This window comes from Streptomyces sp. BBFR102 (assembly GCF_051397025.1).
Classification (GTDB): Bacteria; Actinomycetota; Actinomycetes; order Streptomycetales; family Streptomycetaceae; genus Streptomyces.
In genome coordinates this window covers 4,521,805-4,577,091 of the sequence record NZ_CP195757.1, presented here as the reverse complement: position 1 = coordinate 4,577,091, position 55,287 = coordinate 4,521,805, and the positions used below count along the sequence as shown (strand labels likewise).

General features: G+C 72.4%; 52 protein-coding genes, 5 tRNA genes and 1 pseudogene (2 of these 58 cut by a window edge). 20 read left to right on the top strand and 38 right to left on the bottom strand.

All coding sequences use genetic code 11. The features are described from left to right. The 6 genes from ACSLIC_RS20430 to ACSLIC_RS20405 form a co-directional block, all read right to left on the bottom strand. Positions 1 to 448: the 5' portion of a YceD family protein gene (locus tag ACSLIC_RS20430; RefSeq protein WP_436739153.1), read on the bottom strand. The gene continues 122 nt to the left of window position 1, outside the view; 448 of the gene's 570 nt are visible here — the first part of the coding sequence; the start codon lies at positions 446 to 448; its stop codon lies off the left edge, out of view. 300 nt (positions 449 to 748) lie between these two features. Further along, positions 749 to 1,891 carry an ATP synthase F0 subunit B gene (locus ACSLIC_RS20425; RefSeq protein ID WP_436739152.1) on the bottom strand — a complete coding sequence of 381 codons (1,143 nt, stop codon included), beginning with the start codon at positions 1,889 to 1,891 and terminating at the stop codon, positions 749 to 751. A 123-nt stretch (positions 1,892 to 2,014) separates the two neighbouring features. Then, complete coding sequence (gene coaD, locus ACSLIC_RS20420; RefSeq protein WP_436740429.1) at positions 2,015 to 2,494, bottom strand: pantetheine-phosphate adenylyltransferase; 480 nt, start codon at positions 2,492 to 2,494, stop codon at positions 2,015 to 2,017. Between the two features lie 26 nt (positions 2,495 to 2,520). Continuing rightward, positions 2,521 to 3,108: a 16S rRNA (guanine(966)-N(2))-methyltransferase RsmD gene (gene rsmD, locus ACSLIC_RS20415; protein ID WP_436739151.1), complete on the bottom strand. Its 588-nt coding sequence runs from the start codon at positions 3,106 to 3,108 to the stop codon at positions 2,521 to 2,523. A gap of 103 nt (positions 3,109 to 3,211) precedes the next feature. Then, positions 3,212 to 5,407 carry an ATP-dependent DNA helicase RecG gene (gene recG / locus ACSLIC_RS20410; RefSeq protein ID WP_436739150.1) on the bottom strand — a complete coding sequence of 732 codons (2,196 nt, stop codon included), beginning with the start codon at positions 5,405 to 5,407 and terminating at the stop codon, positions 3,212 to 3,214. A 72-nt stretch (positions 5,408 to 5,479) separates the two neighbouring features. Then, positions 5,480 to 7,264, bottom strand: a complete 1,785-nt coding sequence (locus tag ACSLIC_RS20405) for a DAK2 domain-containing protein (protein WP_436739149.1) — start codon at positions 7,262 to 7,264, stop codon at positions 5,480 to 5,482. A gap of 231 nt (positions 7,265 to 7,495) precedes the next feature. Between ACSLIC_RS20405 and rpmB the strand changes: the two genes are divergently transcribed. Further along, a complete protein-coding gene (rpmB, locus tag ACSLIC_RS20400) occupies positions 7,496 to 7,681 on the top strand; it encodes a 50S ribosomal protein L28 (RefSeq protein ID WP_003951095.1) in 186 nt (61 codons plus the stop codon). Positions 7,682 to 8,064: 383 nt separating this feature from the next. Here rpmB and thiD read toward each other — a convergent pair whose 3' ends face one another. Beyond that, entirely contained in the window at positions 8,065 to 8,889 is an 825-nt protein-coding gene (gene thiD / locus ACSLIC_RS20395; protein ID WP_436739148.1) for a bifunctional hydroxymethylpyrimidine kinase/phosphomethylpyrimidine kinase, read from the bottom strand. Between the two features lie 364 nt (positions 8,890 to 9,253). Continuing rightward, entirely contained in the window at positions 9,254 to 10,234 is a 981-nt protein-coding gene (locus tag ACSLIC_RS20390) for a thiamine-phosphate kinase (RefSeq protein WP_436739147.1), read from the bottom strand. A 352-nt stretch (positions 10,235 to 10,586) separates the two neighbouring features. Here ACSLIC_RS20390 and ACSLIC_RS20385 point away from each other — a divergent pair, with 352 nt between their 5' ends. Both ACSLIC_RS20385 and ACSLIC_RS20380 read left to right on the top strand, forming a co-directional pair. Next, positions 10,587 to 10,820 (top strand): Lrp/AsnC family transcriptional regulator, encoded by a 234-nt coding sequence (locus ACSLIC_RS20385; protein WP_023416799.1) that lies wholly within the window; start codon positions 10,587 to 10,589, stop codon positions 10,818 to 10,820. 20 nt (positions 10,821 to 10,840) lie between these two features. Beyond that, positions 10,841 to 11,326, top strand: a complete 486-nt coding sequence (locus tag ACSLIC_RS20380) for a DUF3515 domain-containing protein (RefSeq protein WP_436739146.1) — start codon at positions 10,841 to 10,843, stop codon at positions 11,324 to 11,326. A 63-nt stretch (positions 11,327 to 11,389) separates the two neighbouring features. On the opposite strand, the gene ACSLIC_RS20375 is transcribed toward ACSLIC_RS20380, so the two are convergent. The 3 genes from ACSLIC_RS20375 to ACSLIC_RS20365 form a co-directional block, all read right to left on the bottom strand. After that, entirely contained in the window at positions 11,390 to 12,562 is a 1,173-nt protein-coding gene (locus ACSLIC_RS20375) for a D-alanine--D-alanine ligase family protein (protein ID WP_436739145.1), read from the bottom strand. Between the two features lie 157 nt (positions 12,563 to 12,719). Beyond that, positions 12,720 to 13,730: an NAD(P)H-dependent glycerol-3-phosphate dehydrogenase gene (locus ACSLIC_RS20370; protein WP_436739144.1), complete on the bottom strand. Its 1,011-nt coding sequence runs from the start codon at positions 13,728 to 13,730 to the stop codon at positions 12,720 to 12,722. Beyond that, positions 13,727 to 14,530 (bottom strand): lysophospholipid acyltransferase family protein, encoded by an 804-nt coding sequence (locus tag ACSLIC_RS20365; RefSeq protein ID WP_436739143.1) that lies wholly within the window; start codon positions 14,528 to 14,530, stop codon positions 13,727 to 13,729. Before ACSLIC_RS20365 ends, ACSLIC_RS20370 begins: the two co-directional genes overlap by 4 nt. A gap of 159 nt (positions 14,531 to 14,689) precedes the next feature. On the opposite strand from ACSLIC_RS20365, the gene cofC reads away from it, so the two are divergent. Together cofC and ACSLIC_RS20355 are read left to right on the top strand one after the other, a co-directional pair. Beyond that, positions 14,690 to 15,400, top strand: a complete 711-nt coding sequence (gene cofC, locus ACSLIC_RS20360; protein WP_436739142.1) for a 2-phospho-L-lactate guanylyltransferase — start codon at positions 14,690 to 14,692, stop codon at positions 15,398 to 15,400. A gap of 78 nt (positions 15,401 to 15,478) precedes the next feature. Then, positions 15,479 to 15,685, top strand: coding sequence for a hypothetical protein (locus ACSLIC_RS20355; RefSeq protein WP_436739141.1), 207 nt, complete (start codon positions 15,479 to 15,481; stop codon positions 15,683 to 15,685). A gap of 111 nt (positions 15,686 to 15,796) precedes the next feature. Here the strand turns inward: ACSLIC_RS20355 and ACSLIC_RS20350 are convergent, their stop codons facing one another. From ACSLIC_RS20350 to leuC, 4 genes are all read right to left on the bottom strand, one after another. Then, a complete protein-coding gene (locus ACSLIC_RS20350) occupies positions 15,797 to 16,447 on the bottom strand; it encodes an HU family DNA-binding protein (protein WP_436739140.1) in 651 nt (216 codons plus the stop codon). Between the two features lie 173 nt (positions 16,448 to 16,620). Further along, the gene (locus ACSLIC_RS20345; protein WP_436739139.1) at positions 16,621 to 16,848 is read right to left on the bottom strand and encodes a hypothetical protein; all 228 of its coding nucleotides are present in this window, start codon (positions 16,846 to 16,848) and stop codon (positions 16,621 to 16,623) included. A gap of 526 nt (positions 16,849 to 17,374) precedes the next feature. Beyond that, positions 17,375 to 17,968: a 3-isopropylmalate dehydratase small subunit gene (gene leuD / locus ACSLIC_RS20340; protein WP_436739138.1), complete on the bottom strand. Its 594-nt coding sequence runs from the start codon at positions 17,966 to 17,968 to the stop codon at positions 17,375 to 17,377. A 6-nt stretch (positions 17,969 to 17,974) separates the two neighbouring features. Then, the gene (leuC, locus tag ACSLIC_RS20335; protein WP_436739137.1) at positions 17,975 to 19,393 is read right to left on the bottom strand and encodes a 3-isopropylmalate dehydratase large subunit; all 1,419 of its coding nucleotides are present in this window, start codon (positions 19,391 to 19,393) and stop codon (positions 17,975 to 17,977) included. Positions 19,394 to 19,567: 174 nt separating this feature from the next. On the opposite strand from leuC, the gene ndgR reads away from it, so the two are divergent. Next, positions 19,568 to 20,284 (top strand): IclR family transcriptional regulator NdgR, encoded by a 717-nt coding sequence (gene ndgR, locus ACSLIC_RS20330; RefSeq protein ID WP_003951083.1) that lies wholly within the window; start codon positions 19,568 to 19,570, stop codon positions 20,282 to 20,284. A gap of 102 nt (positions 20,285 to 20,386) precedes the next feature. Here the strand turns inward: ndgR and ACSLIC_RS20325 are convergent, their stop codons facing one another. Then, positions 20,387 to 20,866, bottom strand: a complete 480-nt coding sequence (locus tag ACSLIC_RS20325) for a DUF4188 domain-containing protein (RefSeq protein WP_436739136.1) — start codon at positions 20,864 to 20,866, stop codon at positions 20,387 to 20,389. A gap of 117 nt (positions 20,867 to 20,983) precedes the next feature. Here ACSLIC_RS20325 and ACSLIC_RS20320 point away from each other — a divergent pair, with 117 nt between their 5' ends. Then, complete coding sequence (locus ACSLIC_RS20320) at positions 20,984 to 21,673, top strand: MerR family transcriptional regulator (protein ID WP_436739135.1); 690 nt, start codon at positions 20,984 to 20,986, stop codon at positions 21,671 to 21,673. Positions 21,674 to 21,736: 63 nt separating this feature from the next. On the opposite strand, the gene ACSLIC_RS20315 is transcribed toward ACSLIC_RS20320, so the two are convergent. The 9 genes from ACSLIC_RS20315 to ACSLIC_RS20275 all read right to left on the bottom strand — a co-directional run bounded on the left by ACSLIC_RS20315 (position 21,737) and on the right by ACSLIC_RS20275 (position 25,862). Further along, positions 21,737 to 21,809 (bottom strand) — tRNA-Glu (locus ACSLIC_RS20315). A gap of 21 nt (positions 21,810 to 21,830) precedes the next feature. Then, positions 21,831 to 21,902: transfer RNA gene (locus ACSLIC_RS20310), tRNA-Gln, on the bottom strand. A gap of 16 nt (positions 21,903 to 21,918) precedes the next feature. After that, positions 21,919 to 21,991: transfer RNA gene (locus tag ACSLIC_RS20305), tRNA-Glu, on the bottom strand. Between the two features lie 87 nt (positions 21,992 to 22,078). Next, a tRNA-Glu gene (locus tag ACSLIC_RS20300) sits at positions 22,079 to 22,151 on the bottom strand. Between the two features lie 21 nt (positions 22,152 to 22,172). Then, positions 22,173 to 22,244: transfer RNA gene (locus tag ACSLIC_RS20295), tRNA-Gln, on the bottom strand. Positions 22,245 to 22,327: 83 nt separating this feature from the next. Next, positions 22,328 to 23,062, bottom strand: a complete 735-nt coding sequence (locus ACSLIC_RS20290) for an HAD family hydrolase (RefSeq protein WP_436739134.1) — start codon at positions 23,060 to 23,062, stop codon at positions 22,328 to 22,330. A gap of 106 nt (positions 23,063 to 23,168) precedes the next feature. Then, entirely contained in the window at positions 23,169 to 24,662 is a 1,494-nt protein-coding gene (gene gltX / locus ACSLIC_RS20285; RefSeq protein ID WP_436739133.1) for a glutamate--tRNA ligase, read from the bottom strand. After that, positions 24,655 to 25,431 carry a fumarylacetoacetate hydrolase family protein gene (locus ACSLIC_RS20280; RefSeq protein WP_436739132.1) on the bottom strand — a complete coding sequence of 259 codons (777 nt, stop codon included), beginning with the start codon at positions 25,429 to 25,431 and terminating at the stop codon, positions 24,655 to 24,657. Before ACSLIC_RS20280 ends, gltX begins: the two co-directional genes overlap by 8 nt. Positions 25,432 to 25,559: 128 nt before the next feature. Then, complete coding sequence (locus ACSLIC_RS20275) at positions 25,560 to 25,862, bottom strand: hypothetical protein (RefSeq protein ID WP_436739131.1); 303 nt, start codon at positions 25,860 to 25,862, stop codon at positions 25,560 to 25,562. A gap of 619 nt (positions 25,863 to 26,481) precedes the next feature. Here ACSLIC_RS20275 and ACSLIC_RS20270 point away from each other — a divergent pair. The 8 genes from ACSLIC_RS20270 (at position 26,482) to ACSLIC_RS20235 (ending at position 36,944) form a co-directional block, all read left to right on the top strand. Beyond that, positions 26,482 to 30,183 carry a nitrate- and nitrite sensing domain-containing protein gene (locus ACSLIC_RS20270; protein ID WP_436739130.1) on the top strand — a complete coding sequence of 1,234 codons (3,702 nt, stop codon included), beginning with the start codon at positions 26,482 to 26,484 and terminating at the stop codon, positions 30,181 to 30,183. 9 nt (positions 30,184 to 30,192) lie between these two features. Beyond that, a complete protein-coding gene (locus ACSLIC_RS20265) occupies positions 30,193 to 30,606 on the top strand; it encodes a roadblock/LC7 domain-containing protein (protein ID WP_003951074.1) in 414 nt (137 codons plus the stop codon). A gap of 127 nt (positions 30,607 to 30,733) precedes the next feature. Continuing rightward, positions 30,734 to 31,144 (top strand): DUF742 domain-containing protein, encoded by a 411-nt coding sequence (locus ACSLIC_RS20260; RefSeq protein ID WP_003951073.1) that lies wholly within the window; start codon positions 30,734 to 30,736, stop codon positions 31,142 to 31,144. Continuing rightward, on the top strand, positions 31,125 to 31,706 hold the full coding sequence (locus ACSLIC_RS20255; RefSeq protein ID WP_008417513.1) for a GTP-binding protein: 582 nt from the start codon (positions 31,125 to 31,127) through the stop codon (positions 31,704 to 31,706). Before ACSLIC_RS20260 ends, ACSLIC_RS20255 begins: the two co-directional genes overlap by 20 nt. A 528-nt stretch (positions 31,707 to 32,234) precedes the next feature. After that, positions 32,235 to 35,255, top strand: a complete 3,021-nt coding sequence (locus ACSLIC_RS20250) for a nitrate- and nitrite sensing domain-containing protein (RefSeq protein WP_436739129.1) — start codon at positions 32,235 to 32,237, stop codon at positions 35,253 to 35,255. 10 nt (positions 35,256 to 35,265) lie between these two features. After that, positions 35,266 to 35,679, top strand: a complete 414-nt coding sequence (locus ACSLIC_RS20245) for a roadblock/LC7 domain-containing protein (RefSeq protein ID WP_003951070.1) — start codon at positions 35,266 to 35,268, stop codon at positions 35,677 to 35,679. Between the two features lie 91 nt (positions 35,680 to 35,770). Further along, on the top strand, positions 35,771 to 36,382 hold the full coding sequence (locus tag ACSLIC_RS20240; RefSeq protein WP_436739128.1) for a DUF742 domain-containing protein: 612 nt from the start codon (positions 35,771 to 35,773) through the stop codon (positions 36,380 to 36,382). Beyond that, on the top strand, positions 36,363 to 36,944 hold the full coding sequence (locus ACSLIC_RS20235) for a GTP-binding protein (RefSeq protein ID WP_015507042.1): 582 nt from the start codon (positions 36,363 to 36,365) through the stop codon (positions 36,942 to 36,944). Before ACSLIC_RS20240 ends, ACSLIC_RS20235 begins: the two co-directional genes overlap by 20 nt. Before the next feature lie 105 nt (positions 36,945 to 37,049). On the opposite strand, the gene ACSLIC_RS20230 is transcribed toward ACSLIC_RS20235, so the two are convergent. The 3 genes from ACSLIC_RS20230 to ACSLIC_RS20220 form a co-directional block, all read right to left on the bottom strand. Next, the gene (locus ACSLIC_RS20230; protein ID WP_436739127.1) at positions 37,050 to 37,265 is read right to left on the bottom strand and encodes an acyl-CoA carboxylase subunit epsilon; all 216 of its coding nucleotides are present in this window, start codon (positions 37,263 to 37,265) and stop codon (positions 37,050 to 37,052) included. 38 nt (positions 37,266 to 37,303) lie between these two features. Beyond that, positions 37,304 to 38,896 (bottom strand): acyl-CoA carboxylase subunit beta, encoded by a 1,593-nt coding sequence (locus ACSLIC_RS20225; RefSeq protein WP_436739126.1) that lies wholly within the window; start codon positions 38,894 to 38,896, stop codon positions 37,304 to 37,306. Between the two features lie 281 nt (positions 38,897 to 39,177). Continuing rightward, on the bottom strand, positions 39,178 to 39,714 hold the full coding sequence (locus ACSLIC_RS20220; RefSeq protein WP_436739125.1) for a hypothetical protein: 537 nt from the start codon (positions 39,712 to 39,714) through the stop codon (positions 39,178 to 39,180). A gap of 371 nt (positions 39,715 to 40,085) precedes the next feature. On the opposite strand from ACSLIC_RS20220, the gene ACSLIC_RS20215 reads away from it, so the two are divergent. After that, positions 40,086 to 40,685: a YceI family protein gene (locus ACSLIC_RS20215; protein WP_436740428.1), complete on the top strand. Its 600-nt coding sequence runs from the start codon at positions 40,086 to 40,088 to the stop codon at positions 40,683 to 40,685. 581 nt (positions 40,686 to 41,266) lie between these two features. Here the strand turns inward: ACSLIC_RS20215 and ACSLIC_RS20210 are convergent. After that, a complete protein-coding gene (locus ACSLIC_RS20210; RefSeq protein ID WP_436739124.1) occupies positions 41,267 to 41,644 on the bottom strand; it encodes a signal peptidase I in 378 nt (125 codons plus the stop codon). 124 nt (positions 41,645 to 41,768) lie between these two features. Here ACSLIC_RS20210 and ACSLIC_RS20205 point away from each other — a divergent pair, with 124 nt between their 5' ends. Further along, positions 41,769 to 42,251: an SRPBCC family protein gene (locus ACSLIC_RS20205; protein ID WP_436739123.1), complete on the top strand. Its 483-nt coding sequence runs from the start codon at positions 41,769 to 41,771 to the stop codon at positions 42,249 to 42,251. 213 nt (positions 42,252 to 42,464) lie between these two features. Here the strand turns inward: ACSLIC_RS20205 and ACSLIC_RS20200 are convergent, their stop codons facing one another. From ACSLIC_RS20200 to ACSLIC_RS20185, 4 genes are all read right to left on the bottom strand, one after another. Further along, entirely contained in the window at positions 42,465 to 42,848 is a 384-nt protein-coding gene (locus tag ACSLIC_RS20200) for a VOC family protein (RefSeq protein WP_436739122.1), read from the bottom strand. Between the two features lie 38 nt (positions 42,849 to 42,886). Continuing rightward, positions 42,887 to 43,654 carry a hypothetical protein gene (locus ACSLIC_RS20195; protein WP_436740427.1) on the bottom strand — a complete coding sequence of 256 codons (768 nt, stop codon included), beginning with the start codon at positions 43,652 to 43,654 and terminating at the stop codon, positions 42,887 to 42,889. Between the two features lie 243 nt (positions 43,655 to 43,897). Beyond that, positions 43,898 to 44,710: a MerR family transcriptional regulator gene (locus tag ACSLIC_RS20190; protein ID WP_436739121.1), complete on the bottom strand. Its 813-nt coding sequence runs from the start codon at positions 44,708 to 44,710 to the stop codon at positions 43,898 to 43,900. Continuing rightward, positions 44,703 to 45,239 (bottom strand): VOC family protein, encoded by a 537-nt coding sequence (locus ACSLIC_RS20185; protein ID WP_436739120.1) that lies wholly within the window; start codon positions 45,237 to 45,239, stop codon positions 44,703 to 44,705. Before ACSLIC_RS20185 ends, ACSLIC_RS20190 begins: the two co-directional genes overlap by 8 nt. A 230-nt stretch (positions 45,240 to 45,469) precedes the next feature. Here ACSLIC_RS20185 and ACSLIC_RS20180 point away from each other — a divergent pair, with 230 nt between their 5' ends. The 3 genes and pseudogenes from ACSLIC_RS20180 (at position 45,470) to ACSLIC_RS20170 (ending at position 48,589) form a co-directional block, all read left to right on the top strand. Next, a complete protein-coding gene (locus tag ACSLIC_RS20180; protein WP_436739119.1) occupies positions 45,470 to 45,793 on the top strand; it encodes a hypothetical protein in 324 nt (107 codons plus the stop codon). A gap of 293 nt (positions 45,794 to 46,086) precedes the next feature. Next, a pseudogene (locus ACSLIC_RS20175) lies at positions 46,087 to 46,224 on the top strand (DUF397 domain-containing protein); the annotation flags it as partial. Positions 46,225 to 46,303: 79 nt separating this feature from the next. Then, the gene (locus ACSLIC_RS20170) at positions 46,304 to 48,589 is read left to right on the top strand and encodes a terpene synthase family protein (protein ID WP_436739118.1); all 2,286 of its coding nucleotides are present in this window, start codon (positions 46,304 to 46,306) and stop codon (positions 48,587 to 48,589) included. A gap of 39 nt (positions 48,590 to 48,628) precedes the next feature. Here ACSLIC_RS20170 and ACSLIC_RS20165 read toward each other — a convergent pair whose 3' ends face one another. The 5 genes from ACSLIC_RS20165 to ACSLIC_RS20145 form a co-directional block, all read right to left on the bottom strand. Beyond that, complete coding sequence (locus tag ACSLIC_RS20165) at positions 48,629 to 49,990, bottom strand: hypothetical protein (protein WP_436740426.1); 1,362 nt, start codon at positions 49,988 to 49,990, stop codon at positions 48,629 to 48,631. A gap of 169 nt (positions 49,991 to 50,159) precedes the next feature. Continuing rightward, positions 50,160 to 51,929 carry a citramalate synthase gene (gene cimA / locus ACSLIC_RS20160; protein WP_436739117.1) on the bottom strand — a complete coding sequence of 590 codons (1,770 nt, stop codon included), beginning with the start codon at positions 51,927 to 51,929 and terminating at the stop codon, positions 50,160 to 50,162. A gap of 497 nt (positions 51,930 to 52,426) precedes the next feature. Then, positions 52,427 to 53,392: a hypothetical protein gene (locus tag ACSLIC_RS20155; protein ID WP_436739116.1), complete on the bottom strand. Its 966-nt coding sequence runs from the start codon at positions 53,390 to 53,392 to the stop codon at positions 52,427 to 52,429. A 255-nt stretch (positions 53,393 to 53,647) separates the two neighbouring features. Beyond that, entirely contained in the window at positions 53,648 to 54,736 is a 1,089-nt protein-coding gene (locus tag ACSLIC_RS20150; RefSeq protein ID WP_436739115.1) for a branched-chain amino acid aminotransferase, read from the bottom strand. 361 nt (positions 54,737 to 55,097) lie between these two features. Continuing rightward, positions 55,098 to 55,287 carry the final stretch of a 3-isopropylmalate dehydrogenase gene (locus ACSLIC_RS20145; RefSeq protein ID WP_436739114.1) on the bottom strand. 851 nt of this gene lie beyond the right edge of the window, so the window shows 190 of its 1,041 coding nt (coding positions 852–1,041); its start codon lies off the right edge, out of view; its stop codon occupies positions 55,098 to 55,100.

The following is a 55,287-nucleotide window of genomic DNA, read 5'->3' as shown; positions in this document are numbered from 1 at the left end:
GGTGGTCCGGATCGTCCGCGAGCCGCGCCCCGCACTGGGAGCACAGGCCCGGACAGTCGTCCTGGCACACCGGCTGCATGGGCAGTGCGAGCACTACCGCGTCACGCAGCACCGGTTCGAGGTCGAACATGCCGTCCTCGAGCGGGATGATGTCCTCGTCGTCCTCGGCGTCGTCGCCCGGTTCCGCGGTGCGGCCCCGGTCGGCGGCGTCAGGGTACGAGAACATCTCCTGGAAGTCCGCTTCGAGCTCCAGCCCGAGCGGCTCCAGACACCTTACGCACTCCCCCTTCGCGGCGGCACGGGCGGTCCCCGTGACGAGGACCCCTTCCATGACCGACTCGAGGCGGAGCTCGATCTCCACCGGCGAGCCCTCAGGCACGCCGATGACGTCTTCGATTCCGAACTCGGGGGAGCCCGGGGCCTGCGCCGTGCGGTTCAGCTGCTGCATGGCACCCGGACGCCGCCCCAGCTCATGCGTGTCGAACACGAGGGGGTTGCGGTGGTCGAGGCGCGTGTTCAGAGCTTTACCTTCTTCCGGTTCACAAGATCAAGGGGGATGCGGCCCTGCCGGATGCCTCCGGGGGACGGTCCGCGGGCCCTCCGGCCCGGTCCGTCGTCACCGGGGAGTCCGCCGGGTCCCCCGCGGGTGCTCCGCCGGGGCCGTGGACAGGCACGACCGAGGAGCCAGGATACTGGACCGGGCCGCTGTGTCCCAATCGGGCCGCCGCACCCCGCCTGCGCCGCTCTCTCAGCGCCCCTGCTCGTAGCGGCGCAGCTCCTCCGCGCTGATCATGCTCGTGTCGAAGAGGCTGGTCTCGTCGAGCGCCGCGGCGGGGCGCTCCTGCGGCACCGGCGGTACGGCGTACCCGCCCGCGCCGTAGCCGACCTGGGCCGGGTAGTCCTGCTGCGCGTACCCCTGTTGCGGCTGTCCGCCCTGTCGGCCGTAGTCGTACGCGCCGGGCTGCTGCTGGTCCTGGTAGCCGTACGGTGCGGGCTGCTGCGGGGGGTAGGCGTCCTGCTGCTGGTAGGCGTAGGCGTCCTGCTGGGCGGGGGCGCCGTAGCCGTACGGGTCCTCCGCGGCGGGCCGGGCCTGGTCGGCGTACGACGGCTCCTGAGGCGGGGCGGCGGGGACGGGGGGTGCCGCGGGCGCCGGGGCCGGTGGCTGCGGGGTGGCGGGGACGGCGAGACCCGCGAGGTAGTCGGCGTCGCTGGTGGCGGCCTGGGCGGCGTCGTCGCCGAGTTCGCCGAGAGCGGCGAGGTCGTCGGTGGCGACGCGGCCGTGGAGCTTCTGGCGGCCGCGGCCGACGGCGTCCAGCGTCTTGCCGAGGACGGCCTCGAAGGCGCCGAGCTTGGCGCTGACGTAGTCGTCGGCGCGGCGGCGCAGCGTCTCGGGGTCGTGGCTGCGCTCGGGGGCGTCGGGGTCGTCGTAGCCGTCGTCCGCCCCGAGGTCGGCACCGAGGAGCTTCTCGCGGCCACGGCCCACCGAGCCGATGGTCTTGGTGAGGACCACTTCGAAGTTGGCGAGTTTGGAGTCGACGTAGTCGTCGGCCTGCGCGCGGATCTCCTCGGCCTCCTGGCGGGCCTCGGTGAGGATGCGGTCCGCCTCGTCCTGGGAGCGCTGGGCGACGGCGGTGCCGGAGACCAGGCTGCCGCGTTCGGCGTGGGCGGACTGGATGATCCGCTCCGCCTCCTGGCGGGCCTGCTCGACCATCCGCTCGCGCTCGCCGATCAACTCCCGCGCCTCGGCGAGGGAGCCGGGCAGCGCCTCGCGGACCTCTTCGAGCAGGGCGAGCAGTTCGGCGCGGTTGATCACGCAGGAGGCCGACATGGGCATGGACCGGGCGCTGCCGACCGTGTCGACGATCTCGTCGAGCTTCTTCTGGACGTCCACCGGTGCTCGCCAATCTCTGTGCCTGGTTGGGAAGTCGGACGCTCCGACTGTACGGCCAGCGGGCGCCCGGCGGACACCGGGTGAGGCGGTGTCAGCTCCCGCCGGGCTCCCCGCGGGCGGGGCTCACTTCTTGCCGAGACGAGTGCCGAGAGCGGCCAGGACGGGCTCCGGGACCAGGTGGGAGACGTCGCCGCCCCAGGCCGCGACCTCCTTGACGAGGCTGGAGGAGAGGAAGCTGTAGGTGGGGTTGGTGGGGACGAAGAGCGTCTCGACACCGGAAAGGCCGATGTTCATCTGGGCCATCTGGAGTTCGTAGTCGAAGTCGCTGACGGCGCGCAGGCCCTTGACGATGGCGGGGATGTCGCGCTGCTTGCAGAAGTCGACGAGCAGGCCGTGGAAGGACTCGACCTGGACGTTGCCGAACTCGGCGGTGACCTCGCGGATCAGGTCGATCCGCTCGTCGATCTCGAACAGCCCCTTCTTGGACTGGTTGATCATGACGGCCACGTGGACGACGTCGTAGAGCCTGGAGGCACGGGCAATGATGTCGAGGTGTCCGTTGGTGATGGGGTCGAACGACCCTGGACAGACGGCACGGCGCAACTGAAGTCCCTCGCTCCCGGGTCCGGTCATCGTGCGTCTTCGCACGTAGAGGCGGCGCGACCGTACCAAAACGTGCCCTCGCCGTAGCGGCGGGCCCGCTCAGGGTGAAATCCGTCCGGCCACCCGAATTCTCCCCCTCTGGTGGCGCGTTCCACCGTGACGAGCGCCTCATCGGCGAGCCATCCCCCGGTGCGCAGTGTGAGGAGGATCTCCCGGAGTTCCTGGTCGGTGACGGCGTACGGCGGGTCGAGGAAGACCAGGTCGTACGGGGCCCCGGGCGGGGGTCCCGCGACGGCCTGGGCGGCCTTGGCGGCGCGGACCTCGGCTCCGGGGAGGCCCAGGGTGCGGACGTTGTCCCGGATGGTGCGGACGGCGCGGGCGTCGGCCTCCACGATCAGGGCGTGCGCGGCGCCCCGGGAGAGCGCTTCGAGCCCGACGGCGCCGGAGCCGCCGTAGAGGTCGAGGACCCGGGTCCCGTCGAGCGGCCCGCCGTGCAGCGACTGCCAGGTGGAGAAGAGCCCTTCGCGGGCCCGGTCCGAGGTGGGGCGGGTGCCGGTGCCCGGCGGTACGGCGAGGCGGCGTCCGCCGGCGGTGCCGGCGATCACGCGGGTCATCTGAGTCCTTCGGGGCTGGGGGTGCGGCCGGGGTCCACGATATGGCGTAGGGGGCCGGGGCCATCTCGCGGCGTACGGCACGGCTCCGGGCGGGCGCGGCCGGTCATCCCTTGTCGAGGTACTGCTCGCGCTCCTCGTCGAGCAGGGCGTCGAGGGCCGTGCGCAGGGCGGGAAGGCCGGTGAGGCCCGGGTCCTCGGCGACGGTGCGGGTGGCCTCCTCGCGGGCCTCGGCGATGATCTCCTCGTCCTCGATGACGGCGAGCATCCGCAGCGAGGAGCGGACTCCGGACTGGGCCTGGCCGAGGACGTCGCCTTCGCGGCGCTGCTCCAGGTCGATGCGGGAGAGTTCGAAGCCGTCGAGGGTGGCGGCGACGGCGGCGAGGCGGGCACGGGCGGGGGCCGCCTCGGGCATGTCGGTGACCAGGAGGCAGAGGCCGGGGGCGGAGCCGCGTCCGACGCGGCCGCGGAGCTGGTGGAGCTGGGAGACCCCGAAGCGGTCGGCGTCCATGATCACCATGGCGGTGGCGTTGGGGACGTTGACGCCGACCTCGATGACGGTGGTGGCGACCAGCACGTCGACCTCGCCGGCGGCGAAGCGGCGCATCACGTCGTCCTTGTCGTCGGGGGCCATGCGGCCGTGCAGGACCTCGATCCGCAGTCCGGCCAGTGGCCCCGCGGCGAGCTGCCCGGCCACGTCCAGGACGGCCAGCGGCGGCCTGCGGTCGCCGTCGTCGGCGGCCTTCTTCTTGGCGCCGCCCTCCTCCTCGTCGCCGATGCGCGGGCAGACGACGTACGCCTGGTGGCCGTTCTCCACCTCCTCGCGGACGCGTTCCCAGGCGCGGGTGAGGAAGCGGGGTTTGTCCTGGGCGGGGACGACGTGGGTGGAGATCGGGGAGCGTCCGGCGGGGAGCTGGTCGAGGACGGAGGTCTCCAGGTCGCCGAAGACGGTCATGGCGACGGTGCGCGGGATGGGCGTGGCGGTCATGACGAGGAGGTGCGGGGTGCGGGCCTCCTCCTTGGTGTGGCCCTTGGCACGCAGGGCGTCGCGCTGCTCGACGCCGAAGCGGTGCTGCTCGTCGACGACGACCAGGCCGAGGTCGTGGAAGTGGACGGTGTCCTCGATGAGGGCGTGGGTGCCGATGACGATGCCGGCCTCGCCGGTGGCCAGGTCGAGCAGGGCCTTGCGGCGCGCGGCGGCCGTCATGGAGCCGGTGAGCAGGACGACCTTGGTGGCGTGCTCGGGGGCGCCGAGGGTCGCGCCGTCGGCGAGGTCGCCCATCATCTCGGTGATCGAGCGGTGGTGCTGCTGGGCGAGGACCTCGGTGGGCGCGAGCATCGCGGCCTGGCCGCCGGAGTCGACGACGGCGAGCATCGCGCGCAGCGCCACCATGGTCTTGCCGGAGCCGACCTCGCCCTGGAGGAGGCGGTGCATGGGGTGGTCGGTGGCGAGGTCGTCGAAGATCTCGCGGGAGACCTTCTGCTGGCCGTCGGTGAGGGTGAAGGGCAGCCGCGCGTCGAAGGCGGTGAGCAGCCCCTCGGGGGCGGGGCGGCGGGGGACGGCGGTGAGCTGGCCCTCGGCGTGGCGACGGCGGGCGAGGGCGACTTGGAGGACGAACGCCTCGTCCCATTTGAGGCGGGCGCGGGCCTGGGCGACGTCTTCCTGACTCTGCGGGCGGTGGATCTTCCGCAGCGCCTCGGGGAGCGGGAGGAGCGCGCGGCCTTCACGGAGGGAGCCGGGGAGCGGGTCTAGGGCCTCGTCGGCGCTGGGGAGGACGGCGTCGACCGCCTTGGCGATCTTCCAGGACTCCAGTTTGGCGGTGGCCGGGTAGAGCGGGATGAGGGCGCCGGCCCACGAGGAGACGTCCTCGGCGCCGTCCGCGCGCAGGAGCTGGTAGGCGGGGTGGGCGAGCTGGAGGCGGTGGTTGAAGACCGAGACCTTGCCCGCGAACATCGCCCGGGTGCCCGGCTGGAGGTCCTGGTGCGGCTTGTGCACGCCCCGGCCGAAGAAGACGAGGCGCAGCGAGCCGCTGCCGTCGGTGATGGTGACTTCGAGCCGCTTGCCGCGCCCGGCGTTGAAGGTGTGCACGCGGGCGTCGGAGACCTGGGCGACCACGGTGACGTGCTCGTCGAGCGGGAGGTCGGCGAGGGTGGTCAGCTCGCCGCGCTCGGCGTAGCGGCGCGGGTAGTGGTGGAGGAGGTCCCCGACGGTGTGCAGGCCGAGGTGGTCGGCCATCACCTTCGCGGTGGGCGGGCCGACTACTTTCTTCAGGTTCTCATCGAGCGCGGGCACGTGGTCCATTGCACACCACGGGGCTGACAATCGGCGCCAGGGGCCGGGCGGCCACGAACGTTCACGGGTGCCCCTCGCCCGCTACTCGACGCCGACGAGCATCGGCGAGCCCTGCCGCCCGCCCCGGTAGACGACGGTGTCCACGGCGAGGTGGCGGGCGCGTACGTGCCGCTCCAGCAGGTCGGCCACCTGCTCGGGCACCTCGTCGTCGAGGACGAGCGTGACCATCTCGCCGCCCGCCGAGAGCATCCGGTCCAGGACGGAGCGGGCGGTGTCGGTGAGGTCGGCGCCGATGACCGCCACGTCGCCGTCGACCAGGCCGAGCACGTCGCCCGCCTGGCAGATGCCTGCGGTGGTCCAGGACTGGCGTTCGGCGACGGTGATCTCGCCGTGCCGGGTGGCGCCGGCGGCGGAGGTCATGGCGACGACGTCCTCGTCGAAGCGGCGGCCGCTCTCGTGGACGGCGAGCGCCGCGATGCCCTGGACCGCGGAGCGGGTGGGGATGAGTGCGACGCGGACGCCGTCGTCGCGGGCCTGCTCGGCGGCGACGGCGGCGGTGTGCCGCAGCTCGGGGTCGTTGGGGAGCAGGACGACCTCGTGGGCGTGGGCCCGGCGGATCGCCTCGGCCAGCTCGCCGCTGGCGGGGGGTTCCCCGACCCGGGCCAGCACGGTGGTCGCGCCGCTCTGCGCGTACAGCTCGGCCAGGCCGTCGCCGGGGACGACGGCGACGACGGCACGGGGGGCGCGTTCGGGGGGCCGCTGCGCGGCGTCGGAGCGGGCGGCGGCCTGGGTGCCGAAGTGGGTGATGCGGACGCGGTGCGGGCGCCCCGCCTCGATCCCGGCCTCCACGGCCGCGCCCGCGTCGTCGACATGGACGTGGACGTTCCACAGCCCGTCCCCGCCGACGACGACGAGCGAGTCCCCGAGCGCGTCGAGCCGGCCCCGGAGCCGGTCGACGGCGGCGTCGTCCGCGTCCAGGAGGTAGATCACCTCGTACGCGGGGCTGTCGGTGGCGGACTCGCCCTCGGGCCGGTCGGCCGCGGCGGCGCACGGGGACGCGCCGTGCGGGGCGGGGGACGCCGCGGCGCACGGGGCGGTGAGGCCGCCCGGGGCACGGGGGGCGGGGCGGGCCGGGGGTTCGCCGGTGAGGGCCTCGACCAGGGCGTGGAGGACGGTGACGAAGCCCCGGCCGCCGGCGTCGACCACGCCGGCGCGGGCGAGCACCGCGAGGTGCCGGGGCGTCTCGCCGAGGACGGCGAGCGCGGCGTCGTGCGCGGCGCGGGCGACGGTGGCGCAGTCCGCCGCACCGGCGGCGTCGGCCCCGTCGGCCCCGTCGGCCGCGGCGGTGGCGACGGTCAGGACGGTGCCTTCGACGGGGTGGGCCACGGCGCTGTACGCGGAGTCCGCCGCGCGGCGCAGCGCCCGGGCGAGGCGGGGCCCGTCGGCGTACGCCGCGTGAACCTCGTCACCCGGCGTGGTCAGGATCTGGGCCATGCCACGTAGCAGCTGGGCGAGGATGGTGCCGGAGTTGCCGCGCGCCCCGATGAGCGCCCCGTGGGCCATGGCGCGTACCGCGTCGGGCAGGGCGGGCCGGGTGGCGCCGGTCTCGTGGGCGGCGAAGACGGCTTCGACGGCCTGGGCGGCTGACTCGACGGTCAGGTAGAGGTTGGTACCGGTGTCGCCGTCGGCCACCGGGTAGACGTTGATGGCGTCGATGTCCTCGCGGTCCCGCCCCAGCGCGTCGAGGGCGAGGGCGCACCAGCGGCGGACGGCGGGGGCGTCGAGGCGGCCGCCTCTGCGGTGCGGGGGGCGCTGACGCGGGGCGGGGGGCGGGGACCCCGCGGGCCCCCCTTCCGGCTCGGGCACCTGCGCCTCCTCGTGCGGCTGGACTGCCCGCAGCGTAGACCCGGTGACCCCGGTGGGCGGGAACAGGGGCTCCGCCGCCCGTGGTAGTTTCGTCGGGCAGGAGCGGCCGTTGTATGCTGCTCCAGTTGCCCGATGAGAGTCGGGCTTTTCCCCCTGGCAGCGCCAATCAGTTACTGATCCCGGCATGCCGGGATTTCACTGTAAGTGCATCTGAAGTCTTTGGAGTGACCCGTGGCTGCCAACTGCGACGTCTGTGGCAAGGGGCCGAGCTTCGGCAACAACATTTCGCACTCGCACCGCCGTACGTCGCGTCGCTGGAACCCCAACATCCAGCGCGTGCGTGCCGTGGTCGGTCGGACGCCGAAGCGGCTCAACGTCTGCACCTCGTGCATCAAGGCCGGCAAGGTCTCGCGCTAATCGCGAGCGGTGTCCCCGCTCCGAGCGGGGGCAACCCGGTTCTCGCGTGGACGTCTCGCACTGGCGCGGCCACCAGGCTTGCTGCTCGGAAGGCCGGTTCATCTTCGGATGAACCGGCCTTCTGCCTGTCCGGACACGGGAGCGCCCGGGGAGCTGGGCCGGGTCCGCAGGGCTGAGGGGGCGCGCGGGCCGGAGGGCGCCGCGGCGGAGCGGGGGCCCTCCGGCGCACCGAGGGTACGCGGCGCTCCGGTCCCACGGGCCTTCGGCACCGCCCCGTACGGGGCGCGCCCCGTCGCACCACCACCGCCCCGTGAAACCGCAGGTCGCGCGCGACGTAGCGCCCCGTACGGAGTGGCCCCGAAGCCCCTGCCGTCGGCGCTCCGCTACTCCCCCGCGCTCCGCCTCGCCTCCGCGTCGATCCGCCACCCGTGGCCCACCGGCCCGATCCCCGCGCCCAGCGCGAAGCCGGCCCCGATGGCTCCGGTGAGGTACTCCTTGGCCAGACCGACGGCCTCCGGGACCGGGTGGCCGAGGGCGAGGTGGGAGGCGATCGCGCTGGCGAGGGTGCAGCCGGTGCCGTGGGTGTGCCGGTTCTCGAGGCGGGGGGCGCGGTACCAGTGGGTCTCGGTGCCGTCGGTGAGCAGGTCGACCGCGTCGCCGGACAGATGGCCGCCCTTGATGAGCACCCAGGTGGACCCGAGGGCGAGCACCGCTTCGGCCGCCCGCGCCATGCCCGCCTCGTCGTGGACCTGGACGCCGGTGAGCTGGGCCACCTCGTCGAGGTTCGGAGTGGCGACGGTGGCGACGGGCATCAGCCGGTGGCGTACGGCGTCGAGGGCGGACTCGGCGAGCAGCGGGTCCCCGTGCTTGGAGACGCCCACGGGGTCGACCACAGTGGGGGCGTCGGTGGCCGCGAGGAGTTCGGCGACGGTGGCCACCAGGGACGCGGAGGAGAGCATGCCGGTCTTGACCGCCTGGACCCCGATGTCGTCGACGACACTGCGGTACTGCGCGCGGACCGCCTCGTCGGGGAGTTCCCAGACGCCCTGGACCCCGAGCGAGTTCTGCGCGGTGACGGCGGTGAGCACGCTCATGCCGTGCACGCCGAGGGCCAGCATGGTCTTCAGATCGGCCTGTACGCCGGCGCCGCCGCCGGAGTCGGAACCGGCGACGGTGAGCACCCGGCGAGGGCGCGGGGGTATGTCCATGGGGGCGAATCTAGCGGGGCTCCGGAACGCCCCCGGGCGTCGGGGCCCGGCGCCGCTCAGCCGAGGCGCGGGGCGGCGCGGCGCTCCGGCGGCGGGCCCCGCGACGGCGCGCCGTACGCAGCCGCCCGCCCCGTACGGCACCCCGCCGGGCGGCCCCCTCGCCCCGTAGCGCCCACCCCGTCGGTAAGGGCAGAGCCGCCCCGCAGCCCCCTACATCCGGGCCCGCGTCACACCCGCGCCGCCCCGTCGCCCCCTACACGTAATCCTCACGCCGCCCAGCAGCCCCGTACGCACCCCCGCCTGCGCTCAACAGCCCGGCCCCGCCCAGCGAATCCCGTCCGCGGCAGGCCCCGCACCGCGCTCCTCAGCCCTCGATCCCCCCGCCCCCCGCCTCAGCGAAGTGGTCCCACCCGCCCTTGTGGGTCCAGGGTGCTCCGTCAACGGTGACGCGCGGCAGGGCGGACGGGTGGAGGACCTCGCCGATGACCTTCCAACGGGCGGGGAGTTTCACGTCGGAGGGGAAGGTCGCGACGATCGCGTGGTCCTCGCCGCCGGTGAGGACCCACTGGAGGGGGTCGACGCCGACGGCCTGGCCGATGTCGTTCATCTGGCTCGGGATGTCGACCTTCCCGGAGGCGACGTCGATCCGGACCTTGCTCGCCTCGGCGATGTGGCCGAGGTCGGCGATCAGGCCGTCGCTCACGTCGGTCATGGCGGTGGCGCCGAGCCCGGCCGCCGCGGGGCCCGCGTGGTACGGCGGTTCGGGGCGGCGGTGGGCCTCGACGAAGGCGCGCGGCGAGCGGAAGCCCCGTGACAGCACGGCGAACCCGGCGGCGGACCAGCCCAGCCACCCGGTGACGGCCACGACGTCTCCGGGCTGCGCCCCGGCGCGGGTGACGGGCTCGTGGTTGCGCAGGTCGCCGAGGGCGGTGATGGAGACCATGACGCTGTCGCCGCGTACGACGTCGCCGCCGACCACGGCGGCGCCCGCGACCTGGCATTCGTCGCGCAACCCGTCCATCAGCTCCGCGGGCCAGGCGGCGGGGAGTTCGGCGGGGACGACGAGGCCGAGGAGGATCGCGGTGGGCACCGCGCCCATGGCGGCGATGTCGGCGAGGTTCTGCGCGGCGGCCTTGCGCCCCACGTCGTAGGCGGTGGACCAGTCGCGGCGGAAGTGCCGCCCCTCCAGGAGGATGTCCGTGCTCGCCACGACCCGCCGATCGGGCGCGGTCACCACGGCGGCGTCGTCGCCGGGGCCGATCCGTACCGCCGGAGTCATGGTGAGCCGCGACGTGAGCTCCCTGATGAGCCCGAACTCTCCCAGCTCGCCCACAGTGCCTTTCACCGCGCGCCCACCTCTCGCATCAAGTGCCGGCCGAGACCGGTCACGTACCGAACCGTCCGTGCGGTGCCGGCGCCCCGGCCCCGCCCCGCTCTCTCATCGTCCCCGCTCCCGGGGTGCCACCGTGCACCGGGGGCCGCGGCGGCGCCGGGCACCGTCCCCCGTACACCGCGTTCCGCTTGCGGTCGCGGGGCGGGGCGGGTGTCGGTACCGTCAGGTCACGCGTCAACGCCCGCGCCCCGCAAGGCGGACGGCGCGCGCGTCGGGGTGCGCGGCTCTCCCCGCGGCGGGTCCGGACGCGATAACGTGACGACCCTTTCCCCCACATGATCCTCGTGACCGCCCTGGAGGTTCCGTGGTACAGGCGTATGTACTGATTCAGACCGAGGTCGGGAAGGCTTCGGCCGTCGCCGAGTTCATCGGCAGTATTCCTGGAGTGATCCAGGCGGAGGATGTGACCGGTCCCTATGACGTGATCGTGCGGGCGCAGGCCGACACCATGGACGAACTGGGCCGCATGGTGGTCGCCAAGGTCCAGCAGGTGGACGGCATCACCCGTACCCTGACCTGCCCGGTCGTGCATCTGTAGCCCCCGTCTACGCTGGCCCGGTGAACCTCACTCGTCGCCGGTCCCTCCGGTCTGCCGCCGCCGCGCTGCTGCTGGCCGCCGCTGCCGGCTGTTCCTCCCCGGACGGCCGGCAGACCGCTGCGGTTCCCCGGCCGGACGGTGCGACGGATGCCCTCTGCCAGGAGCTGGACGAGCGGCTTCCGCAGCGCTTGGCCGGTCTGGAGCGGGACGATCCGCGACCGGAGTCGGCACTGACCTCGGGGTGGGGCAGCCCGGCGATCATACTGCGCTGCGGCGTGCCGAGACCCGGCGCGATGGCCGACCCCGACGCCGAGGGCGTGGAGGCCGACGGCGTCGGCTGGCTCGTGGAACAGCCGGGTGACGGCTCCTTCCGCTTCACCACCACGCTGCGCCGGGCCTACGTGGAGGTCTCGCTCCCCGCCGAGCACGTACCGAAGGGCCTCGTGCCGCTCAGCGACCTCGCCCCCGCGATCACCGAGGCGGTACCGGAGGGCATCGCCGACTGACCGGGCGCCCGCCCGTCCGCAGCCGTAGCCCCGGCTCGGGCGGGCGGGCGGGCGTGGCGCGGCTCAGCGCAGTCCGGTGGACCGGCGCAGCGCCGCCTGCACCAGCTGGTCGACCAGGGCCGGGTAGTCGACGCCGGACTCCTGCCACATGCGCGGGTACATGGAGATCGGCGTGAAGCCGGGCATGGTGTTGATCTCGTTGATGACGAAGCCGCCGTCCTCGGTGAGGAAGAAGTCGGCGCGCACCAGCCCCTCGCAGGAGGCGGCCTCGAACGCCTCCACGGCGAGGCGCCGCACCTCGGCGGTCTGCTCCTCGGTGAGCGGGGCGGGGACCAGGCCGGGCGCCGAGTCGATGTACTTGGCCTCGAAGTCGTAGAAGTCGTGGGCCTGCACCGGGGGGATCTCGGCGGGGACGCTGGCGCGCGGCCCGTCCTCGAACTCCAGGACGCCGCACTCGATCTCACGGCCGCGCAGCAGCGACTCGACGAGGATCTTCGGGTCGTGGCGGCGGGCCTCGGCGAGGGCCGCGTCGAGCCCCTCGGGGCCGTCGACCTTGGTGATGCCGACGGAGGAGCCGCCGCGGGCGGGCTTCACGAAGAGCGGCCAGCCGTGCTCACCGGCGAAGTCGGTGATGCGGGCGCGGGCGCCGGCCTCGTCGGCGTCCCACTCGCGGGGGCGGATCACCAGGTACGGGCCGACCGGCAGCCCGAAGGAGGTGAACACCCGCTTCATGTACTCCTTGTCCTGGCCGACGGCGGAGGCGAGGACACCCGAGCCGACGTACGGGATACCGGCCAGCTCCAGGAGGCCCTGGAAGGTGCCGTCCTCGCCGTAGGGGCCGTGCAGGACGGGGAAGACGACGTCGACGTCGCCGAGGACCTTCGGCACCGAGCCGGGCTCGCTGTAGAGGACCTCGCGGTTGCCGGGGGCGACGGGGAGGACGACGGTGCCCTCGCCGGGCTCGGCGAGGCCCTCGACGTCGGGGACGGTGCGCTCGCTGATCGCCATCCGCGCGGGCTCGTCGGCGGTGAGCACCCAGCCGCCCTCGGTGGTGATGCCGATGGGCAGGACGTCGTACCGGGAGCGGTCGATGGAGCCCAGGACGGCGCCGCCGGTGACCACGGAGATGCCGTGTTCGGAGCTGCGCCCGCCGAAGACGACGGCGACGCGCGGCTTGCGGGGTTCGGTTCCGGGCTCGGGGAGGGCCGGGTTCTGGGGGGAGTTCTCGCTGCTCATATCGCGATGAGCGTACCTGCTGGTAGGCCGCTCGTCAGCGCCCGAGGGGCCCCTGTCGCGACAGGGCACCCGAGCGCCCCAACGCGACGCGGGCGCCCCGGCCCGCCGCGTCGGGACGCGACGCGGCGGGTCGGAAAGGTTACGTCCGGTCCTGCCGTCAGCGGCGCTCGGGCTTGGCGCTGCGGCCCATGAGTTCCTTGAGGGCGACGAGCGGCGGCTTCCCGTCGTGCACGATGCCGACGACCGTCTCGGTGATTGGCATGTCGATGCCGTGACGGCGGCCGAGGTCGAGCACGGACTCGCAGGACTTGACGCCTTCGGCCGTCTGCTGGGTGACGGCGATGGTCTCCTCCAGCGTCATCCCCTTGCCGAGGTTGGTGCCGAAGGTGTGGTTCCGCGAGAGCGGCGAGGAGCAGGTCGCCACCAGGTCGCCGAGGCCGGCCAGTCCGGAGAAGGTCATCGGGTCGGCGCCCATGGCGAGGCCGAGCCGGGTGGTCTCGGCGAGGCCGCGGGTGATGAGCGAGCCCTTGGTGTTGTCGCCCAGGCCCATGCCGTCCGCGATGCCGACGGCGAGGCCGATGACGTTCTTGACGGCGCCGCCCAGTTCGCAGCCGACCACGTCGGTGTTGGTGTACGGCCGGAAGTACGGGGTGTGGCAGGCGGCCTGGAGCCGCCGGGCCACGTCCTCGTCGGTGCAGGCGACGACGGCGGCGGCGGGCTGCCGGGCGGCGATCTCCCGGGCGAGGTTGGGGCCGGTGACGACGGCGATCCGCTCGGGGGGCAGCTTCGCGGTGTCGGCGATGACCTCGCTCATCCGCATCGCGGAGCCGAGTTCGACGCCCTTCATCAGGGAGACGACCACGGTGTCCGGGGCGAGCAGCGGCGCGAGGGTGGCGAGGTTGGCGCGCGCCGTCTGGGAGGGGACGGTGAGGACGGTGAAGTCGGCGCCGGCGGCGGCCTCGGCGGGGTCGGTGGTGGCCCGTACGGAGGCGGGCAGCACGGCACCGGGCAGGTAGCCGGAGTTGGTGTGCGAGGTGTTGACCTCGTCGGCGACCTCCTGGCGGCGGGCGCACAGGACGACCTCGCACCCGGCGTCGGCGAGGACCATGGCGAACGCCGTTCCCCAGGAGCCGGTTCCGAGGACCGCTGCCTTGACCGGGGGTGTCACTGGTTGCTCTCTCCTGACTTCTGCCCCGGCGCGCTCTCGCACACCGCCGGGGCGGGCTGCGGGCGGACGGAGGGCCGCCGCTGCTGGAGGCGGGCGGTGCGGGGGTCGTACGGGGTGGGGGGTGCGGGCTCGCCGCGCATCTCGGCCAACAGTCCGGTGACCGCCGCCATGATGGTCTCCGTGACCTCGCGCAGCACCTCGGGGGTGGGGTCGAGGTCGTAGTACGCGCTGAGGTCGACCGGCGGACCGGCCTTCACCTGGAGGGTCTTGCGCGGCAGGAGCCGGAGCTTGTCCTCCTTGGCGTACGGCGGCATGGCGAGGTTGGCGCCCCACTGGGCGACCGGGATGACGGGGCAGCGGGTGCGCAGGGCGACCCGGGCGGCGCCGGTCTTGGCGGTCATCGGCCACATCGCGGGATCGCGGGTGAGGGTGCCCTCGGGGTAGAAGGCGACGCACTCGCCGCGCTCGATGGCGTCCAGAGCGGCCCGGAAGGCGTCCAGCGCGTCGGTGGTTTCGCGGTAGACGGGAATCTGCCCGGTACCGCGCATGACGGCGCCGACAAATCCCTTCCCGAAGAGTCCGTTCTTCGCGAGGAATCGCGGAACGCGTCCGGTGTTGTACTGATAGTGAGCGTAGGAGAGCGGGTCGAGATACGAGTTGTGATTGACCGCGGTGATAAATCCGCCGTCAGCCGGAATGTTCTCCATTCCGCTCCAGTCCCGCTTGAACAGAAGCACGAGCGGCGGTTTGGCGATGACCGCTGCCAAGCGGTACCAGAAGCCGATTCTGCGGCGGGACACTCGGGCACCTTCCTCTTCGCGAACCCAGGGAGTCGAAGTGCGCCCCGGGCGGACGCACAAGTGTCGCCCCGGGTCCCCTTTCTGTCGAGAACACCGTACGCCCACCCTCGCGCGGCGCGGTCAGGCACCGGCAGCGGAACGGGTCAGCGGGAGGCGAGAATGACCACGATGCGCACTGAACCCGATACGGGCCCGCCGGTCTCGTGGAGCCTGGTCGTCCCTCTCAAACCCCTTGGCCTGGCCAAGAGCAGACTCGCTCCCGCCCTCGGCGGGACGGCGCGGGCCCGCCTCGCGCTGGCGTTCGCGCAGGACACGGTGGCCGCCGCGCTGGCGTGCGCGGCGGTCCGGGATGTGGTGGTCGTCACGGACGACGCCCGGGCCGGCGCGGCGCTGGCGGCGCTCGGGGCGCGCGTGACGGAAGACACCCCGGCCGCGGGGCTGAACGCGGCGCTGGTGCACGGCGCGCGCACGGTGCGCACGGCGCGGCCCGGCGCGGCGCTGGCCGCGCTCAACGCCGACCTGCCCGCGCTGCGCCCCGCCGAGCTGGAGCGCGTCCTGTTCGCCGCGGCCGCGCACCCGCTCGCCTTCCTGGCGGACGCCGCCGGGATCGGTACGACGCTGCTGGCAGCGGGGCCGGACGCCTCGTTCACGCCCTGTTTCGGCGGACCGTCCCGCGCCCGGCACGCCGCTGCGGGCGCCGTCGAGCTGACGCCGGGCGCGGTACCGGGCGTACGGCGCGACGTGGACACCCCGGCCGACCTGCGGGCCGCCTGCGAACTGGGCGCGGGCCCGCACACCTCGGCCGCCCTGGCCGCGCTGCGCGGGGCGGCCGTGCCCGCGCCGCGGACCTCGCCGACACCACCGGGCTGAACCCGCCGCCCCGTGCGGCGCGGTGCGCCGCGCCCCGCGCGTCCTCCCGCCCCGTCGGCGGCGGCTACGCTGCGGGGCATGCAGGCGACCGCGTACACGTACGACCCCGAGACCCGCGGCGGCCAAGTGCTGCTGGACGACGGCACCCCGATGCCCTTCGATGGAGCGGCGTTCGACGCGGGCGGGCTGCGGCTGCTCCGGCCGGGACAGCGGGTGCGGGTCGAGACGGTGCCGGGCGCGGACGGCGCCCCGCGCATCACGCTGGTCACCCTCCAGACCTTCTGACCGCCCGCGGCGGGTGCCGGGCGCGCCGCGGGCCGGGCTCCCCGAGGGGGGCCCGGCCCGATGCGCGTGGTCCGGCCGTGTCCGAAGGCTCCGCGGCGGTCCGCTACTTCGTCACTTCTTGCGCGCGGTCGCCGTGGTCTTCTTGGCCGTGGAGGTCTTGCGGGCCGACGACTTCTTGGCCGGGGCCTTGGTGGCGGTGGTCTTCTTCGCCGGAGCCGTCTTCTTGGCGGTGGCCTTCTTCGCCGCCGACTTGGCGGGCGTGGCCTTCTTCGCCGTGGCGGTGGTCTTCTTCGCCGTGGGCGTGCTCTTCTTCGCCGTGGTCTTCTTCGCCGGGGTGGCCTTCTTGGCCGCGGTGGTGGTCTTCTTCGCCGCCGAAGCCTTCTTGGCGGTCGCCTTCTTGGCCGCCGCCTTGGCGGTGGTCTTGGTCCCGCCGGTGAGGCTGCCCTTGGGTGCCTTCTTCACCGCCACGTCGTTCTTCGGGAGCTTCTTCGTCCCGCTCACCAGGTCCTTGAAGCCCTGGCCGGCCCGGAAACGGGGCACGGAGGTCTTCTTCACCCGGACCCGCTCGCCCGTCTGCGGGTTGCGGGCGTAACGGGCGGGGCGGTCCACCTTCTCGAAGGAACCGAAGCCGGTGACGGAGACCCGCTCCCCGGCCACCACCGCGCGGACCATCGCATCGAGCACCGCGTCGACGGCTTCGGCGGCGTTCTGACGACCGCCGACCTTGTCGGCAATCGCTTCTACGAGCTGCGCCTTGTTCACGTCTTCCCCTTCGGAGGCATTGCCAGAACCAATGTGTTCAAGCTTTTTCGCACGGTAGGCAGATATATACCGCAAATCAAACACGAAACGGGCTAATCACCCGTGCGCCGCAACGGAGGCGACCTGTCGCTCCACGAAGGGGCCTTGGGGCTCCTGTGGGGCTCACTTGACGCTCAGGGATCTTCGGGGAATCGCCCTTCATCGAGCTCTGCCGTGAAGCGGTCCAGACGTCGGGCCGCCGCCGCGAGATCGTGTTTCGCCGCGGCCGTAATGGCCAGCAGCTTTCGGGAGAGCGCCCTGCGGACGCCCTCCGGGACTTGCAGCGCGCGCACTCGGGAGTGCGCTTCTTTCAGCCGGTCGGCGACAACGTCGTAGAGCTCGATCTCGCTGTCGCGTTCCATGCGCCGATTGTGCCATCTGCGGCGAGTTGTCGCCCCACAGGGGGGCAACTGCCGCGCGGGGCCCACCCTTTCAGAAGGAGGGGGCGACCGGCTCCCCACCATGCGAAAGAAGGCCAACTCCCGTCCACGTCAGCACACTTGACCGGTACGGGGACCACCCTTCCGGGTGTCGTCGGAGTGGCCGCGCCAACTCGCCACAAGGTCAGCCGGATGGCCCCTTCCGACCTCCGGAGTCGACCCCAAGGGGCACTTTCACGCCAACTCCGAACACTTTTGGCGCCCACGGCATTCCCTTCCTGTACGGCGCCTTCCCGCCCACCCGGCCGCGAATCCCGGGCCCGGGACCCTCGCCGGCACCGTCGCCTGCCGCGCCCCGATCCGCTCCCCCGCATTTTCCCGCGCCCTGCTGGACCGTTCGGGTGCCCGGCCGCACCGCCCGTGCGGAACGCCAGGGGCACAACTCCCCGCACAGCGCCGCGCCCCCGCTCCGGTGGGAACGGGGGCGCGGCGCTGTGCGGCGGAGGCGTCAGACGGGCAGCGTGCGCGGCTTGAAGGCCGGACGGCCCGACTCGTAGGCCGCGATGGCCTCCTCCTCGCGCAGCGTGATGCTGATGTCGTCCAGGCCGTTCAGCAGGCGCCAGCGGGAGTTCTCGTCCAGCTCGAACGGGGCGGTGACGCCCGCCGCGCGGACCTCGCGGTCCCGGAGGTCGACGGTGATCTCGGCCGTGGGGTCGCTCTCGGTGAGTTCCCACAGGGCGTCCACGACCTTCTGGTCGAGCAGGACGGTGAGCAGGCCGTTCTTCAGCGAGTTGCCGCGGAAGATGTCGGCGAAGCGGGAGGAGATGACCGCCTTGAAACCGTAGTTCTGGAGCGCCCAGACCGCGTGCTCGCGCGAGGAGCCGGTGCCGAAGTCCGGCCCGGCCACCAGGACGGTGGCACCCGCGCGTTCGGGTTGGTTCAGGACGAACTCCGGGTCCTTGCGCCATGCCTCGAAGAGCCCGTCCTCGAAGCCGTCGCGGGTGACCTTCTTGAGCCAGTGCGCGGGGATGATCTGGTCGGTGTCGACGTTGCCGCGGCGCAGCGGGACGGCCCGGCCGGTGTGCGTGGTGAAGGCTTCCATGGCTGATCAGACTCCCGCGGGTACGTCGGTGAGGTCGGCGGGCGAGGCGAGCGTGCCGGTGACCGCGGTGGCGGCGGCCACCTGGGGCGAGACCAGGTGGGTGCGGCCGCCCTTGCCCTGACGTCCCTCGAAGTTGCGGTTGGAGGTGGAGGCGGAGCGCTCACCGGGGGCGAGCTGGTCGGGGTTCATGCCCAGGCACATCGAGCAGCCCGCGTGCCGCCATTCGGCGCCGGCCTCCTTGAAGACCGCGTCCAGGCCCTCCTCGACGGCCTGGAGGCCGACCCGGGCGGAGCCGGGGACGACCAGCATGCGGACGCCGTCGGCCACCTTTCGGCCCTTGACCACGTCAGCGGCGGCCCGCAGGTCCTCGATACGGCCGTTGGTGCAGGAGCCGACGAAGACGGTGTCGACCTGGATGTCGCGCAGCGCCTGCCCGGCGTGCAGGCCCATGTACTCCAGGGCCTTCTCGGCGGCGTACCGCGCGGAGGGGTCCTCGAAGGAGGCGGGGTCCGGCACCCGGTCGCTCAGCGGCGCGCCCTGCCCGGGGTTGGTGCCCCAGGTGACGAAGGGCGCCAGGGACGCCGCGTCGATGACGACTTCCGCGTCGAAGACGGCGTCGTCGTCGGAGCGCAGCGTCTTCCAGTAGGCGACGGCCTCGTCCCACTCCTGGCCCTGGGGCGCGTGGGCGCGGCCCTCCAGGTAGGCGAAGGTGGTCTCGTCCGGGGCGATCATGCCCGCCCGGGCGCCGGCCTCGATGGACATGTTGCAGATGGTCATCCGGGCCTCCATCGAGAGCTTCTCGACGGCCGGGCCCCGGTACTCCAGGATGTAGCCCTGGCCGCCGCCGGTGCCGATCTTGGCGATGGCGGCGAGGATCAGGTCCTTGGCGCTGACGCCGTCGGGCAGTTCGCCGTCGACGGTGATGGCCATGGTGCGCGGGCGGGCCATCGGCAGCGTCTGGGTGGCCAGCACGTGCTCGACCTGGCTGGTCCCGATACCGAACGCCAGCGCGCCGAAAGCCCCGTGGGTGGAGGTGTGCGAGTCGCCGCAGACCACCGTGGTGCCCGGCTGGGTCAGCCCGAGCTGAGGACCGACCACGTGCACGACGCCCTGCTCGACGTCGCCGAGGGAGTGCAGCCGTACGCCGAAGTCGGCGCAGTTCTTGCGCAGCGTCTCCAGCTGGACCCGGGATACCGGGTCGGCGATGGGCTTGTCGATGTCGAGGGTGGGGGTGTTGTGGTCCTCGGTGGCGATGGTGAGGTCGAGGCGGCGCACGGCGCGCCCGGCCTTGCGCAGGCCGTCGAACGCCTGCGGGCTGGTCACCTCGTGCAGCAGGTGCAGATCGATGAAGAGAAGGTCCGGCTCGCCCTCGGCGCGCCGGACGACGTGGTCGTCCCAGACCTTCTCCGCGAGTGTCCTACCCATCGCTTTCCCTTCGGCCGGCGTCGTCGCCGGCCCAACTAGAGATTCGGTGCGCCCCGTCCGGACCCCCGTGCGGGCGGCGGCAGAGCGGGCTGTGAGGTGCCCGCCTGTACAGACTGGCAACTTCCCGGGGAAATTGAACTTGCGTTTCACAGAGTGAGACGCGAGTATCGTTTCATGGACAACTCTAGTGGCGTCGGCGTTCTCGACAAGGCGGCTCTCGTTCTGAGCGCTCTGGAGTCCGGTCCGGCCACCCTCGCCGGGCTGGTCGCGGCGACCGGGCTCGCCCGCCCCACGGCGCACCGCCTCGCCGTGGCTCTGGAACACCACCGCATGGTGGCGCGTGACATGCAGGGCCGGTTCATCCTCGGCCCACGGCTCTCGGAGCTGGCCGCCGCGGCCGGCGAGGACCGCCTGCTGGCGACGGCCGGGCCGGTCCTCACCCACCTGCGGGACGTGACCGGCGAGAGCGCGCAGCTCTACCGCCGCCAGGGCGACATGCGCATCTGCGTGGCCGCCGCCGAGCGCCTCTCCGGCCTGCGGGACACCGTGCCGGTCGGCTCGACCCTGACGATGAAGGCCGGCTCCTCGGCCCAGATCCTGATGGCCTGGGAGGAGCCGGAGCGCCTGCACCGCGGCCTCCAGGGCGCCCGCTTCACGGCCACGGCGCTCTCCGGGGTACGCCGCCGGGGCTGGGCCCAGTCGATCGGCGAGCGCGAGCCCGGCGTGGCCTCGGTCTCCGCCCCGGTGCGCGGCCCCTCCAACCGCGTCGTGGCCGCCGTCTCGGTCTCCGGCCCCATCGAGCGGCTGACCCGGCACCCGGGCCGCATGCACGCCCAGGCCATCATCGACGCGGCCCAGCGCCTCTCCGAGGCCCTCCGCCGCACCAGCTGACGGCCACCACCCGACCGACACCCACCCCGCACGACCGAGACCCCGCGGTCCACGATCCGGACGGCGGGGTCTGGCGCGTGCGTCGGCTTGCCGGGCACGGCCTCAGACCGCGACCTTCATCCGCCCCCGCGCCCCGGCCCCGGCCGGGGCGACGCCGTACGCCTTGCCGAGCCCGGAGACGGGCATGTCGCCGTAGAGGGACTCGTAGCGGCCGGGCGGGACGACGTACATCTCGTGCCAGATGCCGACGTGCCCCTTGCTCTCGCGCACGTACCGGTTGAGCCGGCCCCACCAGGAGTGGTGCTTGCGTTCGGGCGACCGGGCGTAGTCGAGCAGCTTCTCCTTGGACTCCCAGTACTGGACCACGTAGTAGGTGCGTGGCAAGCCGGTGAGCAGCACATGGTGCAGGAGGCCGGCGGAGCGGTCCCGGACCAGTTCGCGGAGCATCGCGGGCATGGCGAAGAAGACCGGTAGCCAGCGGTGGAGAGCCCAGAGGTGGTTCACGCGCATGCCGATCAGGAAGACGACGACCTCGCCGTCGGGCGCCGCCGTCCGGCGGCCCAGTTGGATCTTGTCGCGCATGGTGCCCTTCCCCCGTCGTCGCGGAGGCACCACCGGATAGTGGCGCTCTCCCGTCACCTATTGGATAGTGACACTCCCCAAAGACCGGTGGCAAGCGAAAGGGAGCCCCAAGTACCCATGAGGCTTTCGGAGTTGAGCGAAGAGAGCGGTGTCTCCACCGCGACGATCAAGTACTACCTGCGGGAAGGGCTGCTGCCGCCCGGCCACCGCGTGCACGCCACCCGCGCCTCGTACGACGCCTTCCACCTGCGCAGGCTGCGGCTGGTCCGGGCGCTGATCCAGGTCGGGAAGGTCCCGGTGGCCACGGCCCGGGAGATCCTCGCGGCGGTCGACGACGATTCGCTCGAGCTGACGATGCGCCTCGGCGCCGCCCTGTGGTCCCTCCCACGCCCGCCGGCCGGGCCCGCCGAGGAGGACGAGGCGGCGGGCGAGGCCGCCGCCGAGGTCGACCGGATGCTGGCGGAGGTCGGCTGGGAGCGGGTGCGCGAGGTGGGGCCGCTCTCCCCCGTCCACCGCTCCCTGGTCGCCTCGGTCGCCACCCTGCGCCGTCTCGGTTACGTCTGCGCCGCCACCGAACTGGTGCCGTACGCCCGGCAGATGGCCGAGGTGGCCGCCCACGATCTGGACCTGATGGAGCAGCATCCGCAGGAGGTGGAACGGGTGGAGTCGGCGGTGGCCGCAGCGGTGCTCTACGAGCCGGTCCTGCTCGACCTGCACCGACTGGCCCAGGAGGAGGAGTCCCAGCGCCGCTACGGCCTGCTCGACCAGGAGAAGGACACCGGCCAGGCGGCGGACCCCACCCGGTGAGCGGGCCCCGCCCGGCGCACGAAGAAGGGCCTCCCGCATGATGCGGAAGGCCCTTCTTCTCTGTACCCCCGACCGGATTCGAACCGGCGCTACCGCCTTGAGAGGGCGGCGTGCTAGGCCGCTACACAACGGGGGCCTTGCAGATGAGCTCTGCGAGCTGGGCTACCAGGACTCGAACCTAGACTAAATGAACCAGAATCACTCGTGCTGCCAATTACACCATAGCCCATGGTGGTTGAGACCAGTACCCCCGACCGGATTCGAACCGGCGCTACCGCCTTGAGAGGGCGGCGTGCTAGGCCGCTACACAACGGGGGCCCTAGCGATCCCACCCGGCGAGCGACGCCGGGTGATGTCACCGCTTGACCATGGAGAGCGACTCCGACGATCAGCAGGATGGATCTGTACCCCCGACCGGATTCGAACCGGCGCTACCGCCTTGAGAGGGCGGCGTGCTAGGCCGCTACACAACGGGGGCCTTGCAGATGAGCTCTGCGAGCTGGGCTACCAGGACTCGAACCTAGACTAACTGAACCAGAATCAGTCGTGCTGCCAATTACACCATAGCCCACCAAAATTCAACCCCGAGGGGGTCTTCTTCGGTGTGCGCCTCCCTTCGGCCTTTCGGCCCGCCCGGGCGGCGCAGAAAGAACATTACCCGAAGGTGGACCGGGCTCCAAAACGGGTTCGCCCTCTCAGCAGCGCAGGCAGCTCGGCCAACCCGGTGATCCGCTCGACTCCCTCGGGCGCGGGGCCCCGGGTGCCGTCCCGGTCGACCCAGACGGAGCGCAGCCCGGCGTCCCGCGCCCCGACGCCGTCCACCTCGCGGTCGTCGCCGACGTAGGCCACCTCCGCGGGGGCCAGGCCCAGCGCCTCGCAGACGTGCAGGAAGGCGCCGGCCTCCGGCTTGGCGATGCCCAGCTCGACGGCGCAGACCACGCTCTCGAAGTGGTCGCGGACGCCGAGGGTGGTGAGCTTGCGCTCCTGGACCAGGAGGCTGGCGTTGGAGAGGACCGCCTGGCGGCAGAGAGCGGCGACCGCGGCGAGGGCCGCCGCGGCATCCGGGAAGAGCGACCAGGCACTCTCGTAGTGCGCGACGTACCGGTCCCACCAGGCTGCGGCCTGGGCCTCCGTGAGGGGGGCGCCGAGGAATTCCCGCACCCGGTCGCGGCGGTGCCCCTCGAAGTCGGTCTCGCCCGCCACGAAACGGCGCCAGTGGGTCCCCGAGACGGTCCGCCAGCGGGCGAGAGCCGCCTCCTCGCCGCCGTGCGCCTCCAGCAGCCCTTCCGCGGCGAGGTGGGCGCGGATGCCGTCGAGGTCGGCGCGCCCGTAGTCGAAGAGCGTGTCGTCGACGTCCCACACCACGGCCTTGATCGCGTTCGTGCCCATGGAACGAATCTAGCTTCTGCGGGGGTCCGGCGGCCAGGGTGCGGAAAACGCCCGTGGGGGCGGCGGCCGGACGGGCCGCCGCCCCCACGGGCGGTACGGAGCGGTGCTACGCGGCGAGCTTGGCCAGGGCCGCGTCGATCCGGGCGAGGGAGGCGTCCTTGCCGAGGATCTGGAGGGACTCGAAGAGCGGCAGGCCGACGGTGCGGCCGGTGACCGCGACGCGGACCGGCGCCTGCGCCTTGCCGAGCTTGAGGCCGTGCGCCTCGCCGGCCTTCAGGACGGCCTCCTTGAGGGCCTCGGCGCTGCCCCAGTCGGCGGCCTGGAGGTTCTCCCGGGCGGTGGTCAGCAGGGCCTGCGGGTCGCCCTTCATCGCCTTCGTCCAGGACGCCTCGTCGGAGACCGGCTCCTTGAGGAAGAGGAAGTCGACGTTGGCCGTGATGTCCGAGAGCACGGTCAGGCGCGTCTGGGCGTACGGCGCGATGGCGTCGAAGACCGCCTGGTCGAAGTCCTCCGGCGCCCAGGGGGCGTACGGGGCGACCAGCCACGGGGCGCACGCCTCGGTGAAGGCGGCGGTGTCGAGCATGCGGATGTGGTCGGCGTTGATCGCCTCGGCCTTCTTGAGGTCGAAGCGGGCCGGGTTGGCGTTGACGTCCGCGATGTCGAACTTGGCGACCATCTCGGGGATCGTGAACACGTCCCGGTCGGCGGAGAAGGACCAGCCGAGCAGCGAGAGGTAGTTCAGCAGGCCCTCGGGGAGGAAGCCGCGCTCACGGTAGAGGTTGAGCGAGGCCTGCGGGTCGCGCTTGGAGAGCTTCTTGTTGCCCTCGCCCATCACGTACGGCAGGTGGCCGAAGGCCGGGGTCCGCTTGGCGATGCCCAGCTTCTCCAGGGCCTGGTAGAGCGCGACCTGGCGCGGGGTGGAGGAGAGCAGGTCCTCGCCGCGCAGGACGTGGGTGATCTCCATCAGGGCGTCGTCGACCGGGTTGACCAGCGTGTACAGCGGGGCGCCGTTGGCGCGGACGATGCCGTAGTCCGGGACGTTCTCCGGCTGGAAGGTCAGCTCGCCGCGGACCAGGTCGGTGAAGGTGATCGTCTCGTCGGGCATCCGGAACCGGATGATGTGGCTGCGACCCTCGGCCTCGTAGGCGGCCTTCTGCTCGTCGGTGAGGTCGCGGCAGTGGCCGTCGTACCCGGAGGGGCGGCCGGCGGCGCGGGCTGCCTCGCGGCGCTCGTCCAGTTCCTCGGCGGTGCAGTAGCAGGGGTAGGCGTACCCCTCGGCGACCAGGCGCTCGGCGACGTCCGTGTACAGGGCGGTGCGCTGCGACTGGCGGTACGGGGGGTGCGGGCCGCCGACCTCGGGGCCCTCGTCCCAGTCGAGGCCGAGCCAGCGCATGGAGTCCAGGAGCTGCTGGTACGACTCCTCGGAGTCGCGGGCGGCGTCGGTGTCCTCGATGCGGAAGACCATGGTGCCGCCGGTGTGGCGGGCGTAGGCCCAGTTGAAGAGGGCGGTGCGGACGAGTCCGACGTGGGGGTTGCCGGTGGGCGAGGGACAGAACCGTACGCGGACCGGGGAGGAGGGGGTTGCTGCTGCGCTAGCCACGCTTGATCACCTTGTTGGTGAGAGTGCCGATGCCTTCGATGGAGACGGCGACTTCGTCGCCGACGGTGAGCGGCCCGACGCCTGCCGGGGTGCCCGTGAGGATGACGTCGCCCGGGAGCAGCGTCATGGCCTCGGTGACGTGCACGATCAGGTCCTCGACGGAGCGGACCATGTCGCTGGTGCGGCCGAGCTGGCGTTGGACGCCGTTGACCGTGCACTGGATGGTGAGGTCGTCCGGCTCCACGTCGGTCTCGATCCACGGGCCGAGCGGGCAGGAGCTGTCGAAGCCCTTGGCGCGGGCCCACTGGTCCTCGCGGCGCTGCACGTCGCGGGCGGTGACGTCGTTGGCGCAGGTGTAGCCGAGGATCACGTCGCGGGCGCGCTCGCGGGGCACCTCGCGGCACATCCGGCCGATGACCACCGCCAGCTCCGCCTCGTAATGCAGCTCCTCGGTGAAGGAGGGGTACGCGATGGGGTCGCCGGGGCCGGTCACGGAGGTGGACGGCTTGAAGAAGGTGACGGGGACGTCGGGGACGGCTCCGCCCATCTCCTTGGCGTGCTCCGCGTAGTTGCGCCCGATGGCCACGACCTTGCTGGGGAGGACGGGCGGCAGGAGCCGGACCTTGTCCACCGGCACCTTGGTGCCGGAGAGCTCGAAGTCGGCGAACGGGATGCCCTTGATGATGTCGAGGACGAGGCTGTCGGGGCTGTCACCCTCGACCGCCCCGAAGGCGACATTGCCGTCGATGGAGAACCTGGCGATGCGCACGGGTTGCGGCTGCCCCTCTGCTACTGCTGACGCTGCTGAAGTCGGACACCCCAGGCTAACGCGCCCCGTGCCCCGGCCCGCGCGGAGCGGGGCCGGGGCACGGGGCGCGAGCGCGGTGGGCGGCCGGACTAGCGGGCGGCCGCGACGGCCGGCGCGGGCGCCGGGGACGGGGCGGTGCGGGGGGCCGGGGCCGTCATGAGGATGGTGCGCACCGGGTTGGCCGTCTGGCCGGGGAGGTTCGCGCCGTAGGCGGGGCCGGTGACGGCGGGGGTGGTCGCCAGCAGGGTGCGGCGCGGGTTGGCCGTGGCGGCGGGCAGCGTCCCGGTGTCGGGGCGGGTGGCGGGGCGCTGCAGCGAGGCGGCGTCGGCGAGGCGGGCCAGCGTGGTGCGGCGGGGGTTGGCGGTGGTGCGGGGCGCCGGGGTGGTGGTCATCTGCTGCTGTGGCCCTTGTCTGCGTCGAGGTTCTGCCGGTGGTGGGGCCGGCCGGTCGCGGTGCCGGTTCGCGTTCCGGACGCCTCATCCCAGTAAAGCGCCAGGCTAAACATGCACGTCCCCCGCAGAGCCGAGAAGGAGCCATGATCCTCGTGTGAGTTTCCTCACGAAGAGGCGGACAATCCTGGACAGTTCGGACTGCCTGTTCGAGTCGGGGAAACGGACAATGCACCGCTGAACCAACCATTCCGCTCCCGATCATGGCGACTGGGGCAGCCGCACGGGCCACACCGGGGGCTCGCGCCTCGTCAGTAAACGTCCGTTATGTTATGGATCGGTTTCCACCGTTGGTGATGCTGTGCTCACATCCGGTCATCTGTGTCCGGGGGTTACCCACGGCCCTTGTTGGAGATCCGGCACTGTGCTGAAATTCCCCGGACCGCCGCTCGAAACGGTCGGCGCGCAGGGGCGCAACAAGCGCCGCGTGGCGGTGAAAGGGGAGGACGCGCCGGTCCATCACGACCACCTGGGGCCCGGTATCCATCGGAGAGGCCCCCCGAATCGACTCCGTTCCACCGCATGCAGCGGCGGAACGCCTGGTCCAGAGGTTGCGACGCCAGTGCAGGGACGTTTCAAGAGGGATGGCAGCGCTGCGGCCGAATCCGAGCCGCGCGGCGGGAGTGACCGCGGCCAGTCGACCCAGCACGCCCGGAACACCGGCCCGGCCAAGGGCCGGGACAAGGAGCGTGCGGGCGCATCTCCCACCACCTCCACCTCCCAGGACGGTGTTGCGGAGAAGGCCGACGACACCCCGGACAGGTCGGCGGCTCCCACCGGCCCCGGCTCGCGAATAGCGCTGCGCAACTGGCGCATCAGTACGCGCCTGGTGGCGCTGCTGACGCTGCCCGTGGTCGCGGCCACCTCGCTCGGCGCGATGCGTATCAGCTCGTCCATGGACGAGATCGAGCAGCTCGACAACATGAAGCTGCTCACCGAGATGACCCAGCGCGCCACCCGGCTCGCGACCGCGCTGCAGAACGAGCGCGACCAGTCGGCGGGCCCGCTCACGCACGGCGGCAAGGCGTCCGACTACGACGTCCGCAGCCACCGGGAGAACACCGACAGCGCACGGAAGGTGTTCCTGGAGGGCACCCGCAGCCTGGAGAGCGCGGACCAGGAGACTCTCGACGGTGTCCGCAGCAACGTCCGGCAGGTCACCAGCCAGCTCTACACGCTCGGTGACATCCGCAAGGAGGCGTACCAGGACGGCCAGTCCGTCTCCCAGACGATCGACGCCTACAGCCAGCTCGTGGAGCAGCTGCTCGACCTGTCGACCCACATGGCGCAGGCGACCAGCAACCCGGACATGATCCAGCGCACCCGTGCGCTCGCGGCCTTCTCCTCCGCCAAGGAGTACGCCTCGATCCAGCGGGCCGTGATCGCCGCCGCCCTGCCGGCCAACGACCGCACCTACGGCGAGCTGTCCGAGACCGACCGCCGCTACGGCTCCAACGCCTTCAAGAACGAGGAGGGCTCCCTCGCCATCCTCGGCGGCGTCTACGAGGGCAACGCCGAGACGCTGCTGAAGCCGCTGGGCAACAACGCGACGATCACCGAGGCCAACGCCTACGCCAAGCGCGTGCTGACCGAGCCCAACGGCATGCGGATGCTGGACAAGCGCTCGTACCGCGACTGGCTGGACGACGCCTCCGCCGAGCTCGACCAGATGCAGCGCATCGAGACCACCCTGCTCACCGAGATGGAGCAGAAGGCCCGTGAGCTGCGCAACGAGTCCGAGCGCGACGCGTACCTCAACGGTGCGGTGATCCTGCTGGTCCTCGGCGTGTCGCTGGTCGGCGCCTTCGTGGTGTCCCGGTCCATGATCCGCTCGCTGCGCCGGCTGCAGGACACCGCGACCAAGGTGGCCCAGGAGCGGCTGCCCGAGCTGGTCCAGCAGCTCTCCGAGTCGGACCCGCAGGACGTGGACACCTCGGTGGAGTCCGTGGGTGTGCACTCCCGCGACGAGATCGGCAAGGTGGCCGCGGCCTTCGACGACGTGCACCGCGAGGCGGTCCGCCTCGCCGCCGACCAGGCGCTGCTGCGCGGCAACGTCAACGCGATGTTCACCAACCTCTCGCGCCGCAGCCAGGGCCTGATCCAGCGCCAGCTCTCGCTCATCTCCGAACTGGAGTCCCGCGAGGCCGACCCGGACCAGCTCTCCTCGCTCTTCAAGCTCGACCACCTCGCCACCCGCATGCGCCGTAACGGTGAGAACCTCCTGGTCCTCGCCGGTGAGGAGCCCGGCCGCCGGTGGACGCGCCCCGTCCCGCTGGTCGACGTGCTCCGCGCCGCCGCCTCCGAGGTGGAGCAGTACGAGCGCATCGAACTGGCCTCGGTGCCCGCCACCGACGTCGCCGGCCGCGTCGTCAACGACCTCGTGCACCTCCTCGCCGAGCTGCTGGAGAACGCCACGTCGTTCTCCTCGCCGCAGACCAAGGTCAAGGTCACCGGTCACGCGCTGCCCGACGGGCGGGTGCTGATCGAGATCCACGACACCGGCATCGGCCTCTCCCCCGAGGACCTCTCCGCGATCAACGAGCGGCTCGCGCAGCCGCCGACGGTGGACGTCTCGGTCTCGCGCCGCATGGGTCTGTTCGTGGTCGGCCGTCTCTCGCAGCGCCACGGCATCCGCATCCAGCTGCGCCCCTCCGACTCGGGCGGTACGACCGCGCTGGTCATGCTCCCCGTCGACGTCGCCCAGGGGGGCAAGAAGGTTCCGCCGAAGGCAGGCGCCGCGAGCGTCCCGCAGGGCGGTCCGGGCGGCCGTCGCCCCGGCCCCGGCGGCGCGGGCGGCCAGCTCGGCGCGGGCCAGGCACGCGGCCAGGTCGGCTCCTCCTCACCGCGTGCGGCACTGCCCGGGCGCGAGCCCGGCGCGGCGATGCGCGGCGACGCCCCGCAGCAGCAGGGCGGCTCCACCAACCTCTTCGGCGCGGTCACGCCGGGCAACCAGGGCGGCCAGGGCAACCGGCCCCCGGCCCGCTCCGGGCAGAGCGGCCCCGGCGGCCTGTTCGGCGGCGGCCCCGCCGATCGCGGCGCCCGCCAGGGCGGCCCCGGCGAGACCCCGTTCGGGGCGCCCGCCCGCAACGACCAGCGGCCGCAGATACCGGCCCAGCGGCAGGACGGCACCGGGGCGGACAGCCTCGGCGCGGTTCCGCCGAACGGGCCGGGCGTGCGCGCCGACGGCCGCCGCAGGCCGCAGCTGCCCCCGCGCTCCGGTGGCGGTCAGCTGCCGCCGGGCGGTCCCCGGGCGGAGCTGCCCGCGGCGCCGGGCGGCGAGCAGGCGAGGCCGAGCTGGTCCAACGAGCACGCGGCGGCGCACGACACCCCGCGCGGCCACGACGAGCCGGACGCCACGGCGCAGTTCCCGGCCGTCTCCGAGCAGGGCCCGGGCGTCACGGGGCAGTTCCCCGCGGTGCGCGAGCAGCACCAGGGCGGCCAGGACGCGTACGGTCCGGGTGCCACCGGCCAGTTCCCGGCGTACGAGCAGGGCCAGGCCGGCCAGGCTCCGTACGACGAACTGTCGGGCCCCGGCGTCGGCCCGCAGTTCCCGGGGGCCCCCGCGCAGGAGCAGCAGGGCGGCTACCAGGGCGGCGGCCTCCAGGACTTCCAGGGTGGTTACGCCGGCCAGGAGCAGCAGGGCGGGCAGCAGCAGGGCTACGACGCGTACGGTCAGGGCGGGCACCAGAACGGGCCCGGTCTGCCGCAGCAGCCGCACGGCGGGCAGGGGGACCTGCCCCCGTCGGGCCCCGGCGACGGCGGGACCCCGCTCTACGACACGCTGGAGACCAACTGGTTCCGCGGCCAGGGCGGCGAGCCGCAGGACGGCCCCGGGCAGCAGCAGACGGCCCCCGAACCGGCGCCGCAGCAGCACCCGGAGCCCCAGCGGCCGCAGGCCCCGCAGGAGCCGGCACCGCAGCGGCGTCCGGCGGCGCCGGCCGCCGGCTCGTGGCGGCCCTCGCCCAACGACGAACTGGTCAAGCAGGCCGAGCGGGTCCGCCAGCCCTCGGCGGGCGGCGTCACCACCTCCGGTCTGCCGCGCCGAGTCCCCAAGGCCAACCTCGTGCCGGGTACGGCCGAGCAGCAGCAGAACCCCACCGGTCCTCAGGTCTCGCGCGCCCCCGACGACGTGCGCGGCCGGCTGACCAATCTCCGTCGGGGCATCCAGCAGGGTCGCTACCAGAGTGGTCAGGGGGGCGCGCCACAGGGCGACGACTCCCGGACCGGTGGTTACCCCGGCCCCTCTCACCAGCAGGAGCGTTAGTTGAGTCCGATGAGCCAGGCGGCACAGAATCTGAACTGGTTGATCACCAATTTCGTGGACAACACCCCCGGGGTGTCGCACACGGTGGTGGTCTCCGCCGACGGACTCCTTCTGGCGATGTCCGAAGGCTTCCCCCGTGACCGCGCCGACCAGCTCGCCGCTGTCGCCTCCGGTCTGACCTCGCTGACCGCCGGGGCCTCCCGGATCTTCGAGGGCGGTCCGGTCAACCAGACCGTGGTCGAGATGGAGCGCGGCTTCCTCTTCATCATGTCGGTCTCGGACGGTTCGTCCCTCGCGGTGCTGGCGCACCCGGAGTGCGACATCGGCCTGGTCGGCTACGAGATGGCGCTGCTGGTCGACCGCGCGGGCGCCGTGCTCACGCCGGACCTGCGCGCCGAACTCCAGGGAAGTCTCCTGCACTAGCCCGACCCGCACGACGTACGGCCGTACCACCGTCCGATCATCATTCAGCCCGGCTGCTCAGCCTTCCCCCCACCGCCGGCCAAGTCAGACGGCACGCAGACCCCTTGCTGTCCCGCCCGGAGGATTCATGACCCCGCCCAGTCCCTCTCACGACCCGTACGGAGCTTCCCAGCATGCCTCGTACGGCGAGGAGGGTGACCAACCGCTGGTCCGCCCGTACGCGATGACCGGCGGCCGGACCAGGCCCCGCTATCAGCTCGCCATCGAAGCGCTGATCAGCACGACGGCCGACCCGGCGCAGTTGCAGGGGCTGCTCCCCGAGCATCAGCGGATCTGCCACCTCTGCCGTGAGGTCAAGTCGGTGGCGGAGGTGTCGGCCCTGCTGTCGATGCCCCTTGGTGTGGCCCGGATCCTCGTCGCCGATTTGGCGGAGGCCGGGCTTGTCGCCATCCATCAGCCCGGCGGCGACGAGAACGCCGGGGGCCAGCCAGACGTGACACTGCTCGAAAGGGTGCTCAGTGGACTTCGCAAGCTCTAACGGCGGAGCGGCCCGCTCCACCACCAGCGCGAAAATCGTGGTGGCGGGCGGCTTCGGCGTGGGCAAGACCACGTTCGTCGGAGCCGTATCGGAGATCAACCCGCTGCGCACCGAAGCCGTCATGACCAGCGCGTCCGCCGGCATCGACGACCTCACCCACACCGGCGACAAGACCACCACCACCGTCGCCATGGACTTCGGCCGCATCACCCTCGACCAGGACCTCATCCTCTACCTCTTCGGCACCCCCGGACAGGACCGCTTCTGGTTCATGTGGGACGACCTCGTCCGCGGCGCCATCGGCGCCGTCGTCCTCGTCGACACCCGCCGCCTCGCCGACTGCTTCCCCGCCGTCGACTACTTCGAGAACAGCGGACTCCCCTTCGTCATCGCCCTCAACGGCTTCGACGGACACCAGCCCTACGCCCCCGAAGAAGTACGCGAAGCCCTCCAGATCGGCCCCGACGCCCCCATCATCACCACCGACGCACGCCACCGCGCCGACGCCAAGAGCGCACTCATCACCCTCGTGGAACACGCCCTCATGGCGCGCCTCAAGTAAAGCCGCGCTCACGGAAGTTGTGTGAAGACCCCGCAGCGGCGGGCTGTGTCCTTGGACACGGTCCGCCGCTGTGTTCATAACGTTTCGGCAGACAATCGCCCCGGCGCCGCCACGGGTCGCGGTCGAGCCGTGCCCCTGCGCGCACGAGCCGCCGGGCATTTGCCGCAGCTCACCGCTTATGCCCGGCTTGTCGGTGGCCCCGCGAAGTCGGCGCGGGCTCTCCAGGCTGTTTGGTGGAGCACCACCCGACATGCTGGAATGCCTCGAACTGCCCAGTAACACACGGGCCTGGAGACGTCTGCGGCCCCGCCCGGGTCCCGCCGCCGAGAGGTTGTTGTTCGAGTGAGGCGAAGCACGACGAGCCCCGCACCGCCGTCACGGGGTAACTTCACCCCGCCGCAACGTGCTGCGGCGTCTCCCGCTCAGGACGCGGGTGAGTCCGCCGCCCCCGCGGGGAGCGGCCATCGCCTCTCCCCTCGCAACTGGCGGGTACCCGCGAGACTCAACGCCATCCTCCTGCTGCCGGTCGTGGTCGGCCTGGTGGTCGGCGGGTTCCAGGTGTCGGGTTCCATCGACACCTGGCGCGAGGCCCAGGACGCGGAGAAGACGGCGCGTGTCGTCGAGGCCGCGCTGAACTACGGCGACCGCCTCATCCGGGAGCGCGACATCTCCGCCGAGCCCTTCCTCAGGGGCAAGCGGAACGACAGCGAGGTCGTCAAGGCACGCGCCGCCACCGACGCGGCGGGCAAGAAGTTCGACGTCGCCGTCCGGTCGCTGCCGGACAAGCCGGGGCTCAAGCGCCGACTGGACGCGTTCCGCGACGTCGAGCCGAACCTGGAGCCGCTGCGTGAGGCGGCGTACTCCAAGAAGCTCAAGGGTGTCGAGACCGAAGAGGGCTACGTCGCCGTCCAGCACCCGCTGATGGAGTTCGCCAACGAGCTGGGCCTGGGCACCGGCAACATCACCACCTACGGGCGCACCTCCTACGCCATCTCGCTGACCAAGGCCGCCCTGTCCCTCCAGCGCTCGATCGGCATGCACCTGCTGGTGAACCCCGGGCCGGACGCACCGAGCCTGGGCAAGCAGCGCATCGCCCTCAGCAGTTACGCCTACCTTGAGGGCATCGCGATCGAGGAGTACACCTCCAGCGGTATGGAGGAGGACGAGAAGAAGCTCGTCGCGGGCCAGAAGGAGCTGGAGGCGAAGGCGGAGAAGCAGGCCCGCGAGGCCGCTGCCGAGGCCCGCGCCGCCGGCGAGCGCTACATCGCGCCGCCCTCGGGCCAGCAGGCCGTCGGCCTGATGGTCAGCCCGACCAGCACGCCGCAGGCGCTGGCCGCGCAGGGCCTCACCCCCGAGGCGTGGTGGGCGCAGACGACCGCCCGGTTCGACCTCTACCGCACCATCGAGTCGGACCTCACCGAGAACGCGGTGCGGGAGGCGGCGCAGATCGCCTCCGACGCCAAGCGCGACGCGATCATCACCGGTGTCGCGGTGGTCCTGGCCCTGCTGGTGGCGTTCGTCATCGCCGCGATGATGGCCCGGCAGATGGGCCGCTCCATGCGCCGGCTGCGCAGCGCCGCCTTCAGCGTGGCCGAGCAGCGGCTGCCCTCCCTGGTCGACCAGTTGTCGCGGACCGACCCCGGTCAGATCGACACCCGGGTGGAGCCGATCCCGGTCACCTCCACGGACGAGATCGGCGAGATCGCCCGCGCCTTCGACCAGGTGCACCGCGAGGCCGTCCGGCTCGCCGCCGAGCAGGCGCTGTTGCGGGGCAACGTCAACGCCATCTTCACCAACCTCTCGCGACGCAACCAGTCCCTCATCGAGGGCCAGCTGACGCTGATCACCGGCCTGGAGAACAACGAGGCCGACCCGGACCAGCTGGAGAACCTCTTCAAGCTCGACCACCTCGCGACGCGTATGCGCCGCAACGGTGAGAACCTGCTGGTCCTCGCCGGTGAGGAGCCGGGCCGTCGCTGGGACCAGCCGGTCCCGCTGGTGGACGTGCTGCGCGCCGCCGCCTCCGAGGTGGAGCAGTACGAGCGCGTCGAGATGTCGGGCGTGCCGGAGGCGGAGATCCACGGCCGGGCCGTGACCGACCTCGTCCACCTCCTCGCCGAGCTGCTGGAGAACGCGACGACGTTCTCCTCGCCCCAGACGAAGGTCAAGGTCACCGCGACGCGGCTGCCCGACGGCCGGGTCATGGTGGAGATCCACGACAAGGGCATCGGCCTGACCGCCGAGGACTTCGCCGACATCAACCACAAGCTGGCCAACCCGCCCACGGTGGACGTGGCCGTCTCGCAGCGGATGGGGCTGTTCGTGGTCGGCCGCCTCGCGGACCGGCACGGCATCCGGGTCCAGCTGCGCCCCTCCGGCGAGCAGGCCGGCACGACCTCGCTGGTGATGCTCCCCGACGCGATCACCCACGGCGGCGGTGGCGCGGAGGGCCCGGACTCCGAGTTCACGGTCTCCTCGATCATCCCCGAGCAGCAGGCCCACGAGGTGGCGCCGCTGCGCACCGCGGCCGAGCTCGGCTTCGACGACAACCGCTACCGGGCGGACCGGTCCGGCGATTTCCCGGAGCTGGACCCGGTGGGCCGTTCGCGCCTCCGCGAGGAGCGCCGCGCCGCCCTGGGGTCCCCGCACGACCAGGGCCAGACCGCCGACGGCCGTCCCCTCTTCCGCGACGAGGCGCCCGGTCAGGGCGGAGCGCGGGAGTACGGATTCGACGAGCGCCAGTCTGTTCCCGGCCAGGGTTACGACGACGGATTCGGCAACCAGGGCTACGGCGGCCCGCAGGCGGGTCCCGGCGGCCAGAACGGCTACGAGGCCGGCTGGCAGGGCCAGGGCCACCCCGTGGTCGAGGGCATGCAGGACGGTCAGCAGGACCAGTTCTCCGGCTACGCCGCGAGCGAGGGCTATGCGGAATCCGGCTTCGACGCCGGAAACGGCGGCACCCAGGCCGACTGGACCGGCCAGGACGGTCATCAGGACGGCTACGCACCCCAGTTCGGCCAGGAACCGGAAGGGTTCCAGGGAACTGACGGGGGTCAGGCCGGCGGCGTAGGCTTCGAGCGGCCCGGCCCGGCGCCGAGCACCATCGGCGAGGTCACGGAGGCGGGACTCCCGCGCCGTGCCACCGGTGGGGCGGGGCGTCCCCAGGGCGAGTCGGGTGGCCGAATACCGCCGCAGTCCCCGTCCGGAGAGCGGAACCTTGCCGTGGACAGCGGCGACAACGACGACTGGCGTTCGTCCAACGACGACCGCTGGAACGAGGCGGGCAAGCTCAAGCGGCCGCAGGCCGGGGGGACCACTTCCTCCGGACTGCCCCTCCGGGTGCCGAAGGCCAACCTGGTCGACGGCACGGCCGAGCAGACCCCGCAGGGCGGCCCCCAGGTCTCCCGCGACCCCGAGGACGTACGGGGCAGGCTCAGCAACCTGCGCCGCGGCGTCCAGCGGGGCCGCACCGCAGGAAGTGATACGAACGGCCAGGCTTCGCCGGACCAGCACCGCGGGCCTGACAGCACCTACGACCAGGAGCGTTAGTGTGAGCCCGATGAGCCAGGCGGCACAGAACCTGAACTGGTTGATCACCAATTTCGTGGACAACACCCCCGGGGTGTCGCACACGGTGGTGGTCTCCGCCGACGGACTCCTTCTGGCGATGTCCGAAGGCTTCCCCCGTGACCGCGCCGACCAGCTCGCCGCTGTCGCCTCCGGTCTGACCTCGCTGACCGCCGGGGCCTCCCGGATCTTCGAGGGCGGCGACGTGAATCAGACAGTTGTGGAGATGGAGCGGGGATTCCTCTTCATCATGTCCATTTCCGACGGCTCGTCCCTCGCCGTACTCGCCCACCCGGAAGCGGACATCGGCCTCATCGGGTACGAGATGGCCCTTCTCGTGGACCGCGCGGGCACGGTCCTCACCCCCGATCTGCGGGCGGAGCTCCAGGGAAGCCTTCTCAACTGACAGACAGGCAGTACGTTTTAACGCCGCGTGGCCGTAAAGTTTCGCCACGCGGCTCCCGACGACGGCGCCCGGAACAGCAGGAGGAGGAGACGTGACAACATCCCCCGACGGCTCGCATCCCCACTGGGCCCATGGCTACGGCCAGGGCCGGCCTCAGGGGCAGGGCGAGGACGCTCCCGCGAACCCGTACGACTTCCCCTCCGGACCAGACGGCCGGCCGTACCAGGACCCGGGCCGGTACCCGGGCCCGTACGAGCAGCGGCCGTACGAGCAGCAGCCGTACCAGCAGCCGTCGGCGCCCAGGACCGGGCCGGCGCAGCCTCCGCAGCAGCGGAAGCCGGCGGCTTCCGGCCAGGGCTCCGGCAATCCGCTGGTGCGCCCGTACGCCATGACCGGCGGCCGCACCCGGCCGCGCTACCAGCTCGCCATCGAGGCGCTGGTGCACACCACGGCCGATCCCGTCCGGATGCAGGGGCAGTTGCCCGAGCATCAGCGGATCTGCCACCTGTGCCACGAGATCAAGTCGGTCGCCGAGATCTCGGCACTCCTCTCCATACCCCTTGGTGTGGCCCGGATCCTCGTCGCCGATTTGGCGGAGGCCGGGCTTGTCGCCATCCATCAGCCCGGCGGCGACGAGAACGCCGGGGGCCAGCCAGACGTGACACTGCTCGAAAGGGTGCTCAGTGGACTTCGCAAGCTCTAACGGCGGAGCGGCCCGCTCCACCACCAGCGCGAAAATCGTGGTGGCGGGCGGCTTCGGCGTGGGCAAGACCACGTTCGTCGGAGCCGTATCGGAGATCAACCCGCTGCGCACCGAAGCCGTCATGACCAGCGCGTCCGCCGGCATCGACGACCTCACCCACACCGGCGACAAGACCACCACCACCGTCGCCATGGACTTCGGCCGCATCACCCTCGACCAGGACCTCATCCTCTACCTCTTCGGCACCCCCGGACAGGACCGCTTCTGGTTCATGTGGGACGACCTCGTCCGCGGCGCCATCGGCGCCGTCGTCCTCGTCGACACCCGCCGCCTCGCCGACTGCTTCCCCGCCGTCGACTACTTCGAGAACAGCGGACTCCCCTTCGTCATCGCCCTCAACGGCTTCGACGGACACCAGCCCTACGCCCCCGAAGAAGTACGCGAAGCCCTCCAGATCGGCCCCGACGCCCCCATCATCACCACCGACGCACGCCACCGCGCCGACGCCAAGAGCGCACTCATCACCCTCGTGGAACACGCCCTCATGGCGCGCCTGCGCTAGAACGGCCCACCGCACGCCGACGGCCCCCGTCCTTCCCGGAGTTCTCCGGAGGGGACGGGGGCCGTCGGGGTGTTCGGGGCGCGCCGCGCACGCGACGGCGCGGGCTCAGCCCTGCCAGCTGTGCGGGGCGCGGAAGCCGGAGGTGCGCTCCAGGCGGCGCCAGCCGGCCCGGTCCTGGCCGCGGTGGGCGGCGGGGGCGGGCCGGGCGGCGGCGCGAGCCATCAGGAGGGCGGTGATCGCCGCCAGTTCCTCGGGCTCGGCGTGGCCCTTCTCGACGCGCAGGAACTGCTCGGGTCCGGCCGGAACGGTGGGTGTGGCCATGCGGGTGCTTCTCCGTCTTCTGGTGGGTCCGGCCACCGTCACTGGGGCGGGTTGCCGTGCTTGCGGGAGGGCAGGTCTGCGTGCTTGGTACGGAGCATGGCCAGGGAGTCGATGAGGACCCGGCGGGTCTCGGCGGGGTCGATGACGTCGTCGACGAGGCCGCGCTCGGCCGCGTAGTACGGGTGCATCAGCTCGGTCTTGTACTCCTTGACCATCCGCGCGCGCATCGCCTCGGGGTCGTCGGCCTCGGCGATCTGCCGGCGGAAGATGACGTTGGCCGCGCCCTCCGCGCCCATCACCGCGATCTCGTTGGTGGGCCAGGCGTACGTGAGGTCGGCGCCGATGGACTGGGAGTCCATGACGATGTACGCGCCGCCGTACGCCTTGCGCAGGATCACCGAGATGCGCGGCACGGTGGCGTTGCAGTACGCGTAGAGCAGCTTGGCGCCGTGGCGGATGATGCCGCCGTGCTCCTGGGCGACGCCGGGCAGGAAGCCGGGGACGTCCAGGAGGGTGACGATCGGGATGTTGAAGGCGTCACACATCTGCACGAACCGTGCGGCCTTCTCCGATGCCTCGATGTCCAGCACGCCGGCGAGGGACTGGGGCTGGTTGGCGACGATGCCGACGACCTGGCCGTCGAGGCGGGCCAGGGTGCAGATGATGTTGCGCGCCCAGCGCTCGTGGACCTCCAGGTGGTCGCCGTCGTCGACGAGTTCCTCGATGACCTTGGCCATGTCGTAGGGCCGGTTGCCGTCGGCCGGGACGAGGTCGAGGAGGGTGTCGCCGCGCCGGTCGGCCGGGTCGGTGGCCTCGGCGGCGGGCGGGTTCTCCCGGTTGTTCTGCGGGAGGAGGGAGAGGAGGTAGCGGACCTCGGCGAGGCAGGTCTCCTCGTCGTCGTAGGCGAAGTGGCAGACGCCCGAGGTCTCGGCGTGCACGTCCGCGCCGCCCAGGCCGTTCTGGGTGATCTCCTCACCGGTCACCGCGCGCACCACGTCGGGGCCGGTGATGAACATCTGCGAGGTGTCGCGGACCATGAACACGAAGTCGGTCAGCGCCGGGCTGTAGGCGGCGCCGCCCGCGCACGGACCGAGCATCACGCTGATCTGCGGGATGACGCCGGACGCCCTGGTGTTCCGCTGGAAGATCCCCCCGTACCCGGCGAGGGCGGAGACGCCCTCCTGGATGCGGGCGCCCGCGCCGTCGTTCAGCGAGACCAGCGGGGCACCCGCCGCGATGGCCATGTCCATGATCTTGTGGATCTTCGTGGCGTGCGCCTCGCCGAGCGCGCCCCCGAAGATCCGGAAGTCGTGCGCGTAGACGAAGACCGTCCGGCCCTCGACCGTGCCCCACCCGGTGATGACACCGTCGGTGTGGGGCTTCTTCTGCTCCAGGCCGAAACCGGTCGCCCGGTGCCGTCGCAACTGCTCGACCTCACGGAACGAGCCCTCGTCCAGCAGCAGGGCGATCCGCTCCCGGGCGGTCAGCTTGCCCTTGGCGTGCTGCGCCGCCGTCGCCTTCTCACTCGGGCCCTGCTCGGCCCGCTGACGCAGGGCGTGGAGCTCGGCCACGCGACCACGGGCGTCGGCGGGCTCGCTTCCGGACTCAGCTGTCTCGTCCAAAACGGTCATGTAGCGACTCTACGAACCCGGGCCCCGAGAACCTGCCGTCGACTCCTCACAGTCTCCGGACCGTTTTCCTGGAGCAGTCCCACAGAGGGATAGGGGTACGCAGCGCATTCGACTGCCAGTAGGGGGTGTGCGTTATGGGGTTCCGACAAACATCGGCGGGGCGCGATTCCTGCGCACACCCGTAGGGACCCCACAAGCTGCCGTGCCCCCGGCGCACGCCCGGGTCCGCCCGCCGAGGGTAACGGCGGGCGGACCCGGGAGGAAAACGGTGGCGGGGCCGGTCAGCAGCCGCCGCAGTTGTGGTAGGTCACGTCCCAGTGGTTGCCTTCGTCCGCGTAGACGTTGCCGGAGCCCGACTGGTACTGGGCCGCACCGTCGCCGCGCTGGCCGATGTAGGTGAAGGTGCCGGTGACGTAGGTGTTCAGGCAGGTGCTCTTGCCGAAGTCGAGCTTGTAGCCGTTCCAGTGCGAGTAAGTGCCGCCGGCGTGGCCGGTCTCGGTGCCCCCGGTGATGTTGAGGGCGCAGCCGCTCGCCGACTTGAGGATCTGGGCGCCCTGAGCGGTGGCGAGATTCAGCTGGTCGAAGGAGGTGCAGGTCGAGACGTTGCGGTCGGAACACCCCCCGGAGGACGACCAGGTGATGCCGGAGGAGGAGAACCGCGAGGTGGCCTGGGCATGGGTGATCTTGGTGGCGGCCGTGCCGAACTCGGCGGCGGAGACGGGAGCCGGTGCGGCGCTGGCGCCGGTGGCGGTGCCGATGACGCCGAACCCGGCTCCGGCGACGAGGGCGAGGGCGCTCAGCGCCGAGCGGATCTTCATGGAGGTCCTCCTTGCGTGGCGTGCGGCGCACGCCACGGTGGGGGTGTGTGGGGGGGTGGTGCGGAGGCCGCACTTGCGGGGCAGACGCATAGTGCCCGAGTTCTACGCGGGTCACCAGAGGGCCTCACCGATCAGTTCCGGCCAAATAGCGGGCCCCTCGGAGTCGGCACCCCACTCCGGACCGGCGCCGGAGATGCGCCGTCCGTATCAGCCGGGCCGCCCCGCAGGAGCGAACCGGCCCCGGTTGGGCATACCCGGAGCACGGATGTTGAAAGTTGAACCGAAAAGCGCTACCTTCGAACTTGTTGAACCTTCAACAGCTTCTCTCCCGCTCCGGTGACCGCCCGGAGCACGTCCCCAAGGAGCACCCCATGGGCATCTTCGGCCGCAAGAACGAGACCACCGACACCGACACCGCCGTCAACCCGGACCTGGCCGCGCTGACCGGCACGTACACGATCGACCCGACGCACACCACGATCGGCTTCGTGGCCCGGCACGCCATGGTCACCAACGTCAAGGGGGGCTTCGGCGACTTCACCGGCACGCTGACCCTGGACGGCTCCTCCCCGTCGAACTCCACCGCCGAGATCGACGTGGCCATGGACTCCATCGACACCGGCAACGCGGACCGCGACGGCCACCTGAAGAACGCCGACTTCTTCAAGACCGACGAGTTCCCGAAGATGACCTTCCGCTCGACCCAGGCCGAGGCACTCGGCGGCGACGACTACCGGATCACCGGTGACCTGACCATCCTCGGCACCACCCGCCCGCTCTCCATCGACCTGGAGTTCAACGGCGCCGCCAAGGACCCGTTCGGCAACGAGCGCGTCGGCTTCGAGGGCACCGCCTCGGTCCTCCGCTCCGAGTGGGGCCTGACCTGGAACGCGGCGCTGGAGACCGGCGGCGTCCTCGTCTCCGACAAGATCAAGCTGGTCTTCGACATCTCGGCGATCAAGAACGCCTGACGCGGACCGGCCCCCAGGGGCACCGGGGCCGCAGAGCCCTACCGAGCGCGCCCGCCCTCCCTTCCGGAGGGCGGGCGCTCCTGCGTACGACCCGTGCCTCCCGCCCCCGCGCATGCGGTGCGCCTGCCGCCCCTGAGTCCAGGAGTTCCTCCGTCGCGCCTCCACGCCTGTCCTGCTCCCGTGCGGGTCTGCGCTCGGTGTGCCGGAGTGACCCGGGGGGCGTGGGGCCGCGCGCCCCGGGCCGTGTCCGAGCGGGCTCGACGTGCAGAAACGATCACTCCGCGACCGCCGCGAATGCGCTGGTCACACCCCCCGCACGCCCTGCACGTTCGAGTGACACCGAGGGTGGCGCGGGTGGGGGAGGGTAGCTGACGTTCGGAGCCGAAGGGTGGGCGCGTGGGTGTGCGGGCGGAGCGGATGCCGCTCCGCGCACCCCGGCCGACGCGCCCTCTGCTGACCCGTCGGCGCCACCCTCCGCCCTCTCCTCACCGCTCACCGCCGGGGTCGTCTCCCCGCTCCGGCGAGGGGTGGTCGGAGGGGGCGGTTCAGGGAGAGCGCAGTCACGCCGCGCGCCCCGGCGGCTACGCGTCGGCGGCGTCCGGCACGCGGTAGCCCGGCACGGAGGGCCAGCGCACCGTCATGACGACGGAGGGCTCCTCGGCCTCCCAGGAATGGTCGACTCCCTTGCCCCAGACCACGTACTGCCCCTGCTCGCTCAGCACCACGTCCTGGCCGGGGAACTCCATCCGGAACCGCCCGCTGATGAGGACCAGCAGCGCCTGCCGCTCCTCCCCGCGCACCCAGGCGGCACGCCGCTCGCCGGCCTCGTGGACGCCCCATTTGATCTCCACGGCCTCGTTGTGGCGCGGGTCGTCCGGCGCCTTGAAGTGGCCCATGATCCAGCCGGCGTCCAGCGCGGCCTCCTGGGGGGCGTTGCCCACGTACACGTTCTCGCTCATCCTCCGGACGGTAGTACACGTGAGGGTGGTCTCCCCGAGGGCCGGAGGGTGGCCCGGCCGGGGCGGCTTTGGTTGGGTGGGGTGGTCCTGCTGGCGCGTTGTACTACAGAGGGGGTTGAGGGACATGAGGAGCACGGCGGAGGTCTCCGTGGCGGCCGTGATCGAGGCGGAGCCGAAGGCGGTCTACGAACGGGTCGCCGACGTGGCGTCGATGGGCCGGTGGAGCCCGGAGTGCGTACGGACGGCGGCGGGCGTCGGGCCCGCGCCGGTGGGCGCCGAGTTCAAGGGGACCAACAAGGGTCCGAGCGGCCGGAGCTGGTCGACGCGCTGCCGGGTGATGGTGGCGCGGCCCGGTGAGCGGTTCACCTTCCGGGTGCGGTTCTGGGGGATGCCGGTGGCGACCTGGGACTACCGTTTCCGCCCGGTCGGGGACGGCACCGCGACCGAGGTGACCGAGACGGCCGTGGACCAGCGGAACCGGCTCCTGTGGTTCCTCGGTTCGGCGGTCAGCGGCGTCTGGGACCGCGACGCGCGCAACGCCGAGACCATGCGGGAGACCCTGGAGCGGCTGCGGGGGACTCTGGAGGCGGAGCGGCGGGCGGGGTGAGGCGGCCCAGGAGGACGACCGCGCCGACGAGGACGGGCCGGGGCCCGAGGACGGGGAGCCCTGGTGGCGCGGTCGGCGGGAGGTGGGCCCCGTCCCTGACGACCGGCGGCGAACGGTGGTGGTCCCTCAAGGACGCGACCCAGCTGAACGGCGGACCGCTGACACCCGCTCCGGGGCCGTCGGCAGCGTCCTGACGCCCTGCCGGGCCAGGGCTCACCGAGCCTGGACCAGGTCCCACCGGTTCCCGTACGGGTCCCGGAAGACGGCCACGGTCCCGTACTCCTCGTGCCGGGGTGCCTCCTCGAAGGTCACCCCGGCGGCGCGCAGCCGGGCGTGCTCGCGCGCGAAGTCCTCGGTGTACAGGAAGAATCCGACCCGGCCGCCCGTCTGATCGCCCACCCGGGCGGCCTGTTCGGGGGCGGTTGCCTTCGCGAGGAGCAGACCGGCCCCGCCCCCGCCGGGCGGCACGACGACCACCCACCGTCTACCCGCGCCGAGGTCGGTGTCCTCGGCCAGTTCGAAGCCGAGCCGGCCTCGGTAGAAGGCGAGGGCGTCGTCGTAGTCGGGGACGACGAGGGTGATCAGTCCTAGGCGCATGGGCGAAGTATGCGGGACTGGACCAGAGCTGCCCGCCGCTACTTCACGGCGACGTGGTCCCCGCCCGACGACCTCGCTCCGGAGGTCGAGTTGCCGTAGTACGTCCACCGCCACGTCCCCGGCTCGGTGGCCTTGACCGTGGTCTTGAGCGCGCCCTTGCTGTTCGACGTCGCCTTCTTGACCGTCTTGTACGAGGAGGCTCCGGCGGGCTTGAACTGGAGACTGACCGTGCGGCCGGCGTAGCCCTGGTAGGTGTGCTTGTCCCAGTTGGCGCGGGTGACGGTCCCGGTCACGGTGAGGGTCTTCCCCTTGGTCACCGGCTCCGGCGAGGCGTTGACGGTGAGGCGGGTGGCCCGCTTGACCTGGAGGGGAAGGTTCTCGTCGTCCACGTCGTGGCCGCCGCCGGCCAGGGAGATCCGGGCGCACGTCTTCCAGGTGCCGGCGTCCTTGTTCTCGAGGTCCGCGTGTCGCGGGTGGATGTAGATCGCCAGGGAGAAGTCGTAGATGCCCTTCGCGGGGTCCACGACTTCGGGGTCGCCGCCGCCGAGGGCGCTCCAGAGTTCGTCACCGTTCCCGAGCTTCCCCCGGTAGGGGTACACCATGGGGGCGCCCTTGAACTTGAGCTTGGTCGTCATCCGGACGGAGGCGGGAATCTCGACCTCCTCCTTCACCCCGATCACGATCGGCTGACCGCCGTTCACCTTGACCCGGGTGAAGGAGACACCGCCCTCCGCCGCCCCGGCCGGCACCGCCGTCAGCCCGGTGAACACGATCGCCGCTCCGCCGGCCACCGCCGCTCTCCACATCGTCTTCCGCGTCATCGAACCCGACCCGCCCTCTCCTCAACAACGTGAACAGGCGCGCAGGCGCCTGGGCCGGAGTTTCGTCCTCTCGGCTGATGGTGGGACACGGGAGGGCCGTGAGGGGTTGTACGCGATGCGGGACACGAGGTGATCACTGCGGTGTCCGGGCCTGGGCGGTACCGGATGGGGTGGGCCGAGGCTCCTGCCGTGGGGCCCGGCCGGTGAGCGGTGCTTCCCGCACCGCTCTCACTGGCCCCCGTCCCAGGTCGCGGTGTCGGGGTCGATGCCATGGGCGCGCGCGGCGGCGTCGACGATCTGACGGAACCAGGCGGCCAGGCCGGGGCGGACGCCGTCGTAGTGGGCGGCGAAGCCCGGGTCGGCCTCGTACATGCGGGCGAGGCAGACCTGCATCCGCCGGGTGAGGGGGAAGTACGACGCGAAGACCTCGCGGTGGCGTTCGGCGAGGTGGTTCGCCTCGGGGCTGCCCGGAGTGACGCCGGTGTCCATCGCCTCGCCGAGTGCGCGGTCGAGGCGGGCTACGTCGTCGGCGACGGCCTGCCACTCCTCGGGGCTGCGGGAGGCCGAGCGTTCGGCGTACTGCCGCCATTGGGGGGTGTCCCCGTAGCGCCGGCGGGCGCGGAGCGGCCCGTCCGGGTCCCACTCGGGGCCGAAGATCGCGGCCTGTTGGTCGACGGTCAGCAGCAGGCCGCGCTCGTGGGCGTCGATCAACCGGTCGAGCCCGGCGCCGAGTTGCCGGAGGCGGTCGATCCGGGCGGAGACCTGGGCGCGTTGCGCGCGCAGGGCGCCGGGCACGTCCGCGGTGGGGTCGTCGAGGACGACGCGGATCTTGTCCAGGCCGAGGCCGAGTTCACGGTGGACGACGACGCGGTGCAGGCGTTCCAGATCGGCGGTGGTGTAGAGCCGGTATCCGGCGGGCGTGCGCAGTGACGGTCGCACCAGGCCGATCTCGTCCCAGTGGTGCAGCGCGCGGACGGTCACGCCCAGGCGCGCCGAGACCTGACCGACGGTCAGGCCCTCGGCGTCCGTGGTGTCAGGCATGCTGCCCATTGTCCCCTGACGTGTCGCCGGGCGGGGTGATGCCCATCGCCGCCAGGTTGCGTGCCTCCTGGGTGGCCGGGTCGAAGGGCTTCGCGGCGGTGAAGACGATCCGTGCGTTCTCCGGGGTGACGACCTCCACGTCGCGGGTGTTCCAGGGCGTGTCCCGTGGCCCGTCGACCGCGTCCGGGCGCAGCGCGCGGCATGCCTCGGCGAGGGAGTCGACCTGGTTGAGTACGCCGGAGAAGCTGAAGCTCATCGCCGGCGGCTGCTCCGGAACGCTCGCCGCCGCGACGAGCAGTACGTCCTGGAAGGCCCATCGGCGCAGGTGCACGAGCGTGCCGGGGATGCTGAACAGCTCGAAGAAGCCCAGCCCCCGGGTCCAGAAGTCCACCGACGCCGCCAGATCGGCCGTGGGGATGTTCACGAAGGCGGGCATACCGTAGATGCCGTGGAAGGGCTCCGGCGGGACCGCGTCGGGGCCGGGAGCGGGCACGGGGCTGATCTCGAACGCGTTGTAGTAGTCGCTCATGTGCCCCAGCATCCGGCCTCACGCGGCGTGAGGGTCAAGTCCGGGCTGTACGCGCCGAGGGCCGGAACCGGGAAGGTGTCGCTCCGGAAAAAAGAACGGGCGGCCGGGGCGTCCCCGTGCCAGGCTGGCCCGCATGGCGACGACCTGCCGAAAGGCCCGTGCCGCGTAAGCCGCCGGGAAGAGTGCGGGCCGGACTCCCCCGGCCCCGGAGGACCTGCGAGAAGTCGCCCGTGATCGACGGGCTGTCGGGCGGAACGCTGGCCGAGGTGGCCCGGCTGGAGCGCACGCGGAGCCAGTTGTGGCCGGGCTCCGTGGCCGAGGCCGTACGCGCCTGGGCCGGGCATGTGCGGTTGCCGAGGGGGCGCACATGGCCGCACGCCGAGTACGCCCCCTGTTACTGCTGCCCCGACCCGTGGGAGTCGCGGGCGTTGCTGGACCGGGTCGCGCACGCCCTGTCGCGGCGCGGGGCGCGCGAACTGCGGCGCGTGGTCGCCCGGCACGACCAGCTCTGGGACCCGGCCCCCGCGCCGTACCGCAACGAGGGCCCGTGGTGAGGCGACGCCCCGCCCGCTTCGGCCCCTCCACCCCGGCGTCGAGCACGTCGCCCAGCCCGGCCGGGCGGTCTCCCAAAGGGGCACGCCGCCCGCCGCGTAGCCGATACGACCGTGCGCAGGCGCCAGGACGGTGAGGGCGGCGCGGTCCGGCGGCCCGCGCGGTACGCGGGGACACCGGGGCCGGGGGCAGGCAGTTCTCGGGCCCGGCGGCCCCCGGCCGAGCAGAGGCTCTCCGCCCGTCCGCGCCCCGTCGAGGACGCCCGGCGTATGCGGCGCCGGTCGGAGGGGTTGACGGCGGTCACCTTCCCGAGGCCGCCCACCCCACCACCGTCCACATCCGCGACTCCAAGGTCCCGGCGGGCCCCGTCCTCGACGTCGCCCCCGCCGCCTGGGCGGCGTTCGTACACGCGACCGCCGGTCCACTCGTATGACAACACCGCCGTCCGGCTGACGGGTCGGGCGGGCGGGTAGTGATCGGGCCGCCGGAATCACCGTGTGGAAGGCTCGACCGTGACACAGCCCTTTGTCCTGCCCGATTTCTACGTGCCGTACCCGGCGCGGCTCAACCCTCATCTGGAAGAGGCGCGCGCTCATGCCCGGGTCTGGGCGGACGAGATGGGGATGCTGGAGGGGTCGGGCGTCTGGGACCTGGCCGACCTGGAGGCCCACGACTACGCGTTGCTCTGCGCGTACACGCATCCGGACTGCGACGGTCCGGCGCTGTCGCTGGTGACCGACTGGTACGTGTGGGTCTTCTTCTTCGACGACCACTTCCTGGAGCTGTTCAAGCGGACGCAGGACCGTGAGGGTGCGAAGGCGTACCTGGAGCGGCTGCCGGCGTTCATGCCGATGGATCTGGCCCACGGTTTCCCGGAACCGCAGAATCCGGTGGAGGCGGGGCTCGCCGACCTCTGGGCGCGGACGGTTCCGGCCATGTCCGAGGACTGGCGCCGCCGCTTCGCCCTCTCCACGGAGAACCTGCTCAACGAGTCGATGTGGGAGCTGTCCAACATCAACGCGGGCCGCGTCTCCAACCCGCTGGAGTACATCGAGATGCGCCGCAAGGTCGGCGGCGCGCCCTGGTCGGCGGGGCTGATCGAGTACGCGGCGCAGGCCGAGGTCCCGGAGGCGGTGGCGTGCTCGCGTCCCCTGCGCGTGCTGACCGACGCCTTCTCGGACGGCGTCCACCTGCGCAACGACCTCTTCTCGTACCAGCGGGAGGTCGAGGAGGAGGGTGAGCTGAGCAACGGCGTCCTCGTACTGGAACGGTTCCTGGAGTGCACGACCCAGGAGGCGGCCGAGGCCGTCAACGACCTACTCACCTCGCGGCTCCAGCAGTTCGAGAACACCGCGCTGACCGAACTGGGCCCGCTCTTCGCCGACAAGGGGCTGAATCCGGCCGCATGCGCCTCCGTGCTGGCGTACGTGAAGGGACTCCAGGACTGGCAGTCGGGCGGCCACGAGTGGCACATGCGCTCCAGCCGGTACATGAACGAGGGCGCCGTCGACGGCGCCCAGGCACCGCCGACCCCGGGCGGTTCGCCGGGGGCGCTGGCGGCGGCGCTGCTGAACGGCACCTTGGGCACCTCGGCACTGGACGTGCACACCTTCTTCGGGCGTCCGGCGCGGCAGCGGGCGCGCAGCTTCTCGCACGTGCCGTACCAGAGGACGGGGGCGTCGCTGCTGCCGGAGTTCAGGCTTCCGTTCCCGACGCGGCTCTCGCCCGCGATGGAGCAGTCCCGGGTCGACACCATCGAGTGGGCGCACCGGATGGGGCTGCTGGTGCCGCAGCCGGGGGTGCCCGGGTCGGACGTGTGGGACGAGGAGGCGCTGGCCGGGTACGACTTCCCGCTCTGCGCGGCCGGGCTGCACCCGGAGGCGGACCTCGACGAGTTGGACCTCGCCTCGCAGTGGCTGACGTGGGGCACGTACGGCGACGACTACTACCCGGCGGTCTTCGGACGTACCCGGAACTTCGCCGGGGCCAAGATCTGCACCGACCGGCTGCGGGACTTCATGCCGGTCGAGCAGCCCTCGGCGGGACCGGTGCCGACCAGTGCCCTGGAGCGCTCGCTCGCCGACCTGTGGGTGCGGACCGCCTCCGCCATGCCGGAGAAGGCGCGCCGCGCGTTCCGTCAGACCATCGAGGTGATGCTCGACAGCTGGGTCTGGGAGCTGGACAACCAGGCGATCGGCCGCATCCCCGATCCGATCGACTACATGGAGATGCGCCGCGCCACCTTCGGCTCCGACCTGACGATGAGCCTGTGCCGCCTGCGCCACGGCAACGTCGTGCCCGAGGAGGTGTACCGCTCGGGCACCATCCAGGCGATGGAGAAGGCCGTCTCGGACTACGGGGCGCTGATCAACGACGTCTTCTCGTACCAGAAGGAGGTGGAGTTCGAGGGCGAGATCCACAACGCCGTCCTCGTCACCCAGAACTTCTTCGACTGCGACTACCCGACCGGGCTGGCGTACGTGGACGCGCTGATGAACGCGCGGCTGGAACAGTTCCAGCACATCGTCGCCCACGAACTTCCTGTGCTGTACGAGGATTTCCAACTGGACTCGGCGGCCAGGAAGGTGCTGGACGGGTACGTGCGGCAGTTGGAGAACTGGCTGTCGGCCATCCTGACCTGGCACCGGGGCTGCGTGCGGTACAAGGAGGAGGACCTGAGCCACCACTCCCCCGGGGTGCGGCGCGTGATCGAGGCCGCGCCGCGCGGGATCGGGCCCAACGGGCTCGGCCCCTCGGCGCTGGGCACGGCTGCCGCCCGGGTGTTCGCCGGGAGGTGAACGGAGGATGAGCGGGGGCGGCGCGCGGCTCCGGCGGCGTCAGAAGCCTCCGCCGAAGTCGCCTCCGCCGCCGAAACCGCCGCCGTCGCCGAAGCCGTCCCCGCCGCCGAAGTCGCCGGGGTCGAAGTCGGAGCCGGAGACGTCGCCGCCCTCGTAGCCGCCGCCGTCGCCGAAGCCTTCGGCGGAGCCGTAGTCGGCGGCGTAGGCGGGGCTCATCATCATGTGGCCGAGCATGGTGCCGACGAGGAGGCCGGGGAGCAGACCACCGCCCCAGTACCCGCCCGCCCAGGGTCCGTACGCCGGGCCGGCCTCCCAGTACGGGCGGCGGCCACCCGCGTCCGACTCCACGGTGCGGATGTCGGGCGCCTCGCCGCGCTCCAGCCGCGCCTGGTCGGCGGCGCAGACGGGCACCTCGCGGGGCGCGCCGCCGGCCGGGGCCCAGGTGACCTCGGCGACCGCGAGGCCGTGGCGCGGGTCGAAGAAGCACGGCGGGCGGCGCACGGGCAGTTCGCGGCCACTGCGGCGGGCGTCGAGCACGGCGAGCGCGAACCGGCCGTCCTCCAGCGCCTTGGTCACCTCGCGCACGTCCTCGGGCTTCTGGGCCCGGTCCATGAGGGACTTGGCGTTCTCGTACGCGTCGAGGCCGCGCTCGTAGTCGCCGCGCATCTCGTCGGTGGCGCCGGGTTCCAGGGGGCGGAAGTCGAGCCGCTCCAGCTCCTCGCCGAAGGCGGTGATGTCCTCGTCCACGACGACCCGCAGCTTGGCCAGGGCCTCCTGTCGGGCCCGCGCGCGCTGGTTCTTCCGCCGCCGGGTCAGGGTGTACGCCACGCCGCCCACGACCACGACGGCGATGCCGAGGCCGAGCCAGGTGGAGCCGGGCACGCCCTCCTGGGAGGACCAGGAGGTGGGGGCGCGGCCACCCATGTTCTGGGTGGCGTTGCCGACCAGGCCGGAGAGCTGGGAGGCGGCCGGGGTGGTGCCCTGGAAGCGGGATTCGAGGTTCTGGACGGCCTGCCGGGAGAGGACCGACTCGTCGGCGCGGACGTGCAGGTCGTCGCCGACGCGCAGCACGTACAGGCCGGTGATGCCGGTGTCGCCGCGCAGGTCGTTCATCGTCTGGTCGACGTCGCCGGTGAAGGTGGCGGGCAGGACGGCGACGAAGACCGCCTTGTCGCTCTCCCGGATCTCCTGGGAGAGGTCGCGCGCCTGGGCGTCGGAGAGCTGGTCCGAGACGTCCGGGTCCACGAAGACGGGGCCCTCGCGCCAGGCCGTGGCGATCTCCGAGACGGTCGGGGCGGCGGGGGCATGCGGGGCCGCCCGCAACGGGGCCGCGGCGGCGGCCCCGCTCTGGCCCGGGGCGGCGTCGGCGGGCGCGGCCGTCGCTCCGGCGGCGCCCAGCACGAGAAGAGGCCCGGACGCGAGGAGAGCGCCCCGGCGTACGGACTGGCGGACTACGGCTCGCCTCATAGCTCCACGCTAACCCGGGTCGGGGCGAAGCGCGCTGGGCGGACGGGTGGGGAGAAGTGGGGCGGCGGGGCCGGGTGCGGGCCCCGCCGCCTCGGGGCCGGGCCTACTCGGCGGGCTCGACCCCCGCGCGGAGCAGGCCGTAGGTGTAGGCGTCCTCCAGGGCGTGCCAGGAGGCGGCGATGACGTTCTCGGCGACGCCGACCGTGGACCACTCGCCGTCGCCGTCGCCGGTGGAGATGAGGACGCGGGTGGTGGAGTCGGTGCCGGAGCGGCCTTCCAGGATGCGGACCTTGTAGTCCCGCAGGGCGAACTTGGCCAGCTCCGGGTAGATCCGCTCCAGGGCGACGCGCAGGGCGCGGTCCAGGGCGTTGACGGGGCCGTTGCCCTCGGCGGTGGCGAGGAGGCGTTCGCCCTTGGCCCAGAGCTTCACGGTGGCTTCGTTGGCGTGGGTGCCGTCGGGGCGGTTCTCGGTGATCGCCCGCCACGACTCGACGCGGAAGAAGCGCGCCGGGGCCGCGTCGCCCCCGGCGCCGGCGCCGCGCCGCAGCTCGTCGCGGAGGAGGAGTTCGAAGGAGGCGTCGGCGGCCTCGTAGGAGTAGCCGGCCAGCTCGCGTTCCTTGACGCGCTCCACGACGCGGGCGACCAGGGCCCGGTCGCCGCCGAGGTCGATGCCGAGTTCCTTGCCCTTCAGCTCGATGGAGGCGCGCCCGGCCATGTCGGAGACGAGCATCCGGATGCGGTTGCCGACCAGTTCCGGGGCGATGTGCTGGTAGAGGTCGGGGTCGACCTTGATCGCGGAGGCGTGGAGTCCGGCCTTGTGGGCGAAGGCGGAGACGCCGACGTAGGGCTGGTGGGTGGAGGGGGTGAGGTTGACGACCTCGGCGACGGCGTGCGAGATGCGGGTCATCTCCGCGAGAGCGCCCTCGGGCAGCACGCGGCGACCGTACTTCAGCTCCAGGGCGGCGACGACCGGGAAGAGGTTGGCGTTGCCGACGCGCTCGCCGTAGCCGTTGGCGGTGCACTGGACGTGGGTGGCGCCCGCGTCGACGGCGGCGAGGGTGTTGGCGACGGCGCAGCCGGTGTCGTCCTGGGCGTGGATGCCCAGGCGCGCGCCGGTGTCGGCGAGGACGGTGGCGGTGACGGCCTGGATCTGCGCGGGCAGCATGCCGCCGTTGGTGTCGCAGAGGACGACGACGTCGGCGCCTGCCTCGCTCGCGGCGCGGACGACGGCCTTGGCGTAGGCCGGGTTGGCGGCGTACCCGTCGAAGAAGTGCTCGCAGTCGACGAAGACCCGGCGGCCCTGGGCACGCAGGTGGGAGACGGTGTCGCGGACCATCTCCAGGTTCTCCTCCAGGGTGGTGCGCAGGGCCAGCTCGACGTGGCGGTCGTGGGCCTTGGCGACCAGGGTGACGACCGGGGCGCCGGAGTCGAGGAGCGCCTTGACCTGGGGGTCGTCGGCGGCGTCGGTGCCCGCGCGGCGGGTCGCGCCGAAGGCGACGAGCTGCGCGTTGCGGAAGGTGATCTCCGCGCGGGCGCGGGCGAAGAACTCGGTGTCGCGCGGGTTGGCGCCGGGCCAGCCGCCCTCGATGAAGCCCACCCCGAAGTCGTCCAGGTGCCGGGCGATGGTCAGCTTGTCGGTGACGCTGAGGTTGATGCCCTCACGCTGCGCACCGTCGCGGAGCGTGGTGTCGAAGATGTGCAGGGGGCGCTGGACGGCGGCGTCCACGGCGGCGGTCTCCGGCGCGGAGGCGGGGGTTCCGGCGGACACGGGGCGCGCCCCGTCACCGCCCCGTACGCCGCGCGCGACCTGCGGTTTCGTCGCGGCCGACGGGGCGCGCTCAGCGGGTTCCCCGGGGGTGGCCTGGCTGGTCATGCGGTGGTGACTCCTGTCGGGTGAGTGGCTCCGGAATACTTGGCTCCACTTGCCCCCGTCCTCTCGTGCGCCTCGCCGTGGCCCGGTCGGGGCCGACAAACGAAAAGACCCCTCGCGGGTGCGAGAGGTCTGCGCGCGGGTCTGGGGCACGGTGGCCGCGTCGCACATGGTGGTGCGGGGCGGTCACTGCGGACCGGCGCGCCTGCTGCCGATAATCGTGGCGAACGTGGGCACGGGGGGAGTGTTCCACAGGGCGCCGCACGCCTGGTGGGCCGTCTCAGGATGCGAGCGCGTCGTCTCCCGCACGGCGGGCGGACGAGGCGAGAGGAGCGGAGCCCGTAGCCGGCTCCCGCGCTTTTCTCCCTCACCCGGTCCGCGCCCGCCCCGCCCCGGGGACGCCGCCCGCGCGGGGCGCAGCCCCCGAAGGCTTTGCCCCCGGTTGTGACAGCGCCCCGGCACGGTGGCGCCGCGCGGCGGGGCCCGGTGGGGCTGGTGGGTCAGTCCTCCGCCGCGTCGTCCGCTCCGTCGTCCAGGACGATGCGGATGATCCCGCCCTCGCTGGTGAGGTTGACCAGCCGTTGGGCCGCCCGCTGGTAATAGGCGGCGGCCATCGCCCAGTCCACCGTGTTCACGGGGGCCTGGCCGATCCTCTCCCACAGTCCGATCAGGGCGGCCACCAGAGACCGTCCCGACAACGAGGTGCGGATGCGGCCGTCCTCGATCTCCTCCACCTGGGAGGGATGCCGGAAGTGCTGGTGCCTGACCGCGAGATCGGCGAACCACTCCCAGGTGTCGCGGTGTGCGACGAGTTCGGCGGAGGCGAGACCGGCTGCCCGCAGCAGCAACAACCCGTGCTCGCCCTCGGAGGTGAGCCCGGCGTGTTCCGCGCGGCCCGGGCCGGAGGGGGGTGACGACGGAGCGGCGTTCTTCGGCTCGTCCCCCCGGTAGGCGGCCCAGATCGCCGCCTTCAGGTCGTCGTGGTGCGGCTGAGGCGAGCGGGCGTCGCCGTTGAGGTCTTCCATGTCGTCCCCCCGAGACGTACCGTCGGCTGCCGGATGCTGTTCGTTCCCGCCGTGGGCGGAGGCGTCGGGCCCGTCCGCTCCGTGTACGGCCCCCACTTCGCCCGCCCTGGAAGCCCCGTCGGGCTCGGCGGCCCCGCCTCGTTCCGCGAGCGCGCGGAGAAGGGGAACGACGGCCGACAGTTCGGCCACCTCTTCCCGGATGCCGTGCAGGTCGGCGTTGGCCTCCACCTGGAGGCGGACGCCCTGCCGGGTCTTTTCACGCAGGTCTTCCAGGCCGTCCTGTACCCGCTCCAGCTCTTCCTTCCACTGCCCGGCCGCCTTCTCGTGCGACCTGGCCAGCTCGTGCAGCGACTTCTCGCTCCGCTGCGCGACTCCCAGAGCCGTACCCAGCGATTCCCGTATGCCTGAGAGTTCCCGGAGGACCTCTGGCTTCCACCTCATGCGTACCTCTTGTTACTCAGTGTTGCGACCGGTCGTATCTCCCCATCAATCACCGGGGAAACACGCCGGTTTCCGGCCCATCTCCGTCAACCGGATCAGGCCACCGCATGGGCGGCCGAGCCTCTGTCCACACCGTGACGACCGCGCCGGGTACGAGGCGGGCCGGCCCTCCTGGGCCCCCGCGACCGGCCCTGGCACAGGGCGGGCCCGCCGGTCCGCGCTCTGACCGGCGGGCCCGCCCTACGGAGGTCAGGTTCAGCCCAGCGGGTGCATCCACCCGTGCCGGTCCGCCGCGCGCCCCGTCTGGAGGTCGAGGAGGGCCTCACGGAGGCGGAGGGTGACCTCGCCGGGTTCGCCGTCGCCCTGGGTCCATTCGTCGGTGGCGGTCTTGACCCTGCCGACGGGGGTGATGACGGCGGCGGTGCCGCAGGCGAAGACCTCGGTGAGGGCGCCGCTGCGGCTGTCCTCGCGCCACTGGTCGATGGAGACCCGGCCCTCCTCGGCCCGGTAGCCGAGGTCGGCGGCGAGGGAGAGCAGGGTGTCGCGGGTGACGCCGGCGAGGAGGGAGCCGGTGAGCGTCGGGGTGAGAAGGCGGTCGCCGTAGACGAAGCAGAGGTTCATGCCGCCCAGTTCCTCGACCCACTTGTGCTCGACCGCGTCGAGGTAGGCGACCTGGTCGCAGCCCTCGGCGGCGGCCTCGGCCTGGGCGAGGAGGGAGGCGGCGTAGTTGCCGCCGGTCTTGGCGTCGCCGACGCCGCCGGGGACGGCGCGGACGCGGTTCTCGGAGAGCCAGATCGAGACGGGCTCGACGCCGCCGGGGAAGTACGCTCCCGCCGGGGAGGCGATGACCACGAACAGGTACTCGTTGGCGGGCCTGACGCCGAGGCCGACCTCCGTGGCGATCATGAAGGGCCGCAGGTAGAGCGATTCCTCGCCGCCGTGCCGCGGGACCCACTCCCTGTCCTGGGCGACCAGCAGGTCGCACGCCTCGATGAAGGTCTCCACGGGCAGCTCGGGCATGGCAAGGCGGCGCGCGGACGCCTGGAAGCGGCGGGCGTTGGCGTCGGGGCGGAAGGTCGCCACGGAGCCGTCGGGGCGGCGGTACGCCTTGAGTCCCTCGAAGATCTCCTGGGCGTAGTGGAGGACGTTGGTGGCGGGGTCGAGGGAGAGCGGTCCGTAGGGGACGAGCTGGCCGTCGTGCCAGCCACGGCCCTCGGTCCACCTCACGGTGACCATGTGGTCGGTGAAGTGCCGGCCGAAGCCGGGGCGGGCGAGGATCGCCTCGCGCTCGGCCGCCGGGAGCGGGTGCGCGGAGGGCTTCAGTTCGATCGTCGGCGTCGTCATGAGTGGTGTCCTTCACGTGTGGTGGTGACGGACCGCGCTCACACCCGTCCTTACCGGTGGCGCCGGTCCGGGGTGCTGTCTCGCACTCCGGTCGGCTGTGTGCCACACGGACGTCCGGGTATCGCCTCATTTTCCGCGGCCCCACGTTCGATTATCGCGCCGGAAGGGGCGGTGAGGGAACGCCGGGGAGCGCACCTCCCCCGCCGAACGTGTCACGTGCGGCGACGGGACCGGCGGGGGGCGCGGAGGCGGGGCGGGGCGGTGGGCGCGGGCCCTGGGTTTCGGCACCCGGGGCCGCCCGTGAGGAAGCCGCCGGGTTGTCCCGTGGGGGACCCGGCGGCTTCGGGTGTCGCGCGCCGGGTCAGCCGGCTACTCGTCCGGCGAGCGCGTCGCCGACGGCGTCGGTGGTCCGCGCGGTGCCGTCGCGCTCCGCGAGGTCTGCGGAGACGGCCTCCTCGATGCGGGCGGCCTCGGCCTCGTAGCCGAGGTGCCGCAGCAGGAGGGCGACGGAGAGGATGGTGGCGGTCGGGTCGGCCTTGCCCTGCCCCGCG

What these genes read in the sequence shown, in the direction of transcription:
- ACSLIC_RS20205 (WP_436739123.1), top strand. Translation starts at nt 41,769, where the DNA reads ATGAGGAGCACGGCGGAGGTCTCCGTGGCGGCCGTGATCGAGGCGGAG.
- rsmD (WP_436739151.1), bottom strand. Translation starts at nt 3,108, where the DNA reads ATGACCCGCGTGATCGCCGGCACCGCCGGCGGACGCCGCCTCGCCGTA.
- cimA (WP_436739117.1), bottom strand. Translation starts at nt 51,929, where the DNA reads ATGACCAGCCAGGCCACCCCCGGGGAACCCGCTGAGCGCGCCCCGTCG.
- ACSLIC_RS20265 (WP_003951074.1), top strand. Translation starts at nt 30,193, where the DNA reads ATGAGCCAGGCGGCACAGAATCTGAACTGGTTGATCACCAATTTCGTG.
- ACSLIC_RS20210 (WP_436739124.1), bottom strand. Translation starts at nt 41,644, where the DNA reads ATGAGCGAGAACGTGTACGTGGGCAACGCCCCCCAGGAGGCCGCGCTG.
- leuD (WP_436739138.1), bottom strand. Translation starts at nt 17,968, where the DNA reads ATGGAAGCCTTCACCACGCACACCGGCCGGGCCGTCCCGCTGCGCCGC.
- ACSLIC_RS20195 (WP_436740427.1), bottom strand. Translation starts at nt 43,654, where the DNA reads ATGTGGAGAGCGGCGGTGGCCGGCGGAGCGGCGATCGTGTTCACCGGG.
- ACSLIC_RS20260 (WP_003951073.1), top strand. Translation starts at nt 30,734, where the DNA reads ATGACCCCGCCCAGTCCCTCTCACGACCCGTACGGAGCTTCCCAGCAT.
- ACSLIC_RS20275 (WP_436739131.1), bottom strand. Translation starts at nt 25,862, where the DNA reads ATGACCACCACCCCGGCGCCCCGCACCACCGCCAACCCCCGCCGCACC.
- ACSLIC_RS20225 (WP_436739126.1), bottom strand. Translation starts at nt 38,896, where the DNA reads ATGACCGTTTTGGACGAGACAGCTGAGTCCGGAAGCGAGCCCGCCGAC.
- ACSLIC_RS20220 (WP_436739125.1), bottom strand. Translation starts at nt 39,714, where the DNA reads ATGAAGATCCGCTCGGCGCTGAGCGCCCTCGCCCTCGTCGCCGGAGCC.
- thiD (WP_436739148.1), bottom strand. Translation starts at nt 8,889, where the DNA reads ATGGACATACCCCCGCGCCCTCGCCGGGTGCTCACCGTCGCCGGTTCC.
- ACSLIC_RS20345 (WP_436739139.1), bottom strand. Translation starts at nt 16,848, where the DNA reads ATGGAACGCGACAGCGAGATCGAGCTCTACGACGTTGTCGCCGACCGG.
- ACSLIC_RS20320 (WP_436739135.1), top strand. Translation starts at nt 20,984, where the DNA reads ATGAGGCTTTCGGAGTTGAGCGAAGAGAGCGGTGTCTCCACCGCGACG.
- ACSLIC_RS20150 (WP_436739115.1), bottom strand. Translation starts at nt 54,736, where the DNA reads ATGACGACGCCGACGATCGAACTGAAGCCCTCCGCGCACCCGCTCCCG.
- leuC (WP_436739137.1), bottom strand. Translation starts at nt 19,393, where the DNA reads ATGGGTAGGACACTCGCGGAGAAGGTCTGGGACGACCACGTCGTCCGG.
- recG (WP_436739150.1), bottom strand. Translation starts at nt 5,407, where the DNA reads ATGGACCACGTGCCCGCGCTCGATGAGAACCTGAAGAAAGTAGTCGGC.
- cofC (WP_436739142.1), top strand. Translation starts at nt 14,690, where the DNA reads ATGACCACGATGCGCACTGAACCCGATACGGGCCCGCCGGTCTCGTGG.
- ACSLIC_RS20290 (WP_436739134.1), bottom strand. Translation starts at nt 23,062, where the DNA reads ATGGGCACGAACGCGATCAAGGCCGTGGTGTGGGACGTCGACGACACG.
- ACSLIC_RS20185 (WP_436739120.1), bottom strand. Translation starts at nt 45,239, where the DNA reads ATGAGCGACTACTACAACGCGTTCGAGATCAGCCCCGTGCCCGCTCCC.
- ACSLIC_RS20375 (WP_436739145.1), bottom strand. Translation starts at nt 12,562, where the DNA reads ATGAGCAGCGAGAACTCCCCCCAGAACCCGGCCCTCCCCGAGCCCGGA.
- ACSLIC_RS20200 (WP_436739122.1), bottom strand. Translation starts at nt 42,848, where the DNA reads ATGCGCCTAGGACTGATCACCCTCGTCGTCCCCGACTACGACGACGCC.
- ACSLIC_RS20155 (WP_436739116.1), bottom strand. Translation starts at nt 53,392, where the DNA reads ATGAGGTGGAAGCCAGAGGTCCTCCGGGAACTCTCAGGCATACGGGAA.
- ACSLIC_RS20325 (WP_436739136.1), bottom strand. Translation starts at nt 20,866, where the DNA reads ATGCGCGACAAGATCCAACTGGGCCGCCGGACGGCGGCGCCCGACGGC.
- ACSLIC_RS20190 (WP_436739121.1), bottom strand. Translation starts at nt 44,710, where the DNA reads ATGCCTGACACCACGGACGCCGAGGGCCTGACCGTCGGTCAGGTCTCG.
- ACSLIC_RS20230 (WP_436739127.1), bottom strand. Translation starts at nt 37,265, where the DNA reads ATGGCCACACCCACCGTTCCGGCCGGACCCGAGCAGTTCCTGCGCGTC.
- ACSLIC_RS20245 (WP_003951070.1), top strand. Translation starts at nt 35,266, where the DNA reads ATGAGCCAGGCGGCACAGAACCTGAACTGGTTGATCACCAATTTCGTG.
- ACSLIC_RS20355 (WP_436739141.1), top strand. Translation starts at nt 15,479, where the DNA reads ATGCAGGCGACCGCGTACACGTACGACCCCGAGACCCGCGGCGGCCAA.
- ndgR (WP_003951083.1), top strand. Translation starts at nt 19,568, where the DNA reads ATGGACAACTCTAGTGGCGTCGGCGTTCTCGACAAGGCGGCTCTCGTT.
- ACSLIC_RS20215 (WP_436740428.1), top strand. Translation starts at nt 40,086, where the DNA reads ATGGGCATCTTCGGCCGCAAGAACGAGACCACCGACACCGACACCGCC.